Raw genomic sequence first — 57,022 nt, 5'->3', positions numbered from 1 at the left:
TGGTCTGCAGAGGGTCCGACAGGGCGATGCTCTTGCCGGCGTCGGGGCCGCGACGGGCCTGAATGCCGGCGTGCTCCCCCGGAAGGTCCGAACGGGCGTTCAGGGAGGTGCTGGCCAGCACCTCGTCCAGGAACTCCCGGCGCAGCGGGGCGTCGTGGACGTCCCACGGTCCGGAATCCACAGGAGTTCCCTCGTCACCGCCCGCGGAGGACACCGTGCCGATGAAGCCTGAGGCGCCGGTGTCGCCGCCAAGGGACGGGCGGTCCTCGGAGCGCAAGTACAGCAGCGGCACCTGAAGAAGCGTGGTCACCAGCGCGCCCTGAGCGTCGGGGTAGGCGAGCCGCAGGACACGGACCTCGGAGCGCCGCTCCGGCCGCAGGACACCGGGAAGCACGGCGGCCACGGACACCGTGACGACGCTCCCCTTGGCGGGGAACCACCGCTGCTGCGGGAGCCAGCGCTCCAGCAGTCCCATGAGTTCGTCGGCAGGAGCGGTCATCTCAGACGCCCTGAGGCACGATCGGAATGGCCGTGGTCTGAACGCCGGGCGCCGCGGACCGGAACCTGAGCCAGAAATAGCCGTTGCCCGCCAGCGTCAGGCTGAGCGTGCCGTCGTCCCCCACGCTGGGGAACGGCTGGCCACCGAAGATGTCCCGCAGGCCGCGGCCGGCGAACTCCGGGAGATCGAGAAGAGCGGCCACGGGGTTCTGCGACAGGTTGAACACGCACAACAGGGTCTCCGGCTGGGCGCCCTCCGCGTTGTCCGGGAGCAGCTCACGGCGGTACGCGAGGACGGATTCATGATTGGCCGGCACGTGGTGGAAGGCCCCCAGACCGAAGGCCGGATGAGCCTTGCGGACCGCCAGGATCTGACGGGTCCACCGGAGCAGCGAACCCGAGTGGGCCGCCTCCGCCTCCACGTTCGCCATGCCGTAGTGGTACACGAGCGACTGGATGACCGGCAGGTACAGCTTGCCCGGATCCGCGATCGAGAACCCCGCGTTGCGGTCCGGGGTCCACTGCATGGGCGTCCTCACCGCGTCACGGTCCTGGAGCCAGATGTTGTCCCCCATCCCGATCTCATCGCCGTAGTACAGGAACGGCGAACCCGGCAGACTCAGGAGCAGCGCGTTGATCAGCTCGATTTCGGACCGCGAATTGTCCAGGAGGGGCGCGAGCCGCCGCCGGATGCCCACATTGGCGCGCATGCGGGGATCCGGCGCGTACCAGCCCAGCATCGCGGACCGCTCCTCGGCGGTCACCATCTCCAGTGTCAGCTCGTCATGGTTGCGCAGGAACGTGCCCCATTGCGTGCCGGCCGGAATTGCAGGCGTGTCCTTCATGGACTCGACGATCGGGGCGGCCAGCTGATCCCGGAGGGCGAAGTACAGCCGCGGCATGATCGGGAAGTGGAAGCACATGTGGCACTCGGGGGCTTCCTCGGTGCCGAAGTACTCCACCACTTCCTGGGGAGGCTGATTCGCCTCCGCGATGATGATCCGGCCGGGGTACTCCCGGTCCACCATGGCACGGAGTTCGCGCAGGAATTCGTGCGTCCCCGGCAGATTCTCACAATTGGTGCCGTCTTCTTCGAAAAGATAAGGAATCGCGTCCGCGCGGAAACCGTCCACCCCGTGGTCCAGCCAGAAACGCACCACATCGAAAATCGCATCGACCACGGCCGGATTCTCGAAATTCAGATCCGGCTGGTGGCTGAAGAAACGATGCCAGAAGAATTGCCGCCGGATCGGATCGAACGTCCAGTTCGATTCCTCGGTGTCGATGAAGATGATCCGGGCGTCCTCGTACTTCTCGTCCGTGTCACTCCAGACATAGAAATCTCCGTAGGGACCGCTGGGATCACGCCGGGACTCCTGGAACCAGTGGTGCTGGTCCGAGGTGTGATTGAGGGGAAGGTCGATGATCACCCGCATGCCGCGGGCGTGTGCCTCACCCACCAGCCGCTGGAAGTCGTTGATGGTGCCGAATTCGTCCAGGACCGCCTTGTAATCCGAGATGTCGTAACCACCGTCCCGGAGCGGGGATTGGAAGAACGGAGGCAGCCAGAGGCAATCGATGCCCAGCCACTGGAGGTAATCCAGACGATCGATCAGACCGTTCAGGTCACCCGACCCGTCTCCGTTGGAATCCGCGAAGGCCCGCACCAGCACTTCGTAGAAAACCGCCTTGCGGAACCAGTGCGGGTCATGGGTCAGCCCCGGGGCGTTCGTGTCGAAGCGGTCCCGGCTGGCGATCCCGTTGCTTGCGGACGGCAGGCTGAAAGTCATCAGACTCCTCGGCGGATATGCAGGATGTGAGCCGGCTCCACGTGCGGATCCAGGCGGACGTAGTTGTGCTCGCCCCATTCCCAGCTCTGCCCGGTGATCAGGTCATCCACGCGGAACCCGTGCGACGCCGTCCAGTCCTGCGGGTCGAGCTCCAGCGCGGCCAGGTCGAGGGAGACGGTGCATTCGCGGGTGCCGTGCGGATCCACGTTCACCACCACGATCACGGTGTCCTTGGAACCGTCCGGCAGCGTCTTGTGCTTCGAGAAGACCACCGTGGAATCGTCCGAGGACTGGTGGACCGTCAGGTTCTGCAGATCCCCCAGCGCAGGATGGTCACGGCGGATCCGGTTGAGCCGCGTCAGGTACGGAGCGAGCGAACGTCCCGCCGCCTCGGCCGCTTCCCAGTCCCGGTCCTTGTATTCGTACTTCTCGTTGTCGATGTACTCCTCGGCGCCCGGGCGGGCCACGTGCTCGAAGAGTTCGTAGCCGGCGTAGACCCCCCAGAGCGGGCTGCCCATGGCGGCCAGCACGGCGCGGATCTTGAACGCCGCCGGACCGCCGTACTGCAGGTACTGGGTCAGGATGTCCGGGGTGTTGACGAAGAAGTTGGGACGGAAGAACGCGGCGGAGTCCCGCGAGATCTCGGTGAAGTACTCCTCCACCTCCTCCTTGGTGTTCCGCCAGGTGAAGTAGCTGTACGACTGCTGGAAACCGGCACGGCCCAGCGCGTGCATCATGGCGGGGCGTGTGAACGCCTCGGCCAGGAAGACCACGTCCGGGTGCTTCTTGTTCACCCGGCCGATCAGCCACTCCCAGAACCAGACCGGCTTGGTGTGGGGATTGTCCACGCGGAAGATCTTCACCCCGTGGCTGATCCACAGCTGCACGATGCGGAGGATCTCCTTGCTGAGGCCCGCCGGGTCGTTGTCGAAGTTCAGGGGGTAGATGTCCTGGTACTTCTTCGGGGGGTTCTCGGCGTACGCGATGCTGCCGTCCACGCGGCGGGTGAACCACTCCGGGTTGCTCTGCACCCAGGGGTGGTCCGGGCTGGCCTGCAGGGCGAGATCCAGTGCGATCTCCAGCCCGTGTTCCCGGGCCTCCGCGACGAAAGCGTCGAAGTCCTCGAAGGTGCCGAGGTCCGGGTGGATGGCGTCATGGCCGCCGTCGGCCGAACCGATGGCCCACGGGGAGCCCGGATCACCGGGGCCGGCCACCAGCGTGTTGTTGGGGCCCTTGCGGTGGGCGTGCCCGATCGGGTGGATGGGCGGCAGGTACAGGACGTCGAAGCCCATGGCGGCGACGCCGGGCAGCCGGCCGGCGGCGGTGCGGAAGTTCCCGGAGGTCCACTCCCCCGTCGCCGGGTCACGCCGGGCCCCTTCGGAACGGGGGAAGAACTCGTACCAGGAGCCCTGGCCCGCGGCGGCACGCTCCACCAGGAGGGGGAACTCCGCCGATTCGGTCACCAGTTCACGGATCGGCTGACGTTCGACGGCGCCGGCCACGGCGTCCGAGAACCCGGCCCCGAGGCGTTCCTCGACGGTGAGGCGGGAGTCCGCGAGCGCTTCGGCGGCACGGCGCAGGGTGCGGCGGTCGGCGGCGGTGCGCTTGGCGTCGTCGTCGGCGGCCTGGGCCAGGAGGGCGGCGCCCTCCGCGAGCATGAGCTCCACGTCGACGCCCGCGGCGACCTTGATCTCCGCATTGTGGTGCCAGGTCCCGTACCGGTCGTGCCACGCCTCGATCACGAAGGACCAGTCACCCGTGGCGGTCGGCGTGAAGACGCCTTCCCACAGATCGGTGCCCAGACCGCGCTCGCCCCTGGCGGGCTGCAGGCGGACGGTCTCCCGGACCTTGCCCTTGGGGTCCTTCAGGACGGCGGTCACGCCCAGCTGGTCGTGACCCTCACGGAAGACCGTGGCGCTCACCACCAGGCCCTGTCCGGGCACCGCCTTGGCGGGGAATCGGCCGCCCTCGACGGTCGGCTGCACATTCGTGATGGGAAACCTGCCGAATCGCAGGCCGCTCGGAATCCCGGTGGACGCGGGGAGCGCGGGGGTGGACTTGGTCCGGCTGGCGGTTCGTTTGGTGCTGCTCACACGCACGACGTTAGTCCGGACCAGGGCCAATTGCTAAGGGTCATTTGAAAGAAACCGCTGTTACGCGTCATTTACCAAAAAGAAACTTGCCCCTGTTCCGATGGTCGGAGGTCTCCGTTAGTGTGGCGCACGTGAAGGCGATCCGTAGATTCACCGTCCGAACCGTCCTGCCCGAGCCGATAGCACCCCTGGCCCGACTGGCCAATAACCTCCGCTGGTCCTGGCACCTTCCGACCCGCCAGCTCTTCGAAAGCCTGCATCCCGTGCTCTGGGACAAGAGCCGGCACGACCCCGTCGCGCTCCTCGGGGCCATCTCCGGCGAGGAGTTCGCGGCTATGGCGCGGGACGAGGAGGTGGTGGCCCGGATCCGGACGGCGGCTGCGGACCTGGACCGGTACCTGACGGAATCCCGCTGGTACCAGACCCAGAACGGCGACGCCCCCGAGCGCATCGCGTACTTCTCCCCCGAATTCGGCATCACCGAAGTCCTCCCGCAGTACTCCGGCGGACTGGGCATCCTGGCCGGCGACCACCTCAAGTCGGCCTCGGATCTGGGCGTCCCCCTGGTGGGCGTCGGGCTGCTCTATCAGGCCGGCTACTTCAAGCAGTCCCTCTCCCGTGACGCGTGGCAGCAGGAGACGTATCCGGTGCTGGATCCCGACAACCTCCCCCTCACCCTGCTGCGGGAGGAGGACGGGACTCCCGTGACCATCCGTCTCCCGCTCCCTCAGGGGCGGCAGCTGCTGGCGCAGATCTGGCGCGCCGACGTGGGGCGCGTCCCCCTGCTCCTGCTGGACTCCAACGTCCCGGGCAACGACGACGCCGCGCGGGGCATCACGGACCGGCTCTACGGCGGCGGCGGTGACCACCGTCTGCAGCAGGAGCTGCTCCTGGGAATGGGCGGGGTGAAGGCCCTGAGGGCCTACGCACGCCTGACCGGGACTTCCGCGCCCGAAGTCTTCCACACCAACGAGGGGCACGCGGGATTCCTGGGCATCGAACGCATCCGGGAACTCATGACGGGCCAGGGTCTGAGCTGGGACGAGGCCCTCGCGGCATGCCGCGCGTCCACCGTGTTCACCACGCACACCCCGGTGCCCGCCGGGATCGACCGCTTCGAGCTGCCCCAGATCGAGCACTTCTTCCGGGCCGGGCTCGCCCCCGGCGTCCCCGTGGAGAACATCCTGGACCTGGGACGGGAGAACTACGACGGCGGCGATCCGGGCAAGTTCAACATGGCCGTCATGGGTCTCCGCCTGGCTCAGCGCGCCAACGGTGTGGCGAAGCTGCACGGCGAGGTGTCCCGGGGCATGTTCGCGGGGCTCTGGCCGGGATTCGAGAAGTCCGAGGTCCCGATCGGCTCCGTCACCAACGGCGTGCACGTCCCCACCTGGGTGGACTCCAGCATCGGCACCCTGGCCCGCGACGCGTTCGGGCCCGAGGCCGAATCCCTGGGCCGCTGGGACCTGGCGTACAACGTGCCGGATGAGACGCTGTGGGCGCTCCGCCGGGAACTGAGGGCCAAGCTGGTGGTGGACGTCCGCCGTCGGCTGCGCTCGTCCTGGAAGAAGCGCGGCGCCGCCGACGCCGAACTCGGCTGGACCGACAGCGTGCTGGACCCCGACGTCCTGACCATCGGCTTCGCCCGGCGGGTGCCCACGTACAAGCGCCTGACGCTCATGCTGCGGGATCCCGAACGGCTCCGGAGGATCCTGCTGGACCCGGACCATCCGGTGCAGCTCGTGATCGCGGGCAAGTCCCATCCGGCCGATGACGCCGGCAAGAAGATGATCCAGGACCTGGTGCACTTCACGGACGACCCGGAGGTCCGCCATCGCATCGTCTTCCTCCCGAACTACGACATCGCCATGGCCCGCACCCTCTTCCCGGGCTGCGACGTCTGGCTCAACAACCCGCTGCGGCCGCTGGAGGCCTGCGGGACCTCCGGCATGAAGGCGGCCATCAACGGCTCCCTCAACCTCTCGGTCCTGGACGGCTGGTGGGATGAGATGTACGACGGCGAGAACGGCTGGGCCATCCCGACCGCCAACAACGGAGCATCGCCCGAAGAGCGGGACGACATCGAGGCCGCCGCCCTGTACGAGCTGATCGAGACCCGGGTGGCCCCGAGGTTCTACGGTGCCGCACTCTCCACCGATGCCGGGGCGGCAGGGCCGTCCGAGGCGGACGAGGACGGACTGCCGACGGCGTGGATCTCGATGATCAAGCACACGCTCGCCCACCTGGGCCCGGCGGTGTCCGCGGACCGCATGGTCAAGGACTACGTGAGCGGGCTTTACACACCGGCCGCGGTCTCCGGCCGGGACGCCGCGGAGGACGGCTATGCGCTGGCCAAGGACCTGGCGGCCTACACGGAACGGGTCCGTGCCTCCTGGCCGGAGATCCATGTGGAACATGTCGACAGCACCGGCGTGGGCGAATCCCCGCAGATCGGTGACACGCTCACCGTGAACAGCTACGTCTCGCTCGACGGGCTGACCCCCGACGAGGTCCGTGTGACCGCCGCCTACGGCAGGGCCGGGCATGACGACCGGATCAAGGATCCCCGCAGCGTGGACCTGGAGGCGGCCGAGGACCTGGGGAACGGCCGCTGGCTCTTCCGGGGCACCATTCCGGTGGACCGCTCGGGGGCGTTCGGTTACACCGTCCGGATCTTCCCGCAGCACGAGGGCCTGGCGAGCAATGCCGAGCTGGGTCTGGTCGTCAACGCGTAGTCGCGGTGCCGGCGTGGCCCGGGGAGCAGGATCGGCTCCGCTTGCCATCCCCGCAGCGGGGTACTCGGCTTTCGCTGCGCAAGGGGCTGCGGGGCCCCTTGACGCAAGCTTCCGCTGGTCCTGCTCCCCGGGCCAGGCCCCTCAGCCGAGGACGATGACGCTCAGGTGCGGGTTGCCCGCCTCCGCGTCGCCGAGGATGCTCTCGACGGCGGCCACGGTGCCGGCGTCGAGCGTCGCGGAGCGCTCCCAGACGAGCGTGGCCGGGACGGTGAGTGCCGAGGCCCAGTCCCCCAGGCAGTCGTTGAGCGCGTCCAGATTGCCGCCGAACCAGGCCGGGAAGTCCAGTGCCGCGGCGAAGGCGTTCAACGTCTCCGCCTTGTCCGGCGCGCCGGGCACGGCGAACGGCTCACGGCCGATCGCGAGGCTCGCGTGGACGAGTTCACCCAGGGTGTGGGCGCCGGCCGGGTAGGTCTTCACTGGCCCTCCAGGATGAAACGGAAGCTCTTGTAGTGGTCCGGGGTGTAGTACTTCTCGTGCTCCGAGCCCACGATGATGCGGCGGGCGCCCCGGTCGCGGGAGCCCGGGGTGGGCACGGTGAACTCCTGGTAGTAGCCGCCGCGCTTCTTGGGCAGCACGCCCTCGAAGTTGCCGAAGTTGATGCCGTCCCGGTCGTACGGGTACGGCCCGCCCTTCGCGATCAGTTCCAGGGTGCGCTGTGCCTCCGCCGGCAACGCGGATTCCTTGACGGCGCCGAGGCTGCTGGGGTTCTTCTGGCCGGCGCCCGAGGCTGAGGAGGCGCCGGGGCGGTGTGTCGCGGACGCGCCCGGCCCCGCGCTCCCGCCGCCCGCGAGGGGCTTGCTTCCCGAACCGCTCGTGCCGAGCCAGATCAGACCCGCCACGACGGCGGTGACGAGGATGCCGGCCAGGCTCAGCAGGGTTTTGCGGTTCACGGGACCTCAGAGTCGGTAGATGTTCATGGAGAAGGCGTCCACCAGGTCCTTCTCCCCTTCGGCGCGCTGCGTGCCCCGGCGTTCGTCATGGACCAGGGAGGTGGACAGGCGCAGTTCGAACTTGGCGGTGTCCTGAGCCGGGGTGACCCCGAGCTCGGACAGCCGCGGCAGCACGATCTCCACATCGGTCGGCCCGCCGTTGATCACGACCAGACCGTCCACCTTGCCCTTCCGGGACCCGAGCAGCAGCTGCACGAGCCGCTGACCGGGGTTGTTCCAGTCCTCACCGGACATGAACTCGCCATCCTGGTTGAACCAGTGCAGATAGGAGTGCTCGTCACGCTGCGGGTAGTCGAACGGCTGGGCCGCCATGAACTCGCGGCGGATCCTGATGGCCCGCTGCGTGGCGCGGAACATCTGCCGGCTCTCCCGCGTGGAGGTCCAGTCGATCCAAGTGATCGGGTTGTCCTGGTTGTACGCGTTGTTGTTGCCCTGCTGGGTGCGGCCCAGCTCATCACCGGCCACGATCATGGGCACGCCCAGCGAGATCATGAGCGTGGTCATGAGGTTGCGGCTGGTCAGGGCGCGCTCGGCGAGCAGCGACTCGACCTCGGTGCGGCCTTCGTACCCGTGGTTGTAGCTGTGGTTGCTGTCGTTGCCGTCCCGGTTGTTCTCGCCGTTGGCCTCGTTGTGCTTCCGGTCGTAGGACACCAGGTCCCGCATGGTGAAGCCGTCATGCGCGGTGATGAAGTTCAGCGACGCGAGCCGGTTGCGGCCGGACGGCGCGAACAGCGACGCCGAGCCGGACACCACATCCGCCAGTGCGGACACGCTGCGGCCCTGATGGCCGGCGTCGATGGCCGCGCGCTCCGTCAGCCAGAAGGAGCGCACCGTGTCGCGGAAGCGGTCGTTCCAGTCCACCCAGCCGAAGGGGAACCGGCCGGTCTGCCAGGAATCCCCCTGACCCACGTCCCACGGCTCGGAGATGAGTTTGACCTCATGGAACACCGGGTCCGCGGCCAGGGCCACCAGGAAGGGGTGCTTGGGGTCGAACTGGTTGTTCTCGTCACGGCACAAGGTGGTGGCCAGATCGAAGCGGAACCCGTCCACGTGGTAGTCCTGCACCCAGTGACGCAGGGAGTCCAGCACCAGCTGCACCACGCGCGGCTCACCGAAGTTGAGGGAGTTCCCGCAGCCGGTGGTGTCGTAGTAGTTGCCGTTGCCGTCGTGACGGTAGTAGGTGCCGTCGCCGAGACCCCGGAAGCTCTGCGCCGGGAGGTCCTTGCCGCCCTCGGCCGTGTGGTTGTAGACCACGTCCAGGATGACCTCGATACCGGCCTCATGCAGGAGCTTGACCATGCCCTTGAACTCGTCCTGGACGGCGCCGGGGCCTGCGGCACGGGCCGCCTCCGTGGCGTAATCCGGGTGCGGAGCGAAGAAGGACGCCGTGTTGTAGCCCCAGTAATTGGTGAGGCCGACGTTCTCCAGGTGGGCCTCGTCCAGGTGGAAGTGCACCGGGAGCAGTTCGACGGCGGTCACCCCGAGCTGCTTCAGGTACTCCACCATGACGGGGTTCGCCAGCCCGGCATAGGTGCCCCGGAGGTCCTCCGGAACATCCGAGTGCAGCTTCGTCAGACCGCGCACATGGGCCTCGTAGACCACCGTGTCACGCCATGGGGTGTTCGGGCGCCGGTCGGCGCCCCAGTCGAAGTCCTGGTGCATGCGCATGGACACGAGGGAACCGTCGACGACGTCCACGCCCCGGCCGTAGGGGTCCAGCAGCAAACCGGAGGGCACGCTCGAGGGCGGCGCGCCGTCGTCGTCGCGCCGCATCATGAGGCTGCCGGTCAGGCGGGCGGCCGTCTGCGGCCCGAGGAATCCATACCGTGTCCCGAGAGGGAAGCGCGGCACGAGGCCGTGGTGGACCCCGCCGCTCTTCTCCGTCAGGCGCGTCCGGTGCCACTGGCCGTCCGGGCCGAGGTGGTGGACGTCCACGGCGGTCAGGCCGGGGGCGAACACCGCGACGTTGACGGTGTCAGGTGCATACTGATCGGCCTGCCGGGCCGGGGTCACGCCCAGTGGGAACGGCCGCGAGGCCGTCACCACGAACTCAAGGGGCATGGTGATGGGATTGCTCATGGGACTGTCAGGTGGCGGATCGGCGCCGGGAGACTTCGTACAGGGAGATGGCGACAGCCATGCCTGCGTTGAGGGACTCCATGGCGGAGTCGATCGGCACGGACACGATCTGGTCGCAGTGCTCGCGGACCAGGCGGCTCAGGCCCTTGCCCTCGGAGCCCACCACGAGACAGATCGGCTCGGTGGCCAGTTCGAGGCCGGGCAGCGAGACATCGCCATCGCCGTCCAGGCCGAGCACGAAGATGCCCATCTCCCGGAACGCCTTCAGGGTGTTGTTCAGGTTGCCGGCCCGGGCCACGGGGACGCGGGTGGCCGCGCCGGCGCTGGTCTTCCAGGCGGCCGCGGTCATGCCGGCGGCCCGGCGCTCCGGTACCACCACGCCGTGGCCGCTGAACGCGGAGACGGAGCGGATGATGGCGCCGAGGTTACGGGGGTCGGTGATGCCGTCCAGAGCGACGAACAGCGGCGCGTTGGCGATGTGGCCCTTGCGCCAGGCCTCGATCGTCTCTTCGGCCAGGTCGTAAGGATCCGCGTAGTCGTACGGAGGAACCTGCAGAGCGAGGCCCTGGTGCACGGCGTCCTCGGTGAGACGGTCCAGTTCCGGCTTGCCGGCCTCGAGGATCGGCACACCGCGCTCGGCCGCGAGCTTGAGGACTTCCTTGACGCGGTCGTCGACGTCGATGCGGATGGCCACGTACAGCGTCTTGGCGGGGATGCCTGCACGCAGAGCCTCGACCACGGAGTTGCGTCCGGTCACGAACTCCTCGGTGGCACGGCCCTTGGGACCGCTGGCACGACGCGGGGCACGGGTGTCCCCACCGGCGCGCTTGGCGGCGGCGCGCTCTGCCAGAACCTTGTTCTTGTGCGCCTTGTGATAGGTGCGGTCCTCCGCCTTGGGCGTGGGCCCCTTGCCTTCAAGAGACTTGCGGCCATGGCCCCCAGTACCCACGGAGGCGCCCTTCTTGTGCTTACGGACAGCGCCGGAACGGCCGATCTTGGCCATGATTCACCTCTGCAGTAGTGTTGCGGACCTGCACCATTTTACGGTTCAACTCGTGTCAGTCCTGACGCAGGCTCCAGGACGCCCCCTGAGGACCGTCCTCGACCACGACGCCGGCCTCCGCCAGAGCATCACGGATGGCGTCTGACGTGGCCCAGTCCTTCGACTCGCGGGCCTTCGCACGGGCCTCCAGCTGGGACTGGATCAAGGTGTCCAGGGCCTGGACCACGGGACCTTCGGCAGCGGCCGACGACGCGACGTCGTCGAGCCCGAGCACCCGGGTCATCGCCAGGACCGAGTCCAGAGAGGTCCGCACCGTCTCCGCGTCCCCCGCCGCCAGAGCGGCGTTGCCGGTCCGGACGGTCTCGTGGAGGACCGCGAGCGCCTGCGGAACATTCAGGTCGTCATCCATGGCCTTCGCGAAGTCCTCCGGCACCCCGCCGTGGCTGAAGTAGCCGAACGTCCCGTTCCCCTGCGACTGCGAGCGGAGCGCGCGGCTGATGAAGCCGTCGATGCGCTCGACGGCCGAAGCCGCCTCGGCGAGCGACCCGGGGTTGTAGTCGAGCACCGAACGGTACTGCGCCTGGCCCAGGTAATAGCGCACCACGCGGGGGCTCGCCTGGGAGAGCATCTCCTCCGGGCTGACGGTGTTCCCGATGGACTTGGACATCTTCTCGCCCTGGTACGTGACCATGCCGTTGTGCATCCAGAAGTTCGCGAAGCCGTCACCCGCCGCCGTGGACTGGGCGAGTTCGTTCTCGTGGTGCGGGAAGCGCAGGTCCAGACCGCCGCCGTGGATGTCGAACCGCGGGCCGAGGTACTTGGTGACCATGGCCGAGCATTCCAGGTGCCACCCCGGGCGTCCGCGTCCCCAGGGGGAATCCCAGGCCGCCGTCTCGGGGTCGCCTGCCTTGTGGCCCTTCCACAGCGCGAAGTCGCGGGGGTCGCGCTTGCCCCGCGGGTCGGCGTCGGCGGCGGCCTGCATGTCGTCGATCCGCTGGCGGGTCAGGGCGCCGTACTCCGGCCAGGAGCGCACGTCGAAGTACACGTCCCCCGAGCCGTCCGGCGCCGCGTAGGCGTGGCCCCGCTCGATCAGACGGGTGATGAGCGCATGCATCTCAGGGATGTGTCCCGTGGCGCGGGGCTCATAGGTGGGAGCGGCGACGCCCAGGGTCTCGTACGCCACACGGAAGGCCTGCTCGTAGCGGTACGCGAGCGCCCACCACGGTTCCTTGGCCGGACGGTCCCCGTCAGGCACGAAGCCCTCCCGGAAGGACTCCGCGGACTTCGCGAGGATCTTGTCGTCGATGTCCGTGACGTTGCGGACCACGGTCACCTCGAAGCCCCGGTAGCGGAGCCAGCGGGTGAGCTGGTCGAAGGCGATCGCCGACCGGACGTGGCCCACGTGGGGCAGGCCCTGAACGGTGGCGCCGCAGTAGTACAGGCTCGCCTTGCCGGGCTCGAGCGGCTGGAATTCGCGGACCTGGGCTGAGGCCGTGTCATAGAAACGCAGTGTCACCTGCCAAAGCCTATGCCCTGGGGTCCGTCCCCGGCTATTTCCGCAGAGGACGGCCCCCAGGGCACGCGGGGGGCTCAGGCCAGTGGCTGCTGCAGTTCCACGAGCCAGCCGCCGTCGTCGTCGCCGAGCCGGTGGTAGATCTCCCGGCACGGGCCGTGCAGTTCGAGGCCCGCCGCGGCCAGTTGGTTGCCCAACGCCTGCCAGCTGACGCCGATGTCCTGGATGCGGCCCTCGTGCAGGAGGGTCGCGGCGCGGGACACTTCCGGTTCACGGCCTTCGCTCACGGTCGGATCCGCCGCGAGAACGGCCGCCGGATCGCCGACCGTGAGCGCCGCGGTGACCAGCAGGCCCTCGTCGCCCGCGAGATAGGTCGCGATCGACGGTCCGACGGGAGATGTCCCCGCACGGTCGCAAGCGGCTTCCAGGCGGTCGTACATCCCGCCGATGTGCAGTGACACCTCTTCGGAACCTGCGACGGTCCGCTGCAGCTGGACGAATTCCAGCGCCGGCAAGGAGGTGATGGTGTATTCAGGCATTTCCTGCTCCAATTCCAGAAGGCGGAGCCGTTCGCGGATCCTCACCAGGCGGTCCTGTCCCGCCAGGATCCCGGCCTGCACCTCCCGCTCCCTGTCCCGGAGCATGCACAGCATCTCCTCCAGGCTGAGGGTGCGGTCCAGCAGCGGGCCGATCTCCTCCAGGCTGAACCCCAGGTCCTTCAGGGCCAGCAGCTGACGCAGTCGCGGCAGCTGGGACATCTCATAGTGCCTGCGACGGGTCCACTCGTCGGTGGCCGCAGGGACCACCAGGCCGAGCGCATCGTAGTGGCGCAGCATCCGCACGGACACACCACCCAGGTACGCGAACTCTCCGATACTCAACATGACGGGACCAGTCCAGCTGCTGACACCGTGTCAGCTTCAAGCCCCGGTCGCCGGAAGCGGGTAGACGAGTGCCGTGGCCACGGCGGTCAGTCCTTCGCCGCGGCCCAGGAAGCCGAGCCCGTCCGTGGTGGTGGCCGAGACGCTGACGGGCGCACCGGCGGCCTCGGTGAGGACGCGTTCCGCTTCGAGCCGCCTCGGTGAGAACTTCGGCCGGTTCCCCAGGAGCTGCACGGCGACGTTGCCGATCCCGAATCCCGCTTCCCGCACGATCCGCGCGGCCTCGGACAGCAGGGTGACGCCCGACGCTCCGGCGAACTCCGGTCGATCGGTCCCGAAGTGCGTCCCGAGATCGCCGAGTCCCGCCGCGGAGAAGAGTGCGTCGGCCGCGGCATGTGCCACCACATCCGCGTCGGAGTGCCCGGCCAGGCCCCGTTCACCGGGCCAGAGGAGGCCTGCGAGCCAGAGCGGACGCGGTGCGTCCTCGGAGGCGTAGGCGTGCGCGTCGACTCCGACGCCGGTGCGCGGGATGATCATGCCTCCCCCACCCAGCGTCCGGCGAGCGGACCTTCGAGCAGCCCTTCGGCCAGGATCAGGTCCACCGCGGTGGTGATCTTCAGCGAGTAGCTGGATCCGGCCACCACGTGGACCGGGATCCCGTGGGACTCCAGGAGCATGGCGTCGTCCGTGATGGCGGCGGCCTGCCGGTCGTCCAGGTACTGCGCGTCCTCGTGCGCGGCGCGCAGGGCGGCCAGGCTGAAGCCCTGGGGTGTCTGGACGGCACGGAGGGTTTCGCGCGCGATGTTGCCGGTGACGAGTTCGGGCGCGATCTCGGCGTCGGCCCCGTGACCGGCGTGCACCTGCTTGATCGTGTCCACCACGGGGATGGCGGGGATGACGGCGCGGGCGCCCGCCCTCAGGGCGTCGGCCACGCGCTGAAACACCTGGACCGGGACGAGCGGGCGGGCCGCGTCGTGCACCAGGACGTGTTCGACGTCGTCCAGCGCGGTGAGCGCTCGCGCGACGGAGTCGGAGCGGGTGGCCCCGCCTTCGACCACGGTGAGGCTCCAGGGGGCGCCGGGGTGTTCCGCGCGGAAGGTCTCCACGACCTCACGCAGCGCTGCATCGTCGCCCGCGTCCGCGGACGGCAGCGCGACGACGATCGCGTCCGCGACGCCGGCCGCGACCACGCCTGAGAGGGCGTGCCGCAGGATCGGTTCGTCGCCCAGCAGGACCTGTGCCTTGGGGATGCCGAAGCCCAGCCGTTGCCCGGAGCCGGCAGCCAGGACCACCACCCCGAGCCGTGAATCAGAAGTCATAGTGCCAGCGTAGCCGGGGCGACGCCGGGCGGCCGGGTCCGATGCACCCGCAGCCAGGTGCCCCCGGACAGCGAAAGGCCCGTCCGGCGCAGATGCACCGGACGGGCCTTTCACAAAAACTCAGGTCAGAAAAAACTCAGGCGGGGAGTGCTAGGAAGCCTTCACGTCCGAGGCGAGAACCTCGTCCAGAACGTTCGCAGCATGCTCCTCATCCGTCTTCTCGGCCAGGGCGAGCTCGGAGATCAGGATCTGACGCGCCTTCGACAGCATCCGCTTCTCCCCCGCGGACAGGCCGCGGTCCTGGTCACGGCGCCAAAGATCGCGAACGACCTCGGCGACCTTGATCACGTCACCGGAAGCCAGCTTCTCCAGGTTCGCCTTGTAACGGCGGGACCAGTTCGTGGGTTCTTCGGTGAACTCGGCACGGAGAACGTCGAACACGTGCTCCAGGCCTTCCTTGCCCACGACATCCCGAACGCCCACCAGGTCGACGTTCTCTGCTGGAACCTCGATGGTGAGGTCCCCCTGGGCTACGCGGAGCTTGAGGTACATCTTCTCAACGCCCTTGATGGTGCGCATCTTGATCTCTTCGATCTTCGCTGCGCCGTGGTGAGGGTAAACAACCGTCTCGCCGACTTCAAACACCATGTGGATTATCCCCTTTCCCGGCTTCCAGTTTACCACGTGTGAGCGCGGCAACTTCTCGGCCCTCCAGCCGCTCTTCCTTGAAATATCAAGGATCCAGGCCCACTCAAGCGTTCGTCACGTGACTTGACGGACTGGCAAAAAGGTGCATCCACGCCGCCCTGTCGGCCTCATGTAACAAGGGTCCTGGCACGTCGAACGAGGCCCCGGCCCATTTGCCGATAAACTGTCAGCAAAGAGCTCTCATTCACTCGTGCAAGGAGTTACGTAAAGTGCGTTCCACTGCCCCCCAGACCGTCAAGCCCGGCAAGCGCGCCCTGGCCGCCGCAGCGTTGGGCCTCGGACTCCTCGCCGCCACCACCGCCTGCTCCGCCACCTCGGCTCAGCAGACCACCCACCAGTACGCGGCCTCGGACGGCGTCAACGCTCAGTTCGGCGACATCAAGGTCCGCAACGCCATGATCGTCAGCGACGGCGAGAAGAACCCGGGCCGCCTGCTCGGCAGCATCTTCAACGGCAGCGCGCAGGACGTCACGGTCACGGTCAACGGCGCCGAGGGCTCCCAGACCCAGGTCCGCGTGAAGGCGAACAACGAGGTCTCCCTCAACGAGAGCAGCGACTCCGCCATCCTGAGCACCTCGGGCGGCGCCCCGGGTTCCCTAGTCACCCTCCAGTTCACCGGCGAAGGCAAGACCGCCGATGTGAAGGTCCCCGTCCTGGACGGCACCATCAAGGAGTACAAGCAGTACCTCCCCACTCCCAAGGCCACCCCGGGTGCGTCCACCAAGGCCGAGCCCACCACCTCGGCCACCCCGGAACCGACCTCCACCACCGAGGGCGGCCACTAGCCTCCACCCGGCTTCGGTCTTCGGCCGGACTCCCGGCCACCACGACGACGGCGCGGTCCCACCGCGGTGAGTTCTCACCGCCCGGGGGCCGCGCCGTCGCTGTTCCCCCGTTCACAGGGCACCGGCATTCGCAGCGCACCGGGCCGGGCTTTCGCCCCGGCCGATGAACCCGGACGGCATGTGAGCAATCACACAGGCGCGCCAACCGTCCAACAGGTGATCAGGGGCCGGACGATACGGAAGAATGGAGATGCGGCCCATGCCGCCCCATCCCTGGAATTTCTTGTCAGAGGACGACTATGACCATTTTGAATCTGGTCCAGCCGCGGTCCATCAGCCGCCAGCTGGCACGCCTCGACACCCCCGGTCGCTTCTTCGGCGCCTACCTGCTGGCCCTGGCCGTTCTGGCCGCCCTCATGGTGGGTCTCGGAGCGCTCGGCGGAGTGGCGCTGAATCTCGGCGTGACCGCCGTCTTCATGCTGCTTCTCGCGGAGCTCGTCCTGACGGTGGCCTTCCTGGCCGTCGCCCTGGGCGGGCCCCTTTACTGGAGCACGCAGCGGCGCACCCGCTAGAGCATCGTCAGGCACCACCAACGCTGAAGGAGCGGCCCCGAGGGGCCGCTCCTTCCGCATTTTCCGTTACTCCCCCGGGGCGCCCCGGCGCCCCGGGGGCTCAGGCTTACGGCTCGAACTTGTAGCCCAGGCCGCGGACCGTCACCAGGTACCGCGGAGCCGACGGGTCGGGCTCGATCTTGCTGCGCAGCCGCTTGACGTGGACGTCCAGAGTCTTGGTGTCTCCCACGTAGTCGGAGCCCCACACCCGGTCGATCAGCTGCCCACGGGTGAGCACACGCCCGGAATTCCGCAGGAGCATCTCCAGAAGCTCGAATTCCTTGAGCGGCAGCGAGACCTGCTCGCCGCCCACGCTCACCACGTGCCGCTCGATGTCCATCCGCACCGGACCGGCCTGGACCGTGGTGGTGATGAGTTCCTCGGGCTCGCCCTGACGGCGCAGCACGGCGCGCACCCGCGCCACCAGCTCGCGGGAGGAGTACGGCTTGGTGACGTAGTCGTCCGCACCGAGTTCCAGGCCCACCACCTTGTCGATCTCGGAGTCCTTGGCGGTCAGCATGATGACCGGCACCGATGAGCGCTGGCGGAGCTGACGGCACACCTCGGTGCCCGACTGGCCGGGCAGCTGGAGGTCCAGCAGCACCAGGTCGGCGCCGTTCCGGTCGAATTCGGTGATGGCGTCGAGGCCGTTGTCCACGACCTCCACCTCGAAGCCCTCTTTGCCGAGCAGGTAGGACAACGGGTCGCTGAAGGACTCCTCGTCCTCCACAATCAGAATGCGGCTCACGCCTGGACTCCTTCTTGATGAGCGCTGCTTTGATGAGCATTGCGGTGGCCGGTTCTCCCGGCCTCGTGGGCTTCGTCCGGGCTCCCCTGATCCTCGGAGGACTCGCGGCCCTCCATCTCGGGGAGACGGACGGTGAACGTGGAACCCTGGCCGGGTTGCGACCAGACGGACACCTCGCCGCCGTGGTTGGAGATGACGTGCTTGACGATGCTGAGGCCCAGTCCGGTGCCGCCGGTGGCACGGGAACGGGCGGCGTCCACCCGGTAGAACCGTTCGAAGACTCGCTCCTGATCCTCCGGCGAGATGCCGTCGCCCTGGTCGGTCACGGAGACGGCGATGAGGCCTTCACGGGACCGGATGCCGATCCCCACCCGGGTGTTCTCCGGCGAGTAGCGGATGGCGTTGTCGATGAGATTGCGGAAGGCCGTGGTGAGCAGATCCGGATCACCGAAGACGCGGGCTTCCGCGCCGGCGCTGCCCACGACCAGGGTGATGTTCTTGCTCTCCGCCGGGAGCTTGGAGCGGTCGACGGCGTCGGCGATCACGTGGTTGATGTCCACCACGGTGCCCTGCAGCGCGATGTTCGCCCCCTGCAGCCGGGACAGTTCGATGATGTCCTGCACCAGGTCCGCGAGCCGCGACGCCTCCTTGTGCATGCGCTTCGCGAAACGGCGCACGGCCACCTCGTCATCCGATGAGTCCTCGAGCGCTTCGGCGAGCAGCGAGATGGCGCCCACGGGGGTCTTCAGCTCATGCGAGACGTTGGCGACGAAGTCGTTCCGGATCTCTTCGGTGCGGGTGATCTCGGTGCGGTCATCGGCCAGCAGGAGGACGTATTCGTCACCGAGGACGGCCGCGCGCACCTGGACGATGATCGATCCTGCGCCGAGCGGTCCCCGCGGCAGTTCGAACTCGCCCTCCAGCACCACGCCGTCGCGGCGGACCTTGGCGGTCATCTCCAGCAGCTGATGGTGCACCACCGTGTGGCCGCGGACGAGGCCGTAGGCGTAGGCCGCCGGGCTGGCCCGCACCACGCCGTCGATGTCATCGACGATCACGAAGGCCCGGCCGAGCACGCTCAGAACCTCGGCGGCCCCCTCGGGCAGCTGCGGCTCGTCCAGTTCATCGTCCACGAGGGTGCGCTGATGCTCACTCGCACGGAATGCGAGGACGCCGAAGACACCGAGGCACAGGCCGACGAGGCCCGCGACGACGCCGATGAGCAGAGGATCCACATCCCCAGCTTACGGTCCGGCATGGCGCCCTCCGGCCAGATTGCGGGGAGGATCAGGCCGGTTCAGCTAACGTTCACCTTCAGGACGTGCAGTATTCACGGCCTGCTGACACTGTAAGTAGCTGGACCACCAGCGTGTTGGGGGCGCTCCCCGGACGGGGCGTCACTGCGGCACGCAGCCATACGAAAGGACGCCGTCAGTGCGCAAGGCTTTCCAGGACGAGCTCGCCCAGGTGGGCGATGAGCTCGTTGAAATCTCCAAGTTGGTGGCGACCGCCATCCAGAACGCCACGCAGGCCTTCGAAACCGCTGACGTGGACCTCGCCCAGGACGTGATCGCCGCGGACGCCCGCATCGACTTCCTGCAGAACGCCCTCGATGAGAAGGCCATCGACATCCTGGCTCTTCAGGGCCCCGTCGCGAGCGATCTGCGGATGATCGTCAGCTCCCTGCGCATGAGCGCCTCGCTCGAGCGCATGGGCGATCTGGCCCGCCACATCGCCCAGCTCACCCGCCTGCGCTACCCGGCGCAGGTCATCCCCGCCTCCCTGCAGGACACCTTCCGGTCCTTCGCCGAGCTGGACATCCAGATCGCGAACAAGGTGGCCGAGCTCCTGGCGACCCACGACCTGAACGTGGCCCGCCAGATCGTCCGCCTCAACCTCGAAGTGGACGAACTGCACGCCGGAGTCTTCCAGGCCGTCGCCGACGCCGAGTGGACCGGGAACGCCTCCACCTCGGTGGACGTGGCCCTGGCCAGCCGGTACTTCGAGCGCTTCGCGGACCACGGCGTCTCCGTGGCCCGCAAGGTCAGCTACCTGGTCAACGGCGAATGGCAGCCGGAGGAGATCGGCGGCGCCTGAGCCGCGGTTCCCACAGCACACTCGTGCCAGCACGCTCCTGCACGACGACGGCGGGGTGGTCACCCAGGTGACCACCCCGCCGTCGTTCTGTGCGTAGTCAGGGATCCGACCGCGCTGCCGGCGGATCCCTGACGAAGCCCTACTTCTTGCCCTGGTTCGCGACCGCCTGGATGGAGGCCGCGGCAGCCTCGGGGTCCAGGTAGCGGCCGCCCGGGTTCAGCGGCTTGAACTCCTCGTCCAGTTCGTAGACCAGCGGGATGCCGGTGGGGATGTTCAGACCGGCGATGTCATCGTCCGAGATGCCGTCGAGGTGCTTCACCAGTGCACGCAGGGAGTTGCCATGGGCGGTGACCAGAACGGTCTTGCCGGCCTTGAGGTCCTCCTTGATCTCAGATTCCCAGTAAGGCAGCAGACGGACCAGGACGTCCTTGAGGCACTCGGTGCGCGGCACGGCGTCGCCGAGATCGGCGTAACGCGGGTCGCCCACCTGGGAGAACTCGGAGTCGTCGGCCAGGGGCGGCGGCGGGGTGTCGTAGCTGCGGCGCCACTCCATGAACTGCTCCTCGCCGAATTCGGCCAGGGTCTGCGCCTTGTCCTTGCCCTGGAGGGCACCGTAGTGACGCTCGTTCAGGCGCCAGTCACGCTTGACGGGGATCCAGCCGCGGTCCGCCTTGTCCAGGGCGATGTTGGCGGTGTTGATCGCGCGCTTGAGGAGCGAGGTGTGGAGGATGTCCGGCAGGACGTCGTTCTCCACGAGCAGCTCGCCGCCGCGCGCGGCCTCGGCGCGGCCCTGATCGTTGAGGTCCACATCCACCCAACCGGTGAAGAGGTTCTTGGCATTCCATTCGCTGTGGCCATGGCGCAGCAGGATCAAGGTGTACGTCATACGTCAATCCTAGCCAGCCCCGGACGCCCTCGGCCCTTTGCGTCTTAACGTCACCGTCCGTGACCACTCCCCGACCCGCCTACCATGGGACGGTGGTCCAGAAATCCGAACGTCTCCGCGCTCCCGCCCGCGCCGCGGGCCGGACCGGCAGGCCACTGGGCAATGTCACCCGAGGGACCACCAACCCCAATCGCATGCGCCGCGTGGATCGCTGGATCACCGGAACCCAGTCCTGGCGATTCCGGGAGGACGGCGCCCCATTGGCGGTGGACCTGGGGTACGGGGCGAGTCCGCGCACCGCGATCGAGCTCTTCGACCGCCTCCGCACCGTGAATCCCGGGTTCAGGCTGACGGGCGTGGAGATCGAGCCGGGCCGCGTGGCCCGGGCCATGGAGGAGGCCCGTCCGGGTCTGGACTTCCGCCTGGGTGGTTTCGAACTGCCCGTGGACGACTCCCCGCTGCTGGTGCGGGCGTTCAACGTCCTGCGGCAGTACGACGAAGGCGATGTCCCGGCCATCTGGGACACCCTCCGCTCACGGCTGGCTCCTGGTGGTCTCCTGGTGGAGGGGACGTGCGACGAGCTGGGCCGGACCGCCTGCTGGGTGGCGCTCGACGGCGACGGCCCCCTCAGTCTGCACCTCTCGGTCAACTTCGGCGCGCTGGAGCGGCCGTCCCAGACGGCCGAGCGGCTGCCCAAGGCGCTCATTCACCGGAACGTCCCCGGCGAGCGGATCCACGCGTTCCTGCAGGCCGCCGATCAGGCCTGGCTGGCAGCGGCGCCGCTGGCCGGTTTCGGCACGAGGCAACGCTGGATGAGGATGTGTGTCGCCCTGCGGGAGGCGGGCTGGCCGGTGCTCGACGGACCGCGGCGGTTCCGGCTGGGCGAGCTTTCGGTGGCTTGGGAGGCCGTGGCGCCGGGCGCGTGAAGCCCGTCCGGGCTCACCAGCTGTTGTAGCCTCCGCTGCGGAGGTCCTTGATGGCCGGGCGGACATCGGCCAGGTAGACGCAGGACGCGGTCACCGCGACCAGGGCGAACAGCCCCAGACCACCCGAACGGGAGAGGACCGACAGGAGACCGATCGCGGCGGCGCCTCCGGTGACGGCAAGCCAGAATCCCTTGCTGCGCTTCATGGCGGCCTCGAAGTCCCCGGGCTTCCGGATCAGGGCATCGATGAACGCCCAGGCCTCCAGCCCGAAGGCCACCAGGCCTAGCACGAAGTAGACGGCCGTGGTGGCAAAGTAGATCAGCATCTGTCCGCTCACGGTTCCACCCTATCCTCCGTGGGCCGGCAACGCGTCGAGAGCCTGCGACAGATCCGCCCAGAGGTCCTCCGCGTTCTCGATGCCGACGCTCAGTCTCACCAGGTTCTCCGGCACGCTCTCCGGTTCGGCGACGTGGCGCCGTCGTCGCTCGATGAGCGATTCCACGCCGCCCAGGGAGGTGGCGGGCATCCAGAGATGCAGCGCCCGGACCAGCGCGTCGGCGTTCTCCGCACCGGTGCGGCCCCACCCCGCCGCCATGTCAATGGCCAGGATGGAGCCGAATCCCTTGAGCTGGGCCTTGGCCCGCTCGTGGCCCGGATCCTCCGGGAGGCCCGGGAATCGAACCCGTTCGACAGCGGACTGGGCGGCCAGCCGCTCCGCGAGGATTTGCGCGCTGGCCTGCGAGCGCTCGACCCGGAGCGCGAGGGTGCGCAGACCCCGGAGTGCGAGCCACGCTTCCCAGGGGCCGGCGATGGAACCGTGCAGGGTGCGGTGGTGGAGCAAGGTGCTCCGCAGACCTGCGTCCCGCGCCACGAGAGCACCCAGCACCACGTCCGAGTGTCCCGCGAGGTACTTGGTCACCGAGTGGAGCACGAGGTCCGCTCCCAGGAGCAGAGGCTGCTGGATCAAGGGGGTGCAGAAGGTGTTGTCCACCACCACGAGCGCGCCCCTGGCATGGGCGGCCTCGATCAGAGTGGGAAGGTCGGCGACACCCAGCATGGGATTCGTGGGGCTCTCCAGCCAGAGGAGATCCGCCGCCCCGCCGTCGGCGCTCAGCGCCTCCAGTGTGGCCTCCGTGTCCGTGACATCCACGAGCCTCAGCGTGAAGAGGCCTTTCTCCGCGAGTTCGGTGGCCATCTGCACCGTGCCCGCATAGGAGTGCCCGGGCATCACCACCAGCCCGCCGAGAGGCACCAATGACAGCGCGGCGCTGACGGCGGCGAGCCCGGAGGAGAACAGCAGGGCCGGCTCCGGTGAGCCTTCCAGACGTCCCAGCGCGTCCTCGAAAGGCTCCCAGGTGGGGTTCGCGTAGCGCCCGTAGCCACGGTCCCCGTCGCCGAGCGGCCCCGTCCCCAGGAAGGTGGAGGAGAGCACCACGGACGGGTTCACGGGGGCGTCACGCTCCCGGTCCGGCCGTCCGGCGGCCACCACGAGAGAATCGGGGCTGAGGTCCTGGGATTCGTGCATGGTCCTCACGTTACGGCTCCGCCCGGCCGTCCGGGCAAGACGATCCCGTCATGTGGGCAACGGGAATTCCGCTTGTCCACATCGCCGCGGACTCTCCGCCCGCATCCAGCTTGGCCCGCTAGGCTGTGAACGTGACTACCAGCGCAAACGGATCCGGCCTGTTCATCGCCTTCGAAGGCGGCGACGGCGCCGGGAAGTCCACGCAGAGCCGGCTGCTGGCCGAGGCACTGCGGGATCGCGGCATGGTGGTCGTCCAGACCCGTGAGCCGGGTGGGACCGAGATCGGCGAGAAGCTGCGCTCCCTGGTCCTGGACCACGGTCACGGCGAGATCGACGCCCGCACCGAGGCCCTCATGTACGCGGCCGCCCGCGCGGCACACGTGGAGCAGCTCATCAGGCCGGCTCTCTCCCGCGGCGAGGCCGTCATCACGGACCGTTACATCGATTCCTCGGTTGCGTACCAGGGCATCGGCCGCGGCCTCGGAACGCGCGAGGTCCGCGAGCTGAACGCCTGGGCCACCGACTCGCTCTGGCCGGACTTCACCGTGGTCCTCGACGTCGACCCCGCCGAAGGCCGGGCCCGTCGCGCACCCGGAGGCGAGGACCGCCTCGAGTCGGAACCGGATTCCTTCCACGCCCAGGTCCGGGACGCCTATCTGGACGCGGCGGCCGCCGCACCCGAAAGATACCTCGTGATCGACGCCCGTCAGGACGTCCAGGTCATCGCGGGCCTGATCCTGGAACGGGTGGAGCAGGTCCTCTCCGCCCACACCGCCCAGGACGCCGTCGCCACGGACTCCCCCGGGGAACTCCCGTGACCGTATTCGATGAACTCCGCGGCCAGGACGCCGTCGTCACTCAGCTCCGCCGGGCCGCCGCCGGGGACGGGATGACCCATGCCTGGCTCTTCACCGGCCCTCCCGGATCGGGCCGGTCCAACGCCGCCAAGGCGTTCGCCGCCGCGCTCAACTGCGAACAGCCCGACCCCGCCCGGCGCGGCTGCGGCGAGTGCCACGCCTGCCGGACCATCCTCGGCGAGACCCACCCGGATGTGCAGCACGTTCGCACCGAAAAGGTCACCATCACCATCGACGAAGCCCGTGAGCTCGTCTCCACCGCGGGCAACCACCCGGCCTCCGGCCGCTGGCGCATCATCATCGTGGAGGATGCGGACCGCATGGCCGAGCGGACCACCAATGTGCTCCTCAAGGCGATCGAGGAACCCACGGCCCGGACGGTCTGGATGCTGTGCGCCCCCTCCCCCGCGGACGTCCTGGTCACCATCCGCTCACGGTGCCGCAGCGTCGGCCTGCGCCTGCCCGCCGTGGACGACGTGGCGGCTCTGCTCGTGGCCCGCGACGGCGTGGACCCGGCCCTCGCGGCCAGCGCGGCGCGGATGGCACAGAGCCACGTCGGGATCGCCCGGCGTCTGGCGCGCGACGCCGACGCCCGGCAGCGGCGCCTGGAGACGGTCCGCTTCCCCCTCGCCCTCAAGGGCATCACCTCGGCCGTGCTCATGGCGGAGCGCCTCATGGCCATCGCGACGGACGAGGCGGACAGCTCCAACACCGAGCGTGACGCCGCCGAACGGGCTGCGCTGCTGGGATCCCTGGGTCTCGAAGAAGGCGCCACCGTGCCGCCCGCCCTGCGCAGCCAGCTCAAACGCCTCGAAGAGGACCAGAAACGGCGCGGCAAGCGGTCCGTGACGGATTCGCTGGACCGCACCCTGACCGATCTCCTCTCGTTCTACCGGGACGTGCTCATCCTCCAGGTGGGTGCCACCGGGACGCTGGTGAACGAGGAGATCCGGCCGGACATCGAGGCCTTCGCGGCGAACGGGACCGCCGAGGAGACCCTGGCCAGGATCGATGCCATCAATCTCACCCGTCGGCGGCTGGTCACAAGCAACGTGGCCCCGCTGCTGGCGCTGGAAGGCATGGCGGCAGGGCTGGTCTAAGACCGGCGCACCAGAGGATTCCGCGGCCGGACCGGACCGGCCTGCGGGGAAGACACGGCGAACCACGACAGTTCGGAAGGCGGACAACGGATGAGGCAGAGCGTGAAGGGCACTGCGACGAGCGCGGGGCGGAGTCCTCGGAAGGGGCGGGCGCGCGCGGGGCGGCTCGCCGCCGTCGTCGCCTCCGTGGCCGCGCTGGCACTGGCCTTGAGCGGCTGTGTGACCATCCCGGGGCCGGAGAAGAGCGCCAAGGCGCCCGCGGCCGGCAGCCAGCAGGAAGGCTTGAGCGACGGAGCTCCGGCCGAATTGAAGGATTTCTACGGTCAGAAGGTCGGCTGGACCTCCTGCGAGCACGACGCGAGTTGCGCCTCTGTCAAGGTCCCCACGGATTACCAGAATCCGGGCAAGGGAAGCATCGAGATCGCCCTGATCAAGATCCCCGCCACGGGGAAGTCCCAGGGTTCGCTCTTCATCAATCCCGGCGGCCCGGGCGGCTCCGGCTACGACTTCGTCAACGAGTCCGCCCAGTGGATTCTGAGCGACGAGATGCGCTCCAACTTCGACCTGATCGGGTTCGACCCGCGCGGCGTCAAACGCTCCGCCCCCGTCACCTGTCTGACGGACCAGGAGCGCGACGCCCAGCGCGCCGAGTACTTCGACCCCAGCACCGCCGACGGCCTGGCCCTGGCCGTGCAGGAGCAGCGTGACACGAACGAGGCCTGCCAGCAGAAGACCGGGCCGGTCCTGTCCCATGTGGACACCGCCAGTGCCGCCAAGGATCTGGACATCCTCCGGGCCGCCCTCCGCAATCAGAAGCTCAACTATCTCGGCTACTCCTACGGGACCTTCCTCGGCTCCACGTATGCCACGCTCTTCCCGGACCGCGTGGGCCGGATGGTCCTGGACGGCGCCCTGGACGCGACCCTGACCCAGTCCCAGCTGACCGTGGGCCAGGCGAAGGCTTTCGAACGGAGCCTCCGGGTGTTCGTCGAGTGGTGCCAGCGCAACTCCGGATGTCCCCTCAGCGACGGGGTGGACGCCGGCATCGCACGCATCCAGAAGCTCCTGGCCGAGTACGAGAAGAGCCCTCAGCCCGCGAATGACGGCCGTCCCGTGACAGTGAACAGCTTCGTCTCCGGCCTGATCGTTCCGCTGTACAGCAGCTCGAGCTGGCCGACCCTGCGCCAGGCACTGGCCCAGGCGCTGGTGGGCGATCCATCGCCCATGATGCAATTGGCGGACTTCGGCGCGGACCGTGACTCGCAGGGCAAGTACACGTCCAACAGCTCCTTCGCCTTCAACGCCATCAATTGCCTGGACTACACGCCGGACTCGTCGGAGAACGACATGCGCAAGGAGGCCCAGGAACTCGAGAAGGTGTCCCCCACCCTCGGCAAGTACATGGCGTACGGCGGCATCTCCTGTGAAGGCCTCGAGACCACCGGCATCCGCAAGGCGGCTCCCGCGTCGTACAGCGGCAAGGCGCCGATCGTGGTCATCGGAACCACCGGAGACCCGGCCACCCCGTACGAATGGGCGGGCAATCTACGCAAGCAGCTCGGCAACGCCTCGCTGGTCACCTGGGAGGGCGAGGGCCACACCGCCTACGGCCGCGCGGGAGACTGCATCACCAACGCGGTCGACGACTACTTCGTGAAGGGCACGACGCCGGACGACGGCCTCCGCTGCACCTGAGCGTCACGAAAGGCCCCGGCGGGTTCCCTGCCGGGGCCTTTTCCGTCGCCGCGCCCTGATACCCTGCCGAGCTCCACCGGGACGCGGCGGGAGGGAAACCCCTCTGGCAGACTCCGTCAGAGCTGGCGGCCACCGAGGAGGGGCCTGCTCCCCTCCCTCAGGAGGCCGGGGATGTCCCGGATCGACGGGACCACCGCGTCGGCGCCGGCAGCGCGCAGGGCGAACTCGGAATGAGCCCCGCTCAGCACTCCGGCCACCAGGCCGGCGCCGGCCCGGAGGCCCGACTGGATGTCCGCCGTCGTGTCCCCGACGACGAGAACCTCCCGGACGTCATCCAGGTCAAGGGCCAGGACGGCGGTGAGGATCATGTCGGGGTGCGGCCGGCCGCGGCCCGCGTCCTCCGGGCACAGGCTCAGATCCGCCAGGCCCATCCAGCCGAGGGACTCCAGGATGGTGTTCTGCGTGTGCCGCCCGAACCCCGTGACCAGGCACAACTGCATTCCCGCCTCACGGAGCCATTCCATGGTCTCCCTGGCGCCGGGGATCGCCTGGACACCGCCACGGGCCACGAGGCGGTCGTAGGACTTCTCGAAGACGGCGTTGGCGAGCAGAGCCCGCTCCGGCTCCCCCTCGTAGAGCTGCCGGAAGACGCCGAGCTTGGAGAGCCCCATGGCACTGTGCGCGAAGTCCATCATGGACCCGAAACGCTGCCCCTGCGGATCCTCCCCGGCGTCCAGGAACGCGTCGCTGAGGGCCTCGTCGATGAGGCCACCGTCGGTGACCGTGGTGCCCGACATGTCGACCACGGCGAGCCTCAGGCAGCTCGCCCGGCCGGTGACGTCCTGTGCGGTGGTCCGTCCGGCAACCGGGTTCACGGTCATCGCTTGCGCTCCTCTGCTGGTTCCCGCCGCACGGTCCTGGCCACGCGGCAGCACGGAGTCCCCGACGGCACCGTGACCTACAGGTTGCCCCGCCCGGGCGACGGCCAGCTGAACCATGCTGGGCCGGGACATGAACAGCCCACCCGCGCCCGGGGGAAGGCCGCGTACACGGCCGTTTTGACCCACAGCCGGAGAGCACTCTAAACTTGATTCCTGTGCGGTCAGGCCAGCAGGTCAGGCGCGGCATGTGCTTCCTTAGCTCAGTCGGTAGAGCGTTTCACTCGTAATGAAAAGGTCATCAGTTCGATTCTGATAGGAAGCTCGGACACGGCGAAGGCCCCCAGGAAATCCTGGGGGCCTTCGCCGTTCCCGTGGTCCTTGCGTTCACGGCCGGACCGCGGGACTCACGGTGGATCAGGCGAAGTCGGAGACCGCCGGGTCGGGACCGATCCGGCCCTCCGCGCCACGGTCCAGGCTGCTCAGAGCCTTGATGTCCTCGTCATCCAGGGTCACATCCAGGGCGGCGAAGTTCTCCACGATCCGGCTCTGCGTGACGGACTTGGGGATCACCACGTTGCCGATGGCGAGGTGCCAGGCGATGACCACCTGGGCAGGGGTGACGCCGTGCTTCTCCGCGATGCGCAGCACCTCGGGGTCGCTCAGCAGTTCGCCGCCCTGACCCAGCGGGGACCAGGCCTGCGTCAGGATGCCCTTGCCGGCGTTGTACTCGCGCAGCCCGGCCTGGTTGAAGTACGGGTGCAGCTCGATCTGGTGGATGGCCGGAACCACGCCTGTGGCCTCGATCAGCTCATCGATCGCCTCGGCCGTGAAGTTGCAGACGCCGATGGAGGTGACGCGGCCGCGCTTCTGCAGTTCGATCAGCGCCTTCCAGGTGTCCACATAGGTGCCACGCTGCGGCTGCAGCCAGTGGATCAGATACAGATCCAGGTGGTCGAGGCCGAGACGATCCAGGGACTCGTCGAAGGCCGCGAGGGTCTGCTCGTAGCCCTGGTCGGAGTTCCACAGCTTGGTGGTGATGAAGAGGTCCTTGGGGTCGAGGCCGGACGCCGCGATGGCGCGGCCCACTCCCGCCTCATTGCCGTAGATGCGGGCGGTGTCGATGTGGCGGTAACCGGCGTCGAACGCCTGACCGACCACGGTCTCCGCGACGTCGTCGGCAACCTGCCAGACGCCGTAGCCGAGCTGGGGGATGGTGTTGCCATCGTTGAAAGTGAGATCTGGGTTTGCGCTCATGGCGCCATCCTTCCAAAGGAAGCTGTCATGCCACCAGACACGAAGCTCCCGGTTCTCTGTCAGCGAATCCGGGAATAGATCCGGCTCAGCGGCTCAGGGCTTCCGCCTCCGCCACCAGGGCGCCGACGACGGCGGCCCGGCGGCGCACGCTGTCCACGTCGCTCGTGCCCAGCCGGGTCATGGTGGCCGCCTGCGCGGCCGTCGCCAGGTCGTTGCCCGCCCGGGACAGCAGACGATGCAAGGGGGCCAGCTCCGGCGGGATGTCCAGGCCCTCGCTCGGGGTGGTCCGCTGCGCCGTCACACAGACGGCGCGGACCCGCGGGAGCAGCCCGGCCAGTTCGTCCGCGATCGGCAGCAGCTCGTCGTAGAGGGAGTCGTCGGTGACGCCGTCGAGCACCTGGTGGAAGCGGTCCAGACCGCGCCGGAACCGGTCGTGGGCCCGTCGCCAGAGTCCTTTGCCCAGCTCCGCGTCATCGCGGCGGGCCTGCCTCAGCTCGCTGAACAGACCCATGGGCTAGAGGTACTGGCCGAGGCCGGAGTCGGGCTCCTCGGGTCCGGCATGCCGCGGGTTCTGCTGTGGGCGGGCCGGGGCACGCTGCGGCTCCCCGTTGGCGCCGATGACCACGCCCGGTGCGACCATGGTGCCGGGCGGGAGCTGCCGGAGCTGGGCCGCCATCTGCTCGCGGGCGGCCTGCTGGGCGGCTATCGCCGTCTGGATGCCGTGGAAGAGCCCTTCGAGCCAGCCGACGAGCTGCGCCTGGGCGATCCTCAGCTCCGCGTCCGACGGCGCGGAATCGTCCGGGAACGGCAAGGAGATCCGTTCCAGTTCCTCCACCAGTTCGGGGGCCAGCCCTTCCTCGAGTTCCTTGATGGAGCGCTCGTGGATCTCCGCGAGGCGGCCTCGTGCGGCATCGTCCAGAGGCGCGGCCTTCACCTCCTCCAGGAGCTGCCGGATCATGGTCCCGATCCGCATCACCTTGGCCGGTTCGTCCACGAGTTCGAGCATGTTCCGCGGGCGACGGCCGTCCTCGGCACGGCCTTCCTGGCTCCGGGGTTGCTCCGTCTCCCCTGGTCCGACGACCGGGGTCCCCTCCACGGGACGCCCCTCCACGGGACCATCGTGCCCGGCCGCCGCTGCGGATTCCTGTGGCTTCGGCTCCTCGCTCATGGCCCCATACTCTCACGGGCTCAGCAGCATCGGCCCTGTGGATTCCGGTCCTGCCGATCGGTGCGGTCCCGCCAGAACTCCGCCTCGCTGAGAGGTTCGTGATCCGGGTGGTGCGCCGTGTGGAATTCGAGGTATTTCTCGTAAGCGTCCGCTCCGAGGACGCCCCGGAGCCCACGCCGCACCGACCGGACGCCGAGAGCGAGCCGTTCCCACGGCGACTCCGGCCGAGCGGACGGCGCGTCCGCCGACGACGACGGGGCTGCCGCCGTCGTCGGACGGTCGCGGCTCATCAGTGGTGCCCCGCGTCCGCGAGACGCTCCGACGCCGGCACCTTGTCCCATTCCGCGGCGAGCTCGCGCTCGGCGGGGGTCGGGATGAGGCCCGCGGGGGCATAGACCTTCGACGGGACGAACGGATCCTCGTGGTCCGTCACGGACTCCCCGGCCCGGTGCGCCTGGAAGGCACGGATGGTGGCGAGCAGGGCCGTGATGATGACGATGATGGCCAGGGTCACGAACACCACCGACAGCACGCCCTGGACCATCGTGTTGCGGACCACGGCTTCCATGGCGGGCACCGTTTTCGCGGTGCCGAAGGAGGTCTTGCCGTCCGCGAGCGCCTTGGTGAACGCGGCGTTGTTGGCGAAGTACCCCACCGCCGGGACCGGCGAGAAGATCTTCTGGAAGCTGGCGGTGATGGTGACCACCGCGGTGAAGGCCAGCGGCAGAGCCACCAGCCAGAGTGCCCCGAAGCGGCCCTTCTTCGCGACGATCGCCAGGCAGACGGCCAGGGCGATCGCGGCCAGGAGCTGGTTCGCGATGCCGAACAGCGGGAACAGCGTGTTGATGCCGCCCAGCGGATCCGTGACGCCCATGATCAGGACGGCGCCCCACGCGGCCACCATGATGGCGGTGCACAGCCAGGCGCCCGGCCGCCAGGAGGCGTCCTTGAACTTCGGCAGGAAGTTCCCGATCGAATCCTGGAGCATGAAGCGGGCCACTCGCGTTCCGGCGTCGACGGCCGTGAGGATGAACAGTGCCTCGAACATGATGGCGAAGTGGTACCAGAAGGCCGCCATCCCCGGTCCCCCGATGAACTGCTGCATGATGTGCGCCAGGCCGACGGCGAGGGTGGGTGCGCCGCCCGAGCGGGAGATGATCGTCTGCTCCCCGACGGCCGCGGCCGCATCCTTCAGCTCTCCCGGGGTCACGTTCACCCCGGCCAGGCCCAACGAATTGACCCACTGCGCGGCCTGTTCCACGGTGCCGCCGGTAAGGGCGACGGGGGCGTTCATCACGAAGTAGAGTCCGCGGTCGATGGAGACCGCCGCCACGAGCGCCATGATCGCCACGAAGGACTCCATGAGCATGCCGCCGTAACCGATGTACCGGGTCTGGCGCTCCTTCTCGATCAGCTTCGGCGTGGTGCCCGAAGCGATCAAGGCATGGAACCCGGAGAGCGCCCCGCAGGCGATGGTGACGAAGAGGAACGGGAACAGGGCCCCGGAGAAGACGGGGCCGTTGTCCCGGCCCGCGAACTCGCTGAAGGCAGGGACAGTGATCTCCGGCCGCACCACCACGATCGCGACGGCGAGCAGCCCGATGACACCGATCTTCATGAACGTGGAGAGGTAGTCACGCGGGGCCAGGAGCAGCCAGACCGGCAGGATGGCGGCCACGAAGCCGTACACGATGATCCCCCAGGCGATGGTGCTCTTGTCCAGGTGGAAGAACGCGGCGCCCCACTCGGTGTGGGCGACCCAGCCGCCGCCGATGATCGCGGCCATCAGCAGGACGAAGCCGATGATGGAGATCTCCAGGACCTTCCCGGGACGGATGTACCGCAGATACACCCCCATGAAGAGCGCGATCGGGATGGTCATGGCCACGCTGAACACACCCCAGGGGCTCTCGCCGAGGGCGTTGACCACCACGAGCGCCAGGATGGCGACGATGATCGCCATGATGAGCAGCGTCGCCAGCAGGGCCGCGGTGCCGCCCACCACCCCGAGCTCCTCACGGGCCATCTGCCCGAGGGACCGGCCGCCGCGGCGCATGGAGAAGAACAGCACCAGGTAGTCCTGCACCGCCCCTGCGAGCACCACGCCCACGATGATCCAGATCGTGCCCGGCAGATAGCCCATCTGGGCCGCGATGACGGGACCGACCAGCGGGCCGGCGCCGGCGATCGCGGCGAAGTGGTGGCCGAAGAGGACGTTCCGGTCCGTGCGGACGTGGTCCTTGCCGTCGGCTTTGTACTCCGCCGGGGTCGCCCGGCGGTCATCCGGCCGGATCAGTTTCCGCTCCAGGTACTTCGAATAGAAGCGGTACGCGATCAGATACGTGCAGACGGCGGCGAACACGAACCAGATCGCGTTGACCGTCTCGCCGCGGACCAGCGCGAGCATGACCCAGGCGAGACCGCCCAGCAGGGCGATGGCGGCCCAGAGCGCGATCCGCGCAGGGGTCCAGCGCCGGGATTCGGCGTCGAGTGTCTCCGGTGCGACGGCGGCGGGCGGCAGCGCGCCGCCCCGCTCTCCCGTGCTGCGTGTACCGCTCATGGGGGCCTCCTGGGATGCATACGTCAGCGGATGCGACCGCGCAGAGCTGCAGCGGTCCCACTATGCACCCTAGTTCAGGGAGCCGTCACATGGTCAACAGAACTTTCCCCGTGTGTTGACCGGAATCGAAGTACCGGTGGGCTTCGGCGGCCTCGGCCAGGGGGAACGTCCTGGCGACCAGCGGGCGGACGGAACCGTCCACGATCAGCGGCCAGACCACGTCCCGGACGGCGTCCATGATGGCGGTCTTCTCCTCCACAGGCCGAGCCCGCAGCGTGGTGCCGATGACGGCGGCGCGCTTGCTCAGGAGCACGCCCAGATCCAGTTCCCCGCGAGCGCCACCCTGCAGGCCGATCACCACCAGCCTGCCGTGCACCTCCAGCGCGTCCAGATTGGCGGACAGGTACTTGGCGCCCACGACGTCGAGGATGACGTCCGCGCCATGCCCGCCGTTGGCTTCCCGCAGGGCCTCCGGGAAGCTCTGCGTCTTATAGTCGATCGCGATGTCGGCGCCGAGGAAGCCCCGTGCCGTGGCGACCTTCTCCGGGCTGCCCGCCGTCGTGGCCACGACCGAGCCGAGGGCCTTGGCGAGCTGGATGGCGAAGGCGCCGATCCCGCCCGTGGCGCCGTGGATGAGGACGGTCTCCCCTGCCTGCAGGCCGGCCGTCATGTAGAGATTGGAGTACACGGTGGCCGCCACCTCGGGCAGGCCCGCGGCGGTCACCAGGTCGACGCCCTTCGGAATCCGGATCACCTGCCCGGCCGGCACCGCGACCTTCGAAGCGTAGCCGCCGCCGGACAGCAGAGCCACGACCTTCTCCCCCACGGAGAAGGGCCGGGACACGTCCGGGCCGAAGCCCGCGATCCGGCCGGAGACCTCCAGGCCGGGGATGTCGGAGGCGCCCGGCGGAGGAGGATAGTGGCCACGGCGCTGCTGGACGTCGGCCCGGTTGAGGCCCGCGGCGACGACGTCGATCAGTACCTCTCCGGGACCGGGCACCGGGTCCGGCATCTCGGTCACCCGCAGGACTTCCGGGCCTCCCGGCTCACTGATCTGGACGGCTCGCATGGTCTCCACTCTCCTCTGGACGCTCTGGCCCCCCGTCTATTGTGCACGGCTATTGCGCACGGCCATTGCGCACGGCGCCCCCGCGCGCGAGGTCCTCCCGGCTCCACCACTCCGGCGGCGCCGGGCTCGTTTGGAGCGCACGTCCGCGCTGTGAAACACTTTGACGCAGGGAAGGTTGTCCGAGCGGCCGAAGGAGCTGGTCTTGAAAACCAGTAGGCGGTAACCCCGTCTCATGGGTTCAAATCCCATACCTTCCGCGGACAAGGGCTCCGGGACCATCAGGTCCCGGAGCCCTTTTTCATGCTCACCTCCCGGTCCGGACCCGCGCCGCGGGAAGTTCATGCGATGCCCGGCCTCGGACCGTTGAAGCTCGAACCGTTGAAGAATGTCGGACCCCCGGATTAGCGTCATCAGTATCAGGGCACACGGGCCCGGCCCACCCTGATCCGCCGGTGCACGGCGGCACTCTCCAAGAAAGCGAGCGCACCATGACCACCCCTACCTTCGCACCCGGTGATCCGTGCTGGGCCGACCTGATGACGGACGACGTGGAAACGGCCAAGAAGTTCTACGGCGAACTCCTGGGCTGGACCTTCGAAAGCGGTGACGAGGAGACCTACGGCGGCTACGTCACCGCGTCCAAGGACGGCCGGCAGGTGGCCGGCATCATGGCCAAGCAGCCGGACCAGCAGGAGATGCCCAGCACCTGGGGCATCTACCTCAAGAGCGATGACGCCGAAGCCACCGCCGCGGCGATCGCCGAAGCTGGCGGTCAGGTGGTCGTCCCGCCCATGACCGTTCCGGAGATGGGCGTCATGGCCATCGCGGCGGATCCGTCCGGAGCCTTCGTGGGCGTCTGGGAGCCGCTCAGCCACGGCGGCTACGGCCTGGTCAACGAACCCGGCTCCATCGGCTGGCACGAACTCGCCAGCCGCAACTACGACGCCGCCGTCGACTTCTACCGCAAGGCCTTCGGCTGGGACATCTCCGTCATGGAGGACACCGAGGACTTCCGCTACAGCACGCTCGGCGAGGGCGATCAGGCACGCGCCGGCCTGTTCGACGCCGCCAAGTTCCTCCCGGAGGGCGTGCCGTCCAACTGGCAGATCTACCTCGTGGTGGACAACGCCGACGAGGCCGCCCGGAAGGTCACCGAACTGGGCGGCCGGGTCCTCGAGGAGCCCCGTGACGACCCCCACGGCCGCCACTCCAGGGTCGCCGATCCGTCCGGCGCGGTCTTCGTGCTGCACCAGTCGCTGGTCTGAGTCCCGCACGGTCCTGTGCCGTCACCGCTTCGTTGAGAGGTGACGGCACAGGATTTTTTTGGCGCAGAATCCTGAAACAACAGTTTCTTTTCCCGGCAACCCGGAGTTAACTCTCTCTTGGTGGACTAGGCTACGGACCCCTCGCTCTCCTGCTGGCGGTCCGAGCATCAGTCCGCCACAGGACACCGGATCACACCGATCTCTGGACAGAAAGAACCCCATGAATCACTCGCTTGCGAAAGCAACCTTGGGGAGTGCCCTGACCGCCGCGTTGATCGCGGCGCCTTTGGCGACCGCGCCGGCCTTCGCGCTGGTCAACACGGTCGCCACACCGGGCACCTCCTCCGTCATCATCGACGAGGCTTATCTGAGCGGAGGCAGCGCAGGGGCTGCCTTCCGCAACAAGTTCGTGGAGCTGTACAACTCCTCGGACGCTCCCCTCTCGCTGGACGGCTGGTCCCTCCAGTACCGTTCCGGGACCGGGACCGCCGCCCCGAACTCGGTCACCGCGCTGAAGGGCAGCATCCCCGCCAAGGGCACCTTCCTCATCAAGGGCGGCACCAACAGCGCGGCTTCCACGGCCGCCGAGCTCCCCACCCCGGACCAGGACGCGCCGTCCTTCAACCCGTCCGGCACCACGGGCACGGTCATCCTGTCCCGTCAGGCGACCGCGCTGACCGGCCTCGGGACCGGCAGCCAGGTGGAACCGGCCAATGTGGCCGATCTGCTCGGCTACGGCACCAGCAACACGTACGAGGTCAAGGCGGCCACCGCGCCGTCGTCGAACACGGACGTCAAGTCGCTCACCCGCGGCAACCACGCGGACACCAACGACAACTCCGCGGACTTCAGCCTGAGCACCGCGATCACCCCGACGCCCTCCGGCGGCACGGGCAACCCGGAGCCGACTCCCACGCCGACCCCGACTCCCACGCCGGGCGGCACCGCCACCATCGCGGAGATCCAGGGCACCGGCGCCACCAGTCCGTTGGCCGGGCAGAGCGTGACCACCACCGGCAAGGTCACCGCCCGCTACGCCTCCGGCGGCCTGAACGGCTACTACATCCAGACCCCGGGCACCGGCGGCGACCTCACCGAGGAGAACCACAAGGCCTCCGACGCGGTCTTCGTGTACTCGCCGGCGACGGTCGGTTCCGTCGCGATCGGTGACCACGTCCAGGTCACCGGCACCGTCAGCGAGTACTTCGGCCAGACCCAGGTGAACGTCACGGACGCCGCCTCGCTGACCAAGCTCACCGACGCCGCTCCCGAGGTCAAGGCCACGCACTTCGCGCTCCCGGCCGGCGAGACCTTCCGCGAGTCCCTCGAAGGCATGCTGCTCGCCCCCTCCGGCGACTACACGCTCTCCGACAACTTCTCCGTGAACCAGTACGGCGAGCTCACCATCGCCGGCGGCAAGACCCCCGCGGTCCAGCCGAACGCGGTGGCGCCGTACGGCACCGCCGAGAACAAGGCCGTGGCCGACGACAACCAGGCCCGCACGATCAAGCTGGATGACGGCGCCACCACGAACTTCCTCTCCAACGCGGCCACCAAGGCGCTTCCGCTGCCGTACCTGACCGCCAAGGATCCGGTCCGGGTGGGCGCCCCGGTGACGTTCAAGACCAACGTCATCCTGGGCTACGGCAACAGCGCCTGGCGTTTCGAGCCGCTGGAGCAGCTCACCCCGTCGAACGCCGACACCATTCAGCCGGTGTCCTTCGGCAACACCCGGGCGGACGTGCCGAACGCGGTGGGCGGCAACCTCAAGCTCGCCTCGTTCAACGTCCTGAACTTCTTCCCCACCACGGGTGACCAGCTCACCGGCTGCACCTACTACACCGACCGCGACGGCGCTCCCGTCACCGTCAAGGGAGGCTGCGACGCCCGCGGCGCCGCCACCGCGGAGCACTTCAAGCGCCAGCAGGACAAGATCGTCGCCGCGATCAACGGCTCCGGCGCCGATGTGGTGACCCTCATGGAGGTGGAGAACTCCGCCAAGTTCGGCAAGACCCGTGACGACGCGCTGGCCAAGCTGGTCACCGCGCTCAACGAGGCTAAGCCCGGCACCTGGGACTACGTCCGCAGCCCGTCGGCCCTGCCGCCGCTGAGCGATGAGGACGTCATCCGGACCGCCTTCATCTACAAGAAGGCCGTGGCGGAGCCGGTGGGCGAATCCATCATCCACAACGACACCACCGCCTTCGCGAGCGCACGCAAGCCGCTGGCCCAGGTGTTCAAGCCCGTGGGCGGCACCCAGGCGCAGGAATTCATCGCCGTCGCCAACCACTTCAAGTCCAAGGGCTCCGCGGCCACTCCGGACGACACGGACAAGGGACAGGGCGCGTCCAACCTCGCCCGCGTCGCGCAGTCCAAGTCGCTGCTCGGCTTCGTGGACACCCTGACGAAGGACAAGGGCATCGACAAGGTATTCCTGATCGGCGACTTCAACGCGTACAGCAAGGAGGACCCGCTGAACGTCCTCACGGACGCAGGCTTCGTCGACCAGGACGGCAAGGCCAAGAACGCCGACGGATCCCAGAAGCACTCCTACCTGTTCGGCGGCCTGGTCGGCTCCCTGGACCACATCTTCGCCTCCCCGGCGGCCGAGAAGATGGTCAACGGCGCGGACATCTGGAACATCAACTCCGTGGAGTCCGTGGCACTGGAGTACAGCCGCTGGAACTACAACGTCACCAGCTTCTACGCCCCGGACCAGTACCGTTCAAGCGACCACGATCCGGTGATCGTGGGCCTGAACACCACCCCCGCTCCCACGAGCGCCACGGTGAACCTGCTCGGTGTGAACGACTTCCACGGCCGCATCGACAACAACACCGTCAACGTGGCCGGCACGCTCGAGAAGCTCCGCGCCGCCGCCGTTCCGGGCAGCACCGCGTTCGTCTCCGCCGGTGACAACATCGGCGCCTCCCTCTTCGCCTCCTCCATGGCGAAGGACCAGCCCACCATCGACGTGCTCAACGCGCTGGGCCTCAGCGCCTCCGCCGTGGGCAACCACGAGTTCGACGGCGGCTGGGCCGATCTGCGCGACCGCGTGATCGCCGGTGGCACCAACGCGAAGTTCCCGTACCTGGGTGCGAACGTGTACAAGAAGGGCACGCAGGAACCGGCGCTGCCCGAGTACGAGATCCTCAACCTGAACGGCCTGAAGGTGGCCGTGGTGGGCGCCGTGACCCAGGAGGTCCCCTCCCTGGTCACCCCGGCCGGCATCGCCGATCTCGACTTCGGTGATCCGGTGGACGCCGTGAACCGCGTGGCCACCAAGATCAAGGACGGCAAGCTGGCCGACGTGATCGTGGCCGAGTACCACGAGGGCGCCGGAGCCGGCACCCCGGACGGTGCGACCCTTCAGCAGGAGATCGCCGCAGGCGGGGCCTTCGCCAAGATCGTGAACGAGACCAGCCCGGCCGTCGGCGCGATCTTCACCGGCCACACCCACAAGGAATACGCCTGGGACGGTCCCGTCCCCGGCCAGGACGGCAAGACCCGTCCCGTGGTCCAGACCGGCAGCTACGGCGCGAACATCGGCCAGATCGAGCTGACCGTAGACCTGGCCACCAAGCAGGTGTCCGCCTATTCGGCTCGTAACGTCGCCCGCACCACGGACGCGGCCGCCGACCTCATCGCGGCCTACCCCCGCGTGAAGCAGGTGGACACGATCGTGAAGAAGGCACTCGCGGACGCCGCCGTCGTCGGCAACCAGCCGGTGGGCAAGGTGACCAAGGACATCACCACCGCCTTCACCAAGGATCCGTCCACCGGCGCCCCGGTGCGCGACGACCGCTCCAGTGAGTCCACCCTGGGCAATCTGGTGGCCGATTCGCTCGTGGCCTCGCTCAAGGACCCCTCGGTGGGCGGCGCGGAGATCGGGGTGGTCAACCCCGGCGGTCTGCGCAATGAGCTCTACTACGGCGCGGACGGCACCATCACGTACGCCCAGGCCAATGCGGTGCTGCCGTTCGTGAACAACCTCTGGACCACCAGCCTGACCGGTGCCCAGTTCAAGACGCTCCTGGAACAGCAGTGGCAGACGAACGCGGACGGCACCGTGCCGAGCCGCCCCTATCTGCAGCTGGGCGTGTCCAAGAACGTCAACTACAGCTACGACGCCGCCCGTCCCGCGGGCGACCGCGTGACCTCCATCTGGATCAACGGCCAGCCGCTGGATCCGGCCAAGTCGTACCGGATCGGGACGTTCAGCTTCCTGGCCACCGGCGGCGACAACTTCCGGATCTTCAAGGCCGGCGCCAACACCCGTGACTCCGGTCTGGTGGACCGGGACGCGTGGATGGCCTACCTCAAGGCGAATTCTCCGGTATCCCCGGACTTCGCCCGTCGCAGCGTGGCCGTGGTGAACTCCACCGCCGCCAGCGTCAAGGCCGGGGAGAAGATCCAGGCGGCCGTGTCCAAGCTGGACCTCACCTCGCTGGGCAGCCCGGTGAACACCTCACTGGAGGCCACGTTCACCGATGCCGCCGGCAAGGCCACCGTGCTCGGCACCGTCCCGGTCTCCGCCGGGGCCGGCACCGTCAGCCTGGCCGTCCCGGCCGGCGCCGCGGCGGGCGCGGGCGTCCTGCAGCTCAAGGCCGCCGAGTCCGGCACCACGGTGAAGCTCAGCGTCACCGTCGCCAAGACGGACGTGCCGCAGCCGACGTGCACCAAGCCGGTTCCGCCGAAGCACTGGTGGGACATCGCAGGCTGGGCGAAGTACGCCCTGGCCTGGATCGGCTACCTCGCCTGCACGGTGAAGGGCTGACCGCCCGTCACCTGAGGTGAAGACAAGGGCCGGTTCCGATCGCTTTCCGCGATCGGAACCGGCCCTTGTCGGTGGTCCGTTGTTCCGGAGAGACGTGGCTGATTCAGAGGGGCTCTGCCGACGTCCCCCGAGGCACTGGACCTCAGAAGGTGTCGAGGACCGCCCGGGCGATCTCATCGGCGTCCCGCAGGGTGCGCTGCCCGCTGCGGAACAGCTCGGCGGGCTCGCCGTCGGGCCCGGAGGAGAAAGCTTCCGCGGCGATGGCCACGCCCCACTGCACCGCGGAGAGCTGCAGGCTCAGCACGTGCAGATCCTCCTGCACCTCATCATTGCCCGCCACCGCACGGTATGGATGCGCCACCACGTCCAGACCGGAAGCCTCCGTGGGGCCGCCCTCCGGCCGCATCATGAGCCGGGTCCGGACCAGGCCGTCCTCGAGGAGCTGGCGCAGCAGGGGCGACGCCGCGGCGGCCACCCGGTTGGCCGGAGCCAGAGCCTCCACCAGGACCCGGGCACGGACCTCGCTGCCGTCCACCCAGGGCGAGGAGGCACGGAACAGGCCGGCGGTCCGGTCCACGCTGAAGCGCGGTTCCGGACCCACGAAATGCACCACGCCTGCACGGGCCAGGGCCGCCAGCTGCTCGATGCGCAGCGCGGGCGGTCCGCTCGCCAGACCTTCCACGAGCGACTCGAAACGGCCGCGCAGCTCCGTCACCCAGGACTCCTCGGTGATGCCGCCGTCGGCCACCGCGTCCTTGAGGAGGGACCGGCCCGCATGCAGCATCAGAACGGCGCTCTTGACCGGGTCCTTCTCCCCCGCGGCGGAACGGCGCACGTCCTCGTCGAGTGTGCGCACCACGGCCGCGTCGAAATCGGCCGCGGACTCGAAGCGCTGCAACGCGAAGGGCGCGGCGAGCGATCGCAGGTTCAGCCGCAGCCGCTCCGGCACGCACCGCTCGATCAGGGCCGTGACCGGGACCATCCAGTCCTCCGGGCTGTGCGCGTGGGGCCGGAGGAGTTCTGTGAGCTGGTCGAGGAACTCCGCGGCGTCCCGGATCGCGTTCGGATCGGAGGTGACCAGCGCGTCGTAGTAGGCCCAGAGCACGTCCCGTTGCAGCAGCGGCCACAGATCGTGCCCGAATCCGGGGTTGACCCCGGACCGCCGGAAGCGCCGGATCGCCGACTCGGTGAGATACCGGAGGCTGCGTTCCTTCGGGTAATAACTCGAGATCTGCGCCTTCGCCTTGTACGGACCACCGCGACGGCTGGCGGCGTGGATGATCGGCTCATCCCCGCTCGGGAGGTAGTGCAGTTCACCATCGAGACGCTCGAAACGGCCGCCACGGGCCTCGGTGAGCTGCCCCATGACGTCGAAGAAGTTCAGTCCCATGCCACGGACGAGCACGGGCTCGCCGCCCGGAACCAGGGACCAGTCGACGTCGGCGGGGCAGGCGGGCGGGAAGTAGCTCAGGCCCAGGTCCTGCGCCGCCCGATACAGCTCACGCTGTTCCGGATTGAGCTGCGCCGGAATGTGGCCCAGGGCCAAGACCACGCGGTCCGCGGCGATCCGCCCCTCATGGAGCTCGACCACGAATCCCGCCGTTCCGGTCCGGCGCACGGCGTGCGCCTCGGCCCGGTGCTGGACCACGTGGAACCCCTCCAGCAGGGGGTCGCTCCCGATCTTCCCGACGACGGCGGAGATCGTCTCCTCGAGGTAGCGGCCGTAGAGCGCGCGGCTGGGAAAGGTGTCCTCCGCGAGGGCGGCCAGCTCGGCCCGCTCGTCGTCGTTCAGCCGGCCGAGTCCGGCCGGCCCGGACTGTCCGTCCACCCCGGACTGTCCGTCCGTGCTCGGGACGGCCCCGCCGTCGTCCGGAAGAGCGCCGTCCGCCGGAGTCGCATCGGCCGCGGCGGCGAGCGAGGCACGCCAGCGGTTGAAGCTACCGCCCGCCAGCGGAGGGGCCAGTTCGGGGTCCTCCGGGATGAGGGTGGGGAAGAAACTCTGAGTGTTCATGAGGAACAGCCGCGACTGATCGGGCTGCCAGACGTGACCGGAACCGGCCGGATACGGGTCCACGAGGTGCACTTCGAGGCGGGCGCCGGCGTCGAGCGCGCCGTTTTCGCGGCGCTGCTTCCAGTTGGCGGCCAGACGCTCCAGGACGCTGCTGCCGCGCGGCCCAGCACCGATCACCACCACACGACGCACCGAATCCCCTGACATGGGATAAGCCTAATGGGCGGGGTCCCGCCGCGGCTCCGCCGGGCCGGGCCGGGAGGTGCCGGCGCGTCATCGGACGGGCCACCGCCACGACCTCTGTCTAGGATGAATCCATGACGGCACATGACGCGGTGGACGAGAACATCTGGCTGGAAGAGATCCATGGAGAGGCGCCGCTCGCCTGGGTCCGGGAGCAGAATGCGCGCACCGAGGAGGTTCTGGACGACACCGAATTCCATGAGCTCGAGGACCGTCTCCTGGAGGTCCTGGACTCGACCGACCGGATCCCGATGGTCGGCAAGCGAGGCCGGTGGTACTACAACTTCTGGCGAGATGCGGAACACCCCAAGGGCCTGTGGCGGCGGACCTCCTGGGCGAGCTATCTGACGGCCGAGCCGGACTGGGACGTGCTGCTGGATGTGGACGCCCTCGCGGCTGAGGAGGGGGCCGAATGGGTCTGGCACGGCGCCACCTTCCTCCGGCCGGAACCCGGGGAGGAGTGGCGTCACGCGATGATCGGGCTCTCCCCCGACGGCGGCGACGCGGTCACGTACCGCGAGTTCGACCTGGAGACCCGTGCCTTCCTGCCGGACGGTTTCGTCCTGCCGACGGCCAAGGGCCACGTGAGCTGGGAGGACGAGAACACCCTCCTGGTCAGCACGACGGCGGAGGGTCGCCCCGCGACGCAGTCCTCCTATCCGCGGACGAGCGCACGCTGGCGCCGGGGCACGCCGCTGTCGGATGCGGAGCAGCTCTTCGAGGTGCCGGACGACCACATGCTCGCCTCCGTCTCGCGGGACTCCACCCCCGGCTTCGAACGGCTGGCCGCGGTGGACTGTGTGGACTTCTTCAACGACGAGATCTCCCTGTGGCGGGACGGGGCCTGGGTCCGGATCGAGAAGCCGGGGACCGTGAACACGGCCTGGCACCATGAATGGATCCTGTTCCGGCCGCGCGATCCGTGGACGGTGGACGGGACCGAATTCGCCGCCGGTTCGCTCCTGGTGGCACGGCTGGACGACTGGCTGGACGGGTCCCGCGCCCTGACGGTCCTGTTCGAGCCGGATTCCCGGACGTCGCTGCAGTCCTACAGCTGGACCCGGAATCACCTGCTCCTGAACCTGCTGGTGGACGTGTCCTCCCAGATCAGGGTCCTCACTCCCCCGTCGTCGCCGGGCGACGCGTGGCCCTCGGACCTTCTGGACGCCTGCCCTCCGCTGCACGACGTCAACGCCTACGCCGTGGATGACGAGGACGAGTCCGACGGGGATGACTACTGGCTCGTGGCCACCGGCTTCCTCACGCCCACGACGCTGACGCGTGGCACCGTGGGCGGCGAGCACGCCGAGGTCAAGCGCGCGCCGTCGTTCTTCCAGGAGGACGACTACGCCGTGGAGCAGCACTTCGCCGTCTCCGCGGACGGCACCCGGGTGCCGTACTTCCAGGTGGCCCGCAAGGACCTGGTGCTGGACGGGAAGAACGTCACCCAGCTGAGCGGTTACGGCGGCTTCGAGATCTCCCGGACTCCCGCGTACAGCGGCACCGTGGGCCGTGCGTGGCTGGAGCGCGGCGGCGTCTACGTGGTGGCGAACATCCGCGGCGGCGGGGAGTACGGGCCCGCCTGGCACACGGCCGCGCTGCAGGAGAAGCGTCACCGCGCATACGAGGACTTCGCCGCCGTCGCGAAGGACCTGGTGAACCGCGACGTGACCTCACCCCGCTTCCTGGGCTGCGCGGGCGGCTCCAACGGTGGGCTCCTGGTGGGGAACATGCTCACGCAGTACCCGGAGCTGTTCGGGGCGGTGTCCTGCGGTGTCCCGCTGCTGGACATGCGCCGGTACACGAAGCTCTCGGCCGGCGCGTCCTGGATCGCCGAATACGGAGACCCGGAGGACCCGGAGCAGTGGGAGTTCCTCAAGACCTTCTCCCCGTATCACCTGCTCCGCGACGCCGTCGACTACCCGCACGCCTTCATCTGGTCCAGCACGTCCGATGACCGGGTGGGGCCGGTCCAGGCCCGGAAGATGGCGGCCCGGATGCAGGCGATGGGCGTGCCGAACGTCTGGTACCACGAGACGATCGAGGGCGGCCATGCCGGGGCGTCCGACAACCGGCAGGCTGCGGCGCTCCAGGCCCGCAATCAGCACTTCCTGTGGAAGGCGCTGACCGGTCAGTTGCCGGGCTGATCAACGGCTTCCCCTCGTGATCATGGGGCACGGCAGGGCGGGATCCGGCAGGTCTGGAACCCGCCCCGCCGCCGTCCAGCGGCCGTCCCGCGGACGACGGCGGGAGAGGCCGCTCCGTTTTGCGTTGCGGCGGGCGCTTCGGTACTCTTGCATGGCTAGCAAATAGCGAGGAGACGTGCCAGAGCGGCCGAATGGACTTCACTGCTAATGAAGGGTCGGGGTTAAACTCGACCGGGGGTTCAAATCCCCCCGTCTCCGCCAATCGAGCCCCGGGAAACCGGGGCTCTTTTGTTTTCCGTTGACACAGGACCCTGTTTCGTTGACACGAACGGATGCCGAGTTCGGGGATTCGTTCCGAGCGAGGTGCGTGCATGCACCGTCGAACGATCAAACCCCCGAACCCGGCGGGAGACCGCGGGGCTGAAAAGCACGCTCAGCCGCGGTGCGCGGTCACCTGAAATACACGACGACGCCGCGCGCGCCCAGCGCAGCGTCCTCCGCGGAAGCGTCGCTCGCCTCCGCCGGGCGCCCTTCAAGCCCCTCGCCACTCTCGCTCAGGGTCACGCTGAGAAAGCCGTCGGCGTCCTGGTTCCACTCGGCCACCTCGGCTCCGCCGAGCGCGTCGACCGATCCGACGCTCCGGTCAAGGGGAATGCTCAGGCCGGACACGGGCCCGTCCAGGGTGAGCAGGTTGAGCCGTCCGGGCGTCCCGGTCTTCGCCGGTGTCTCGGTCAGCCACCAGGTGGTTCCGCCGTCCTCCCAGCTCTCGGCGAGACCGTTGCCGACGACCAGCCCCTCGGTGACGGCGCGGGTTCCGTACAGCGCCGGGCCGAACTCGGACAGCCAGGCTCCGATGACTTCCAGGGCGGCCCGGATGGACGGCGGGATGGCACCGGTGGGGTCCGGCCCGACGCCCAGGAGGAGGTTGCCGCCCCGGGCCACAACTTTGACCAGCATGTCGACGACCTCGCGGGGGTCCTTCGCCTGCTCGTCCGGGGACAGCGAGGTCCAGTTCTCGGAGAGGGTCACGCAGGATTCCCAGGGGTAGGACGGCCGGTGATCCGGGATCCGCTGTTCCGGGGTCCGGTAATCCTCGTTCGGCCCGTGGACCTCGCGGTCCACCACCAGGATTCCGGGCTGAAGTTCGCGGGCCCTGGTGGCGATCCGGTCGATGTCGATCGGTTCGAACGGGGCGAACACCCAGCCCGCATCCAGCCAGAGCACGTTCACCGGACCGTAGCCGGTGAGAAGCTCCTCGATCTGGGCCTGGGTGAAGTCCACGAAACTCTGCCAGCGCTCCGGCTCCGCGGCGGCATCGTAGTTGTGGAACCGGTCCACCGTCGTGCCCTCAGGCGACCAGTAGCCCGGGTGATTCCAGTCCGCCTTGGAGAAGTAGACGCCGGTTTCCAGGCCCTGCGCGCGGAAGGCCTCAAAGGTCTCGGCCAGGACATCGCGGCCGAGCGGGACGTCCTCTGCAGTGACCTTGAAATCGGAGTGCGCGGTGTCGAACATGTTGAAGCCGTCGTGGTGTTTGGAGGTGAACACCAGGTACTTCGCGCCTGCCGCCCGGGCGAGCGCTGCCCAGTCCTCCGGGTCGTAATCCTGGCCGGTGAACTCCGTCCTCGCGGACTTGTACTGCTCTTCCCAGCCGTCGTCGTCCCCCTGGAACCCGGACGGAAGGAGCATCATCTCCTCGTCCCGGGAGCGGCACAGGGTCCAGCTGTCACCCAGCCCCTGGGAGGTGTAGATCCCCCAGTGCATGATGATGCCGAACTTGTGGTCCTGCCAGTCCTCGAGACGGGCACGGCTGAGGGGGTCCGACGGCTGGCTGTAGCCGGGGTCGTGCGCGTCGACGACGGCACCGGCGGCCAGGCTGGGTTTGAGGGTGGGAAGGGCGGCGTCGCTCTCGTCGAGCGGGGAAACAGTGTGCTCAGTCACGATCACCATCCTTCACCTTGAATCAGTTCCCGTCACCCTTTGGGACGAATAAGGGCGAATAAGTCTGCCGACGCTCAGCCGGCCAGGGCCAGGACGAAGGGCAGCACCGCCCCGGCACCGGCCTGACGGAGCGAGCGTCCCGCCACCACCACGGTCCACCGGGTGTCCACCGAATCATCGACGAGGAGGATGGTGGCTCCGGGGTTCCCGGCCAGGAACTCCTCGATGGCGGGTGTCGGACCGAAGCGGTCCCACACCTCCGCGAGCCGGTAGGCGCTGTTGCCGCGCCGGCCCGTGCCATTCATCGAGTGCCGGATGCCGAGGGAGCCCAGGTACGGCATCCGTCCGACTCCCGCCAGTCCGGTGGCGACCGACTCGATCAGCTGCGGATGACGCTGGGACGGGACGGACACCACGGCCAGGGGCCTGCCCTGTCCGCTCCACGGTTCAGTGCGCGGGTTCTCCGGACGGCCCCATTCCCGGAGCACGGCCACACAGGCCCGGAGCATGTCCTCCCGGACGGGCGCGTCCTCGGCCGATTCAGCCAGAACCTCCCGCAACGGGCCACCCCATCCCAGGTCACTCAGGCGCGCCAGCGCCCGGCCTTCCGACACCGCCTCCCCCGCCGGGATCTTGCCCTTCGCGGGGACTCCGAGCCGGTCCATTCCGGTGGGCCACAAGGAGCGGGTCTCCACCACGGCGCCGACCTTGTCCAGTTCCGCCGCGGCGGCGGTGAGCGCCTCCCGGCTGACTCCGCTGGGGTACCAGGGCCCCGCGCAATTGTCGCAGCGCCCGCAGGCATGGGCATCCGGGTCGTCCAGGACCGAGGTGATGAATTCCATCCGGCATCCGGCGGTCTCCTGGTAGATCACCATGAGGTCCTGTTCCTGCACCCGGGCCTCGGCGATGCGCGCGTACCGTTCGGCGTCGTAGAACCAGCCCTTGCCGGTGGACCGCCAGCCTCCCTGGACCCGTTCCACGGCTCCGTCCACGGCCAGGACCTTCAGCAGGAGTTCCAGGCGCGAGCGTCCCAGATCGACCCGGGGCTCCAGCGCCGGACTCGACAACGGTTTGGGAGAGGTCTCCAGGGCGTCCAGGACCGCCATGGCCTTGTCCCGTTCCGGCATGGACGCCGTGGCGAAGTACTTCCAGATCTCCCGGTCCTCCGCGCCCGGCAGCAGAAGGACATCCGCATTGGCGCCACCACGTCCGGCACGGCCCACCTGCTGGTAGTACGCCACGGGTGAGCTGGGGGCCCCGAGGTGGACGACGAAGCCGAGGTCCGGCTTGTCGAAGCCCATTCCCAGCGCGGACGTGGCCACCAGGGCCTTGACCTGGTTGTCTTTCAGCCGCTGTTCCGCGAGTTCACGTTCCGCGGTATCCGTCTTCCCGCTGTAGGACAGGACGTCATAACCGCGTTCGGACAGCATCCGGGCCGTCTCCTCCGCCGCCGAGACGGTGAGGGTGTAGATGATGCCGCTTCCGGGCAGATCCTTGAGGTGCTCGGCGAGCCAGGCGAGCCGCGCCGTGTTGTCCGGAAGTTTCAGGACGCCCAGCCGGAGCGAGTCGCGTCCCAGAGTGCCCCGGATGGTCAGGACGTCCGTGCCCAGCTGCTCTTCGATGTCATGCACCACGCGCGAATTGGCGGTGGCCGTGGTCGCCAGCACGGGAACGGTGCCGGGCAATTGACGGATCAGGTCCGCGATCCGCCGGTAGTCCGGGCGGAAATCGTGCCCCCAGTCGGAGATGCAGTGAGCCTCGTCCACCACCAGAAGCCCCGTGCGGCGGATCAGCTCGGGCAGCTCACGCTCCCGGAAGGCCGGGTTGACCAGCCGTTCCGGGGAGACCAGCAGCACATCCACCTCATCCGCGGCCAGGCGGGCGGAGACGTCCTCCCAGTCGAGCTGATTGGCGGAGTTGATCGCCACGGCCCGCACCCCCGCGCGGGCGGCGGCTTCGACCTGGTCCCGCATCAGGGCGAGCAGCGGCGAGACGATCAGTGTTGGTCCGGCCCCACGGCGCCGCAGCAGCAGGGAGGCCACGAAGTACACGGCCGACTTGCCCCAGCCGGTGCGCTGCACGACCAGGGCGCGACGGCCGTGGTCGACCAGAGCCTCGATGGCTTCGAACTGCCCCTCGTGGAACTCGGCCCGGGGGTTGTTCACCAGGTCCCGCAGGACCCCCACAGCCTCCTGGTAGGTTCCGCTCCGGGTGTGCACCGCGTTCGTCTCAGCCATGGTTCCCAGTATTCCCCACGGCCTCCGGACGGTCGCCACACGAGGCCGCGTATGTGGACAAGGACACCTTCCCTGGACTCACCAGCCTTCCGGCACCTCCGCCGGAAACACCCGTTCCCCTCAGCCCCGCGAGCTCAGCCCCGCGAACTCCGCATGGCGCGCACGTGCTGCACTCGGGGGTCCGCGGCGAGCTCCGCGTAGCGCTCCGAACCGAGGGGCACCAGGGCCACGTGGCCGTCGTCGTCGTGGTGGATGCCCCAGCCGTACCGCTTGCCCAGCGGCGACGCGCGCAGGCAGGGCTGCCCCTTCGAAAAGAACGCCGCCCTCGCCTCCGGCCACTCCTCCGGTGGAATGCCGGCCCGTTCGGCATGAACCCGGAACAGGACGTCGTCCGAGGTCAGCTCGTACGGAGCCTCGTCGATGAGCTCGAACTGCCGCTGCGCCACCGTGGGCTTCGCCCGGGCCGTCGGGACCTCCGCAGACGCGACCGGGCAGTCTTCGGCGACCTCGATGAAGGTGGCCCGGTAGTCGGTGGTGTGCCCATCCACAGTCTTCATCACGCCATTGTGCCGTGCGGTCATCCACAGGAGAAGAAAAACCGCAGGCGTCTACGTAAACTAGGCGGGTGACTGAAAAGCAGCAGAGCATCGACCTTTCCCCGTCTTTCAAGGCCTACGACGTGCGTGGCCTGGTGGGCGAGACCATCACGGCCGAGATCGTGGAGGCCGTCGGCGCCGCCTTCGTCGATGTTCTGGGCCTGGCCGGACAGACCATCCTGGTGGGCGGTGACATGCGCCCGTCCTCCCCCGAGTTCGCTCAGAAGTTCGCCGAGGGCGCCGCGGCCCGTGGCGCCGACCCGCAGCTCCTGGGCCTCATCTCCACGGACGAGCTCTACTTCGCGTGTGGCGCGCTGGACGCCGCGGGAGCCACGTTCACCGCCAGCCACAACCCCGCCGCATACAACGGCATCAAGATGGCCAAGGCCGGCGCCGTGCCGATCTCCTCGGAGACCGGCCTGCAGGAGATCCAGCGCGTGGCCGAGGAGTACCTGGCCGCCGGAGTCATCCCGGCCGTCGAATCAACCGGCACCATCACCGAGCGGGACGTCCTGAAGGACTACTCCGAGTACCTCCGCAAGCTGGTCGATCTCTCGGGGATCCGTCCCCTGAAGGTCGTGGTGGACGCGGGCAACGGCATGGCCGGCCTGACCACCCCCGCGGTGCTCGGCTCCGAGCTGCTGAGCCCGCTGCCCCTGGACATCACCCCCCTGTACTTCGAGCTGGACGGGACCTTCCCCAACCACCCGGCCAACCCGCTCGAGCCGGAGAACCTGGTGGACCTGCAGAAGGCCGTGGTGGAGCACGGCGCGGACATCGGTCTGGCCTTCGACGGCGACGCGGACCGCTGCTTCGTGGTCGACGAGCAGGGCGAGCCCGTCTCCCCCTCCGCCATCACGGGAATGGTCGCCCGCCGCGAGATCGCGCGCGCCAAGGCCCTGGGCGAGGAGTCACCGGTCATCATCCACAATCTGCTCACCTCCCTCGCGGTGCCCGAACTGATCGAGCACGACGGCGGCCGCGCGGTCCGCACGCGCGTGGGCCACTCCTTCATCAAGGCCGTCATGGCCGAGGAGGGCGCAGTATTCGGCGGCGAGCACTCGGCGCACTTCTACTTCCGTGACTTCTTCAACGCCGACACCGGCATGCTGGCCGCCATGCACGTACTGGCCGCACTCGGCGAACAGGATGCCCCGCTGTCCGAGCTGGCCCGCGAGTATGAGCCGTACGTCTCCTCCGGCGAGATCAACTCGGAGATCGAGGACAAGGCCGGCGCCGTGGCACGTGTCCGGGCCGATTTCGAGGGTGAAGGCGTCACCGAGGACACCATGGACGGCAGCACCTTCAGCGCGCCGGACGGCTCCTGGTGGTTCAACCTGCGCCCGTCCAACACGGAGCCCTTCCTGCGGCTGAACGCCGAGGCGAAGGACGCCGAGACCATGGCGAAGATCCGGGACCGCGTCCTGGCACTCGTCCGCCGCTGACCGCAGCCGGCCGCAGGCCCGCGCTGAGGCTCCACAGCGTCAGCGTCAGTCCCGGCCGGACCGCAACCTCCCGAGTGGGGCCTGGAAACAGGCCCCACTCGCACGTCAGCCGGTCGTCACAAACCCCCAGTCTGATATCCCGGACAGTGCCGCCCGTCACAAGGCCTCCGGCGTCGCCCTCGTGCGATGTCCTGGTGTGAGAGCTTTCACGGCCCACACGTTCAAAGGAGATCGTGCCCATGACTTCATCCAGCACCGGATTGCGACGAGGCCTCAACGCCCGCCACATCCGCTTCATCGCCCTCGGATCCGCGATCGGGACCGGCCTGTTCTACGGATCCTCCGCCGCCATCCAGGCGGCCGGACCAGCCGTCCTGCTCGCCTACCTGGTGGGCGGCGCCGTCGTGTTCATGGTCATGCGCGCCCTGGGCGAGATGGCGGTCCGGCACCCCGTGGCCGGGTCCTTCGGCCAGTACGCCTCCCGGTATCTCGGTCCGTTCTCCGGCTTCCTGACCGGCTGGACGTACGTCTTCGAGATGTTCGTCGTAGCGCTGGCGGACGTCACCGCGTTCGGCGTCTACATGGGGTTCTGGTTCCCCAACGTGGAACGCTGGGTCTGGATCCTCTCCGCCGTGTTCATCATCGCCGCGGTCAACCTCGTGAGCGTCAAGGTGTTCGGTGAGCTGGAATTCTGGTTCTCCATCATCAAGATCACGGCGATCGTGGCGATGATCGTGGGCGGTGTCGCCATCATCCTCTTCGGCCTGAACAACCAGCACGAGAACGCCGCCGGTCTGCACAATCTCTGGGACCACGGCGGGTTCACGCCCACCGGCATCTGGGGCCTGATCAGCTCGTTCACCATCGTCATGTTCGCCTTCGGCGGCACCGAGGTCATCGGCATCACCGCGGGCGAGGCCCAGGATCCCAAGAAGGTCATCCCCAAGGCCATCAACTCGGTGCCCCTGCGCATCCTCTTCTTCTACATTCTGACGCTGGGCATCATCATGACGCTTCAGCCGTGGAACACCATCGACGGCGAGGCCAGCCCCTTCGTCTCCATCTTCAGCTCGCTGGGCCTGACCGGCGCCGCTCACGTGCTCAACGCCGTCGTCATCACGTCAGCACTGTCCGCGATCAACGCGGACATCTTCGGCGCAGGGCGCATGCTGCACGGCCTGGCGCAGCAGGGCCAGGCCCCGAAGGCCTTCATGAAGACCAGCAAGAGCGGTGTCCCGTTCCTGACCGTCCTCGCCATGGTGGCCTCCCTGCTGGTCGGCGTGCTGCTGAACATCTGGTTCCACGACCAGATCTTCTTCCTGATCGCCGCCCTGGCCACGTTCGCCACCGTGGTGGTGTGGCTGGTCATCCTGATCTCCCACGTCCGGATGAAGGCCGAGATCAAGCGCGACGGCAAGCTCCCCTCCGAGTTTCCCATCCCCCTGTGGCCGATGGGCAGCTACCTGGCGATCGCCTTCATCGTGTTCGTGATCGTGATGATCGGCGTCATGCCGGACTCGCAGCCGGCGCTCCTGATCGGCGCGCTGTGGATCGCGATCCTGACCGCGGTGTACTTCCTCTTCATCAAGGGCTCCGGCCGGAACCGCATCGAGCTGGTCGATGAGACCGGCATGCTCCCGGTGGTCGACGCCGCCGAGGACGCGGACTCTCCGGCGGTGGCGCGCAGCGCACGCTGACGCCCCCCGACGTCCCGTCGCGTGGAAGCCCTCTCCGCAGATCCCGCGCGGGAGGGCTTCTCCGTCCGGCCCCCTTCTCCTGAGGCCCCGTCCGTGATGCGATGGTGCCATGACCTTCACCACAGCACACATGTCGGTATCCCTGGACGGTTTCGTCGCCGGGCCGGACCAGAGCCTGGAGAACCCCCTCGGCGTCGGCGGGCCGCTGCTGCACCAGTGGCACATCGGCCCCGAGGCGGAACGCCACGAGGTCGACGCCGAGTGGACCGCGCGTCTTCTCCGCCCCCGCGGCGCGTACGTCATGGGCCGGAACATGTTCGGCCCCGTGCGCGGTTCCTGGGACACCATGCCGGACTGGCGCGGCTGGTGGGGTGAGGAGCCGCCGTATCACGCGCCCGTCTTCGTGCTGACCCACCATGCCCACGAGCCGATCGAGATGGAAGGCGGCACCACCTTCCATTTCGTCACCGAGGGCTTCGGCCGCGCTCTCGAACTCGCGCGTGAAGCGGGCGACGGCGACGTCGACATCGCAGGAGGCGCGTCGGCCGTGCGGCAGGCGCTGGAGGCCGGCGAGCTGGACGAACTGACGCTGGACATCTCGCCGGTGGTGCTCGGCGGGGGCGAATCGATCTTCCCCGCCGACTCCTCCGGCTATCGCCTGGAGATCCTCGAGACGGCGGGCTCTCCGCTCACGACGCACGTGCGGTACCGCGTGGTGCGGTGAGCCCGTGCACTGGTGAACCGCCGCAGGAACTACTGCTCGGCGTCGTCGTAGGCGTCCCGGGCGGCGAGGATCTGTCCGGCGTGCGCCTCCGCCCAGACGCGCACCGCATCCAGAGGCCCGAGCAGGCCTTCGCCGAGGGATGTGAGGCGGTACTCGACCCGCACCGGCACCTCCGCGAACACTTCGCGGTCCACCAGTCCGTCCCGTTCGAGCGCCCGGAGGGACTGGGTCAGCACTTTGGGGCTGACGCCGTCCACGGCCTGGCGGATCTCGCCGAAACGCCGCGCGCCACCCTTGAGCGCCTGGAAGATGAGCGGGGTCCACTTGTCCCCGATGCGCTGCAGGACCAGGCGCGAGGGGCAGTTCTGATCCATGACGTCGAAGGGCAAAGTATCCATAAGGTAACTATATGACGTTGAAGTACTTGCTTTCCAATGGATACTGTTGAGTCATCAGCCAGCACATCAGCTACAGAAATGAGGACATCATGAAGATCGCCGTCTACGGTGCCACCGGAATGGTCGGAAGCCAGATCGTCAACGAGGCTCTCAGCCGCGGCCACGAGGTCACCGCCGTGACCCGCCAGGGTGTCGAGGTCGACGGCGCCACCGCCGTCGCCGCCGAGTTCAGCGACACCGCGGCTCTCGAGCGCCTCGCCCAGGAGAACGACGTCGTCGTGATCTCCATCCCCACCCCGCGCAACGGCGACTCCCACGAGCCGATCCTGCAGGCTCACCGCGACCTCATCGCCGCGCAGCCGGACGCCCGCGTCTACGTGGTCGGCGGCGCCGGCTCCCTGATGGCCGATGCCACCACCCGCCTGGTCGACGCCATGGGCTTCCCGGAGGCCTACCGCGCCGAGGCGCAGAGCTTCACCACCATCCTCGGCCTGTACGAGAATGCTCCTGAGGGCCTGGACTGGACCATGCAGTCCCCCGCTCCCGAGATCGCCCCGGGCGAGCGCACCGGCAAGTACCACGTGGAGCGCGACTCGATCGCGGGCCCCTTCATCTCCACCCAGGACTTCGCCGTGGCCGCCCTCGACGAGATCGAGAACCCGCAGTTCCGCCGCGCGCGTTTCAACGCCGCCAACTGATCCCCACCCCTCCGCGACCTTCGCGAGGGAACAGTTGAGGCCCCCACCCGAGCCGGGTGGGGGCCTCAACTGTTCCCTCGCGAAACCCGAGGCGCATGCAGCACCTCGGGCAGGAGGTAGCGGTCTTCCAGCAGCTCGATGCGCCAGGAGCCGCAGCCCTCGCATTTCTCATACAGCACCACACCTTCGGAGCCCGGGTGCCGCGAGCGCACGGCCCAGAGATGGTCATGAGTGGCAGCCTGCACGGCCGGCTGGGAAGCGGTTCTGGTGTCCATGGATCCAGCCTGATGTAATGGCCTTATGCATCTCAACCCTTACGGAGAGTATGCCGTCCTCCTGGCCGGATCCCTCGCGAACGACTGGCCGGCCGACCGCGACGGCATCGTGGCACGCACCCGCGATTTCGGCATGACCATGGACGTCCCGGAAGAACCCGGGGACCACGCCAGGCTGCGGGTCGCCCTGGACGAGTGGCTCGAGGTGGTCGACGCCTCGGACGGCCCCGCGCGGGCGCGCCTGCTGAACGGCATCATGGCCGACGAAGCCGCCTACCCCCATCTGACGGACCACGACGGCGAGGGCTGGCATCTCCACTATCGCGACGACGACAAGGGACTCGCCAGCACCCTGCGGGCCGTCTTCGCAGTCGGCACCGCCCTGCACCTGACCACGCGCGGCATGCACCGGCTCTCCCGCTGCGCTGCCGGTGACGCCGTCGAGGGCGGATGCCGGAACGTCGTCGTCGACGTCTCCCGCAACGGGACCCAGAAGTACTGCTCGGTGCGGTGCGCGAACCGCGCGGCCGTCCGGCGCCACCGCGCCGCGCGGCGCTGATTCAGGCCGCAGACACCGCGAGGGAACAGTTCGTGCCCGCAAAACAGCATTTTACGGGCACGAACTGTTCCCTCGCGGGGAGAGCGGGCGGTTAGAAGAGCTGCCGCCAATTGGTCCGGGCCAGATCCAGCAGCTCGTCGCCACGGCCGGACATGACCGTGCGCAGGGCGTACAGCGCGAAGCCCTTGGCCTGCTCCACGGAGATGGCGGGCGGCACGGACAGCTCCTGCCGCGCCGTGACGACGTCGATCAACGCCGGGCCGTCGTGGGCGAGCGCCTCAGCCACGGCTCCTTCCAGGTCCTCGGCGTTCTCCACCCGGATGCCCTTGATCCCGAGCGCCTCGGCCACCGCCGCGAAGTTCGGATTGGAGAGCCCGGTCCCGAAGTTCACGAAGCCCGCCGCCTTCATCTCCAGCTCCACGAAGTTCAGCGAGGAGTTGTTGAAGACCACCAGCTTGACCGGAAGCTTGTTCTGCGTGAGCGTGATGAGTTCTCCCATCAGCATGGTCAGACCGCCGTCGCCGGCGAGCGCCACCACCTGCCGCTCCGGGTCCAGGGCCGCGGCGCCGATCCCGTGGACCAGGGCGTTCGCCATGCTGCCATGGTTGAAGGAACCGATCAGGCGCCGCTTCCCGTTCATGGTCAGGTAGCGTGCGGCCCACACCACCGGCGAACCGACATCCGCGGTGAACACGGCGTCGTCGGCCGCCAGGCGGTCCACCACGCGCGCCACGTACTGCGGATGCAGCGGCTGGCCCTTGCGGGTGGGGCTCGCCAGCTCGTCCAGCTTGGCCCGGGTCTTCACGTAGTGCTTCCGCGCGGAGTCCAGATGCGAACGGTCCTTCTTCCGTTCCAGCAGGGGCAGCAGCGCCTGGGCCGTGTCCCGCACCGTGCCCACCAGACCGAGATCCAGCCGGGTGCGTCGGCCCAGCTGCTCACCACGCACGTCCACCTGGATGACCTTGGCGTGGTCCGGGTAGAACTGCTGATACGGGAAATCGGTCCCGAGCATGAGGAGGGCGTCGCAGTCCTCCATGGCACGGTAGCCGGAGGCGAAGCCGAGCAGGCCGGTCATGCCGACATCGAACGGATTGTCGTATTCGACGAATTCCTTGCCACGCAGAGCATGCACGATCGGAGCACCGAGCGCATCCGCCAGCGCGACCACCTCGTCATGGGCGCCCTGGACCCCGGCGCCCGCCAGAATGGTGACCTTGGACGCGGAGTTCAAGATCCCCGCGGCCTCCTGGAGTTCGGGCTCGGAGGGGACGATCCGCGGCTCGGCGCGCCGGATCACGGAGACGGCGTCGCTCGCGGCCTGCGCCAGCGCGACGTCGCCGGAGATCACCACGACCGCCACGCCGCGCTTCTCGATGGCCGTCCGCATGGCGATGTCCAGAATGCGGGGCATCTGCGAGGGGTCCGTGACCTGTTCGGCGTACACGCTGCACTCCCGGAACACCTCCTGCGGATGCGTCTCCTGGAAGTAGTTGGAGCCGATCTCGCTGGTGGGGATGTGAGCCGCGATCGCCAGGACGGGGACCCGGGACCGGTTGGCGTCGTAGAGGCCGTTGATGAGGTGCAGATTGCCAGGGCCACAGGACCCCGCGCACACGGCAAGCTCGCCGGTGAGCGCGGCTTCCGCCGCCGCTGCGAAGGCCGCAGCCTCCTCATGCCGGACGTGCACCCACTCGATGGAGGGCGTCTCACGGAGCGCGTCGGTGAAGCCGTTCAGCGAGTCACCGGGGATGCCGTAGACGCGGTGGACGCCGTTGGCGGCAAGGGTGTCGACAATGTTCTTTGCGATGGTTGCCATGAGTCCGACCCTACGGCCCGGTAACGTCGCGCGGAACCCCGTCCGGGCGACTCGTTCCTCACAGTGCCCTGTGACGCGCTGGACACCCGCCACGCGGACGGTCAGCCGGGCGGGCGGTCCAGGTCCAGCCCACGACGACGACGGCGCCACCCTCCGCGCGGACCGGCACCGCCGCGCCGGGTCACCCCCGCCCGGCGGGCTCCGGGGCACGCTCCCCTCCGGGAGGCGAGACGTGCGCCATCCCGGCCGTGGCCGACGCCTGGGCCGGCGCCGTCACCGTGGCCGACGCCCGGGCCGGTGCCGTCGTCGCCGTCGCCGTCGCCGTCGTGCCATTCCGCCGGGACCGCAGCATCCCACGCGACTGCGAGAGGGCCACGCCCGCGAGCAGCACCGCCCCGCCCACCA

At 68.7% G+C, this 57,022-nt stretch carries 48 protein-coding genes and 3 tRNA genes (2 of these 51 running past the window's edge); 19 read left to right on the top strand and 32 right to left on the bottom strand.

Annotated features, from left to right (window positions below; all coding sequences use genetic code 11):
• The 3 genes in view from AB4Y75_RS11580 to AB4Y75_RS11570 are tightly spaced (at most 1 nt apart) and all read right to left on the bottom strand, a layout consistent with a single transcriptional unit that may run on beyond the window.
• Positions 1-499, bottom strand: the start of a protein-coding gene (locus AB4Y75_RS11580) for a maltokinase N-terminal cap-like domain-containing protein (protein ID WP_441436024.1). The gene continues 971 nt to the left of window position 1, outside the view; the window shows 499 of its 1,470 coding nt (coding positions 1-499); it begins with the start codon at positions 497-499; the stop codon falls past the left edge of the window.
• Position 500: 1 nt separating this feature from the next.
• Complete coding sequence (gene treS / locus AB4Y75_RS11575; RefSeq protein ID WP_441436023.1) at positions 501-2,288, bottom strand: maltose alpha-D-glucosyltransferase; 1,788 nt, start codon at positions 2,286-2,288, stop codon at positions 501-503.
• Positions 2,288-4,381, bottom strand: coding sequence for an alpha-1,4-glucan--maltose-1-phosphate maltosyltransferase (locus AB4Y75_RS11570; RefSeq protein WP_441436022.1), 2,094 nt, complete (start codon positions 4,379-4,381; stop codon positions 2,288-2,290). Before AB4Y75_RS11570 ends, treS begins: the two co-directional genes overlap by 1 nt.
• A 131-nt stretch (positions 4,382-4,512) precedes the next feature.
• Here AB4Y75_RS11570 and glgP point away from each other — a divergent pair, with 131 nt between their 5' ends.
• Complete coding sequence (gene glgP / locus AB4Y75_RS11565; RefSeq protein WP_441436021.1) at positions 4,513-7,116, top strand: alpha-glucan family phosphorylase; 2,604 nt, start codon at positions 4,513-4,515, stop codon at positions 7,114-7,116.
• A 141-nt stretch (positions 7,117-7,257) separates the two neighbouring features.
• Here the strand turns inward: glgP and AB4Y75_RS11560 are convergent, their stop codons facing one another.
• From AB4Y75_RS11560 to AB4Y75_RS11520, 9 genes are all read right to left on the bottom strand, one after another.
• Positions 7,258-7,593 (bottom strand): barstar family protein, encoded by a 336-nt coding sequence (locus AB4Y75_RS11560; protein ID WP_441436020.1) that lies wholly within the window; start codon positions 7,591-7,593, stop codon positions 7,258-7,260.
• Positions 7,590-8,066, bottom strand: coding sequence for a ribonuclease domain-containing protein (locus AB4Y75_RS11555; protein WP_441436019.1), 477 nt, complete (start codon positions 8,064-8,066; stop codon positions 7,590-7,592). The genes AB4Y75_RS11560 and AB4Y75_RS11555 overlap by 4 nt, the downstream gene beginning before the upstream one ends.
• Before the next feature lie 6 nt (positions 8,067-8,072).
• A complete protein-coding gene (glgX, locus tag AB4Y75_RS11550; RefSeq protein WP_441436018.1) occupies positions 8,073-10,205 on the bottom strand; it encodes a glycogen debranching protein GlgX in 2,133 nt (710 codons plus the stop codon).
• 7 nt (positions 10,206-10,212) lie between these two features.
• Entirely contained in the window at positions 10,213-11,208 is a 996-nt protein-coding gene (rlmB, locus tag AB4Y75_RS11545; RefSeq protein WP_441436017.1) for a 23S rRNA (guanosine(2251)-2'-O)-methyltransferase RlmB, read from the bottom strand.
• 55 nt (positions 11,209-11,263) lie between these two features.
• Positions 11,264-12,724 carry a cysteine--tRNA ligase gene (cysS, locus tag AB4Y75_RS11540; protein ID WP_441436016.1) on the bottom strand — a complete coding sequence of 487 codons (1,461 nt, stop codon included), beginning with the start codon at positions 12,722-12,724 and terminating at the stop codon, positions 11,264-11,266.
• Positions 12,725-12,798: 74 nt separating this feature from the next.
• A complete protein-coding gene (locus AB4Y75_RS11535; protein ID WP_441436015.1) occupies positions 12,799-13,605 on the bottom strand; it encodes a MerR family transcriptional regulator in 807 nt (268 codons plus the stop codon).
• 36 nt (positions 13,606-13,641) lie between these two features.
• Positions 13,642-14,139 (bottom strand): 2-C-methyl-D-erythritol 2,4-cyclodiphosphate synthase, encoded by a 498-nt coding sequence (gene ispF / locus AB4Y75_RS11530; protein ID WP_441436014.1) that lies wholly within the window; start codon positions 14,137-14,139, stop codon positions 13,642-13,644.
• Positions 14,136-14,921 (bottom strand): 2-C-methyl-D-erythritol 4-phosphate cytidylyltransferase, encoded by a 786-nt coding sequence (gene ispD, locus AB4Y75_RS11525; protein ID WP_441436013.1) that lies wholly within the window; start codon positions 14,919-14,921, stop codon positions 14,136-14,138. The genes ispF and ispD overlap by 4 nt, the downstream gene beginning before the upstream one ends.
• A gap of 150 nt (positions 14,922-15,071) precedes the next feature.
• The gene (locus AB4Y75_RS11520) at positions 15,072-15,569 is read right to left on the bottom strand and encodes a CarD family transcriptional regulator (RefSeq protein WP_066214979.1); all 498 of its coding nucleotides are present in this window, start codon (positions 15,567-15,569) and stop codon (positions 15,072-15,074) included.
• Between the two features lie 269 nt (positions 15,570-15,838).
• Between AB4Y75_RS11520 and AB4Y75_RS11515 the strand changes: the two genes are divergently transcribed.
• Both AB4Y75_RS11515 and AB4Y75_RS11510 read left to right on the top strand, forming a co-directional pair.
• The gene (locus tag AB4Y75_RS11515; RefSeq protein WP_441436012.1) at positions 15,839-16,414 is read left to right on the top strand and encodes a hypothetical protein; all 576 of its coding nucleotides are present in this window, start codon (positions 15,839-15,841) and stop codon (positions 16,412-16,414) included.
• A gap of 299 nt (positions 16,415-16,713) precedes the next feature.
• Positions 16,714-16,986 carry a hypothetical protein gene (locus tag AB4Y75_RS11510; protein ID WP_441436011.1) on the top strand — a complete coding sequence of 91 codons (273 nt, stop codon included), beginning with the start codon at positions 16,714-16,716 and terminating at the stop codon, positions 16,984-16,986.
• A 106-nt stretch (positions 16,987-17,092) separates the two neighbouring features.
• On the opposite strand, the gene AB4Y75_RS11505 is transcribed toward AB4Y75_RS11510, so the two are convergent.
• Positions 17,093-17,773, bottom strand: a complete 681-nt coding sequence (locus AB4Y75_RS11505; RefSeq protein WP_066214974.1) for a response regulator transcription factor — start codon at positions 17,771-17,773, stop codon at positions 17,093-17,095.
• The gene (locus tag AB4Y75_RS11500; RefSeq protein ID WP_441436033.1) at positions 17,770-18,999 is read right to left on the bottom strand and encodes a sensor histidine kinase; all 1,230 of its coding nucleotides are present in this window, start codon (positions 18,997-18,999) and stop codon (positions 17,770-17,772) included. The genes AB4Y75_RS11505 and AB4Y75_RS11500 overlap by 4 nt, the downstream gene beginning before the upstream one ends.
• A gap of 208 nt (positions 19,000-19,207) precedes the next feature.
• On the opposite strand from AB4Y75_RS11500, the gene phoU reads away from it, so the two are divergent.
• Positions 19,208-19,870, top strand: coding sequence for a phosphate signaling complex protein PhoU (gene phoU, locus AB4Y75_RS11495; protein ID WP_441436010.1), 663 nt, complete (start codon positions 19,208-19,210; stop codon positions 19,868-19,870).
• Between the two features lie 139 nt (positions 19,871-20,009).
• Here phoU and AB4Y75_RS11490 read toward each other — a convergent pair whose 3' ends face one another.
• A complete protein-coding gene (locus AB4Y75_RS11490; RefSeq protein WP_441436009.1) occupies positions 20,010-20,756 on the bottom strand; it encodes a phosphoglyceromutase in 747 nt (248 codons plus the stop codon).
• 92 nt (positions 20,757-20,848) lie between these two features.
• On the opposite strand from AB4Y75_RS11490, the gene AB4Y75_RS11485 reads away from it, so the two are divergent.
• Positions 20,849-21,682, top strand: coding sequence for a class I SAM-dependent methyltransferase (locus AB4Y75_RS11485; RefSeq protein ID WP_441436008.1), 834 nt, complete (start codon positions 20,849-20,851; stop codon positions 21,680-21,682).
• Between the two features lie 13 nt (positions 21,683-21,695).
• Here AB4Y75_RS11485 and AB4Y75_RS11480 read toward each other — a convergent pair whose 3' ends face one another.
• Together AB4Y75_RS11480 and AB4Y75_RS11475 are read right to left on the bottom strand one after the other, a co-directional pair.
• Complete coding sequence (locus AB4Y75_RS11480) at positions 21,696-22,019, bottom strand: DUF2516 family protein (protein ID WP_441436007.1); 324 nt, start codon at positions 22,017-22,019, stop codon at positions 21,696-21,698.
• A gap of 9 nt (positions 22,020-22,028) precedes the next feature.
• Positions 22,029-23,207: a trans-sulfuration enzyme family protein gene (locus AB4Y75_RS11475; protein WP_441436006.1), complete on the bottom strand. Its 1,179-nt coding sequence runs from the start codon at positions 23,205-23,207 to the stop codon at positions 22,029-22,031.
• 131 nt (positions 23,208-23,338) lie between these two features.
• On the opposite strand from AB4Y75_RS11475, the gene tmk reads away from it, so the two are divergent.
• The 3 genes from tmk to AB4Y75_RS11460 all read left to right on the top strand — a co-directional run bounded on the left by tmk (position 23,339) and on the right by AB4Y75_RS11460 (position 26,859).
• Positions 23,339-24,025: a dTMP kinase gene (gene tmk / locus AB4Y75_RS11470; protein ID WP_441436005.1), complete on the top strand. Its 687-nt coding sequence runs from the start codon at positions 23,339-23,341 to the stop codon at positions 24,023-24,025.
• Entirely contained in the window at positions 24,022-25,164 is a 1,143-nt protein-coding gene (locus AB4Y75_RS11465; RefSeq protein WP_441436004.1) for a DNA polymerase III subunit delta', read from the top strand. The genes tmk and AB4Y75_RS11465 overlap by 4 nt, the downstream gene beginning before the upstream one ends.
• A gap of 90 nt (positions 25,165-25,254) precedes the next feature.
• Positions 25,255-26,859, top strand: a complete 1,605-nt coding sequence (locus tag AB4Y75_RS11460; protein WP_441436003.1) for an alpha/beta hydrolase — start codon at positions 25,255-25,257, stop codon at positions 26,857-26,859.
• 116 nt (positions 26,860-26,975) lie between these two features.
• Here the strand turns inward: AB4Y75_RS11460 and AB4Y75_RS11455 are convergent, their stop codons facing one another.
• The gene (locus AB4Y75_RS11455) at positions 26,976-27,740 is read right to left on the bottom strand and encodes an HAD-IA family hydrolase (protein WP_441436002.1); all 765 of its coding nucleotides are present in this window, start codon (positions 27,738-27,740) and stop codon (positions 26,976-26,978) included.
• 249 nt (positions 27,741-27,989) lie between these two features.
• Here AB4Y75_RS11455 and AB4Y75_RS11450 point away from each other — a divergent pair.
• Positions 27,990-28,062: transfer RNA gene (locus tag AB4Y75_RS11450), tRNA-Thr, on the top strand.
• 92 nt (positions 28,063-28,154) lie between these two features.
• Here the strand turns inward: AB4Y75_RS11450 and AB4Y75_RS11445 are convergent.
• The 6 genes from AB4Y75_RS11445 to AB4Y75_RS11420 all read right to left on the bottom strand — a co-directional run bounded on the left by AB4Y75_RS11445 (position 28,155) and on the right by AB4Y75_RS11420 (position 33,791).
• A complete protein-coding gene (locus AB4Y75_RS11445) occupies positions 28,155-28,994 on the bottom strand; it encodes an aldo/keto reductase (protein WP_441436001.1) in 840 nt (279 codons plus the stop codon).
• 85 nt (positions 28,995-29,079) lie between these two features.
• Entirely contained in the window at positions 29,080-29,505 is a 426-nt protein-coding gene (locus AB4Y75_RS11440) for a hypothetical protein (protein ID WP_441436000.1), read from the bottom strand.
• Between the two features lie 3 nt (positions 29,506-29,508).
• Entirely contained in the window at positions 29,509-30,162 is a 654-nt protein-coding gene (locus AB4Y75_RS11435) for a bacterial proteasome activator family protein (RefSeq protein WP_441435999.1), read from the bottom strand.
• A 20-nt stretch (positions 30,163-30,182) separates the two neighbouring features.
• A complete protein-coding gene (locus AB4Y75_RS11430) occupies positions 30,183-30,452 on the bottom strand; it encodes a YbdD/YjiX family protein (RefSeq protein WP_441435998.1) in 270 nt (89 codons plus the stop codon).
• Positions 30,452-32,722, bottom strand: coding sequence for a carbon starvation CstA family protein (locus AB4Y75_RS11425; protein WP_441435997.1), 2,271 nt, complete (start codon positions 32,720-32,722; stop codon positions 30,452-30,454). Before AB4Y75_RS11425 ends, AB4Y75_RS11430 begins: the two co-directional genes overlap by 1 nt.
• An 85-nt stretch (positions 32,723-32,807) precedes the next feature.
• Positions 32,808-33,791 (bottom strand): NAD(P)H-quinone oxidoreductase, encoded by a 984-nt coding sequence (locus tag AB4Y75_RS11420; protein ID WP_441435996.1) that lies wholly within the window; start codon positions 33,789-33,791, stop codon positions 32,808-32,810.
• A 169-nt stretch (positions 33,792-33,960) separates the two neighbouring features.
• Here AB4Y75_RS11420 and AB4Y75_RS11415 point away from each other — a divergent pair.
• The 3 genes from AB4Y75_RS11415 (at position 33,961) to AB4Y75_RS11405 (ending at position 39,833) form a co-directional block, all read left to right on the top strand.
• Positions 33,961-34,048 (top strand) — tRNA-Ser (locus tag AB4Y75_RS11415).
• A 231-nt stretch (positions 34,049-34,279) separates the two neighbouring features.
• Positions 34,280-35,056 (top strand): VOC family protein, encoded by a 777-nt coding sequence (locus tag AB4Y75_RS11410; RefSeq protein WP_441435995.1) that lies wholly within the window; start codon positions 34,280-34,282, stop codon positions 35,054-35,056.
• 220 nt (positions 35,057-35,276) lie between these two features.
• Positions 35,277-39,833, top strand: coding sequence for an ExeM/NucH family extracellular endonuclease (locus tag AB4Y75_RS11405; RefSeq protein ID WP_441435994.1), 4,557 nt, complete (start codon positions 35,277-35,279; stop codon positions 39,831-39,833).
• Positions 39,834-39,975: 142 nt separating this feature from the next.
• On the opposite strand, the gene AB4Y75_RS11400 is transcribed toward AB4Y75_RS11405, so the two are convergent.
• On the bottom strand, positions 39,976-42,051 hold the full coding sequence (locus tag AB4Y75_RS11400) for an FAD/NAD(P)-binding protein (protein WP_441435993.1): 2,076 nt from the start codon (positions 42,049-42,051) through the stop codon (positions 39,976-39,978).
• Between the two features lie 110 nt (positions 42,052-42,161).
• Here AB4Y75_RS11400 and AB4Y75_RS11395 point away from each other — a divergent pair, with 110 nt between their 5' ends.
• Positions 42,162-44,234, top strand: a complete 2,073-nt coding sequence (locus tag AB4Y75_RS11395) for a prolyl oligopeptidase family serine peptidase (RefSeq protein ID WP_441435992.1) — start codon at positions 42,162-42,164, stop codon at positions 44,232-44,234.
• Positions 44,235-44,403: 169 nt separating this feature from the next.
• Positions 44,404-44,495: transfer RNA gene (locus tag AB4Y75_RS11390), tRNA-Ser, on the top strand.
• Positions 44,496-44,684: 189 nt separating this feature from the next.
• Here the strand turns inward: AB4Y75_RS11390 and AB4Y75_RS11385 are convergent.
• The 3 genes from AB4Y75_RS11385 to AB4Y75_RS11375 form a co-directional block, all read right to left on the bottom strand.
• Complete coding sequence (locus AB4Y75_RS11385) at positions 44,685-46,172, bottom strand: alpha-L-fucosidase (RefSeq protein ID WP_441435991.1); 1,488 nt, start codon at positions 46,170-46,172, stop codon at positions 44,685-44,687.
• A 74-nt stretch (positions 46,173-46,246) separates the two neighbouring features.
• Positions 46,247-48,409, bottom strand: a complete 2,163-nt coding sequence (locus AB4Y75_RS11380; RefSeq protein ID WP_441435990.1) for a RecQ family ATP-dependent DNA helicase — start codon at positions 48,407-48,409, stop codon at positions 46,247-46,249.
• 134 nt (positions 48,410-48,543) lie between these two features.
• The gene (locus AB4Y75_RS11375) at positions 48,544-48,966 is read right to left on the bottom strand and encodes a DUF6157 family protein (RefSeq protein ID WP_441435989.1); all 423 of its coding nucleotides are present in this window, start codon (positions 48,964-48,966) and stop codon (positions 48,544-48,546) included.
• A gap of 68 nt (positions 48,967-49,034) precedes the next feature.
• On the opposite strand from AB4Y75_RS11375, the gene AB4Y75_RS11370 reads away from it, so the two are divergent.
• The 3 genes from AB4Y75_RS11370 (at position 49,035) to AB4Y75_RS11360 (ending at position 52,871) form a co-directional block, all read left to right on the top strand.
• The gene (locus AB4Y75_RS11370; RefSeq protein ID WP_441435988.1) at positions 49,035-50,450 is read left to right on the top strand and encodes a phosphomannomutase/phosphoglucomutase; all 1,416 of its coding nucleotides are present in this window, start codon (positions 49,035-49,037) and stop codon (positions 50,448-50,450) included.
• Positions 50,451-50,689: 239 nt separating this feature from the next.
• Positions 50,690-52,147 carry an amino acid permease gene (locus AB4Y75_RS11365; RefSeq protein ID WP_441435987.1) on the top strand — a complete coding sequence of 486 codons (1,458 nt, stop codon included), beginning with the start codon at positions 50,690-50,692 and terminating at the stop codon, positions 52,145-52,147.
• Positions 52,148-52,256: 109 nt separating this feature from the next.
• The gene (locus tag AB4Y75_RS11360) at positions 52,257-52,871 is read left to right on the top strand and encodes a dihydrofolate reductase family protein (protein WP_441435986.1); all 615 of its coding nucleotides are present in this window, start codon (positions 52,257-52,259) and stop codon (positions 52,869-52,871) included.
• A 29-nt stretch (positions 52,872-52,900) separates the two neighbouring features.
• Here the strand turns inward: AB4Y75_RS11360 and AB4Y75_RS11355 are convergent, their stop codons facing one another.
• Positions 52,901-53,269: a winged helix-turn-helix transcriptional regulator gene (locus AB4Y75_RS11355; RefSeq protein WP_441435985.1), complete on the bottom strand. Its 369-nt coding sequence runs from the start codon at positions 53,267-53,269 to the stop codon at positions 52,901-52,903.
• Between the two features lie 89 nt (positions 53,270-53,358).
• Between AB4Y75_RS11355 and AB4Y75_RS11350 the strand changes: the two genes are divergently transcribed.
• Positions 53,359-53,967: an NAD(P)-dependent oxidoreductase gene (locus AB4Y75_RS11350; protein WP_441435984.1), complete on the top strand. Its 609-nt coding sequence runs from the start codon at positions 53,359-53,361 to the stop codon at positions 53,965-53,967.
• A gap of 65 nt (positions 53,968-54,032) precedes the next feature.
• Here the strand turns inward: AB4Y75_RS11350 and AB4Y75_RS11345 are convergent, their stop codons facing one another.
• Entirely contained in the window at positions 54,033-54,242 is a 210-nt protein-coding gene (locus tag AB4Y75_RS11345; RefSeq protein ID WP_441435983.1) for a hypothetical protein, read from the bottom strand.
• Between the two features lie 25 nt (positions 54,243-54,267).
• On the opposite strand from AB4Y75_RS11345, the gene AB4Y75_RS11340 reads away from it, so the two are divergent.
• Positions 54,268-54,801, top strand: a complete 534-nt coding sequence (locus tag AB4Y75_RS11340; RefSeq protein ID WP_441435982.1) for a CGNR zinc finger domain-containing protein — start codon at positions 54,268-54,270, stop codon at positions 54,799-54,801.
• Positions 54,802-54,892: 91 nt separating this feature from the next.
• Here AB4Y75_RS11340 and poxB read toward each other — a convergent pair whose 3' ends face one another.
• Entirely contained in the window at positions 54,893-56,617 is a 1,725-nt protein-coding gene (poxB, locus tag AB4Y75_RS11335; protein WP_441435981.1) for a ubiquinone-dependent pyruvate dehydrogenase, read from the bottom strand.
• A gap of 181 nt (positions 56,618-56,798) precedes the next feature.
• Positions 56,799-57,022, bottom strand: partial view of an EamA family transporter gene (locus AB4Y75_RS11330; RefSeq protein WP_441435980.1) — the final stretch only. The gene runs 796 nt beyond the window's last position; only the last 224 of its 1,020 coding nucleotides appear in the window; the start codon falls outside the window, past its right edge; it ends in the stop codon at positions 56,799-56,801.

The organism is Arthrobacter sp. RAF14, assembly GCF_052114185.1.
In the GTDB taxonomy this organism is placed as follows: Bacteria; Actinomycetota; Actinomycetes; order Actinomycetales; family Micrococcaceae; genus Arthrobacter_E.
Note: the sequence above shows the minus strand (reverse complement) of the source record. Positions and strands in the feature narration are given on the sequence as shown.

Excerpts from the sequence above, each read along its gene's own strand:
- treS (WP_441436023.1), bottom strand. The coding sequence starts at position 2,288 with ATGACTTTCAGCCTGCCGTCCGCAAGCAACGGGATCGCCAGCCGGGAC.
- glgX (WP_441436018.1), bottom strand. The coding sequence starts at position 10,205 with ATGAGCAATCCCATCACCATGCCCCTTGAGTTCGTGGTGACGGCCTCG.
- rlmB (WP_441436017.1), bottom strand. The coding sequence starts at position 11,208 with ATGGCCAAGATCGGCCGTTCCGGCGCTGTCCGTAAGCACAAGAAGGGC.
- AB4Y75_RS11535 (WP_441436015.1), bottom strand. The coding sequence starts at position 13,605 with ATGTTGAGTATCGGAGAGTTCGCGTACCTGGGTGGTGTGTCCGTGCGG.
- ispF (WP_441436014.1), bottom strand. The coding sequence starts at position 14,139 with ATGATCATCCCGCGCACCGGCGTCGGAGTCGACGCGCACGCCTACGCC.
- ispD (WP_441436013.1), bottom strand. The coding sequence starts at position 14,921 with ATGACTTCTGATTCACGGCTCGGGGTGGTGGTCCTGGCTGCCGGCTCC.
- AB4Y75_RS11520 (WP_066214979.1), bottom strand. The coding sequence starts at position 15,569 with ATGGTGTTTGAAGTCGGCGAGACGGTTGTTTACCCTCACCACGGCGCA.
- AB4Y75_RS11510 (WP_441436011.1), top strand. The coding sequence starts at position 16,714 with ATGACCATTTTGAATCTGGTCCAGCCGCGGTCCATCAGCCGCCAGCTG.
- AB4Y75_RS11490 (WP_441436009.1), bottom strand. The coding sequence starts at position 20,756 with ATGACGTACACCTTGATCCTGCTGCGCCATGGCCACAGCGAATGGAAT.
- AB4Y75_RS11475 (WP_441436006.1), bottom strand. The coding sequence starts at position 23,207 with ATGCACGAATCCCAGGACCTCAGCCCCGATTCTCTCGTGGTGGCCGCC.
- AB4Y75_RS11460 (WP_441436003.1), top strand. The coding sequence starts at position 25,255 with ATGAGGCAGAGCGTGAAGGGCACTGCGACGAGCGCGGGGCGGAGTCCT.
- AB4Y75_RS11455 (WP_441436002.1), bottom strand. The coding sequence starts at position 27,740 with ATGACCGTGAACCCGGTTGCCGGACGGACCACCGCACAGGACGTCACC.
- AB4Y75_RS11445 (WP_441436001.1), bottom strand. The coding sequence starts at position 28,994 with ATGAGCGCAAACCCAGATCTCACTTTCAACGATGGCAACACCATCCCC.
- AB4Y75_RS11440 (WP_441436000.1), bottom strand. The coding sequence starts at position 29,505 with ATGGGTCTGTTCAGCGAGCTGAGGCAGGCCCGCCGCGATGACGCGGAG.
- AB4Y75_RS11435 (WP_441435999.1), bottom strand. The coding sequence starts at position 30,162 with ATGAGCGAGGAGCCGAAGCCACAGGAATCCGCAGCGGCGGCCGGGCAC.
- AB4Y75_RS11430 (WP_441435998.1), bottom strand. The coding sequence starts at position 30,452 with ATGAGCCGCGACCGTCCGACGACGGCGGCAGCCCCGTCGTCGTCGGCG.
- AB4Y75_RS11425 (WP_441435997.1), bottom strand. The coding sequence starts at position 32,722 with ATGAGCGGTACACGCAGCACGGGAGAGCGGGGCGGCGCGCTGCCGCCC.
- AB4Y75_RS11420 (WP_441435996.1), bottom strand. The coding sequence starts at position 33,791 with ATGCGAGCCGTCCAGATCAGTGAGCCGGGAGGCCCGGAAGTCCTGCGG.
- AB4Y75_RS11410 (WP_441435995.1), top strand. The coding sequence starts at position 34,280 with ATGACCACCCCTACCTTCGCACCCGGTGATCCGTGCTGGGCCGACCTG.
- AB4Y75_RS11405 (WP_441435994.1), top strand. The coding sequence starts at position 35,277 with ATGAATCACTCGCTTGCGAAAGCAACCTTGGGGAGTGCCCTGACCGCC.
- AB4Y75_RS11400 (WP_441435993.1), bottom strand. The coding sequence starts at position 42,051 with ATGTCAGGGGATTCGGTGCGTCGTGTGGTGGTGATCGGTGCTGGGCCG.
- AB4Y75_RS11395 (WP_441435992.1), top strand. The coding sequence starts at position 42,162 with ATGACGGCACATGACGCGGTGGACGAGAACATCTGGCTGGAAGAGATC.
- AB4Y75_RS11380 (WP_441435990.1), bottom strand. The coding sequence starts at position 48,409 with ATGGCTGAGACGAACGCGGTGCACACCCGGAGCGGAACCTACCAGGAG.
- AB4Y75_RS11375 (WP_441435989.1), bottom strand. The coding sequence starts at position 48,966 with ATGAAGACTGTGGATGGGCACACCACCGACTACCGGGCCACCTTCATC.
- AB4Y75_RS11365 (WP_441435987.1), top strand. The coding sequence starts at position 50,690 with ATGACTTCATCCAGCACCGGATTGCGACGAGGCCTCAACGCCCGCCAC.
- AB4Y75_RS11360 (WP_441435986.1), top strand. The coding sequence starts at position 52,257 with ATGACCTTCACCACAGCACACATGTCGGTATCCCTGGACGGTTTCGTC.
- AB4Y75_RS11355 (WP_441435985.1), bottom strand. The coding sequence starts at position 53,269 with ATGGATACTTTGCCCTTCGACGTCATGGATCAGAACTGCCCCTCGCGC.
- AB4Y75_RS11350 (WP_441435984.1), top strand. The coding sequence starts at position 53,359 with ATGAAGATCGCCGTCTACGGTGCCACCGGAATGGTCGGAAGCCAGATC.
- AB4Y75_RS11345 (WP_441435983.1), bottom strand. The coding sequence starts at position 54,242 with ATGGACACCAGAACCGCTTCCCAGCCGGCCGTGCAGGCTGCCACTCAT.
- AB4Y75_RS11340 (WP_441435982.1), top strand. The coding sequence starts at position 54,268 with ATGCATCTCAACCCTTACGGAGAGTATGCCGTCCTCCTGGCCGGATCC.
- poxB (WP_441435981.1), bottom strand. The coding sequence starts at position 56,617 with ATGGCAACCATCGCAAAGAACATTGTCGACACCCTTGCCGCCAACGGC.